This is a genomic window from Halopseudomonas oceani, from assembly GCF_963677335.1.
Lineage (GTDB): Bacteria > Pseudomonadota > Gammaproteobacteria > Pseudomonadales > Pseudomonadaceae > Halopseudomonas > Halopseudomonas oceani.
This window is the reverse complement of sequence record NZ_OY781932.1, coordinates 1752059-1808655: the sequence shown is the minus strand read 5'-3', so window position 1 is coordinate 1808655 and position 56597 is coordinate 1752059. Positions and strand designations below refer to the sequence as shown.

The 56597-nt window shown below is 60.3% G+C and carries 54 protein-coding genes and 2 tRNA genes (2 of these 56 running past the window's edge); 16 read left to right on the top strand and 40 right to left on the bottom strand.

What is annotated here, in order from left to right:
• The 9 genes from ACKPCU_RS08545 to ACKPCU_RS08505 all read right to left on the bottom strand — a co-directional run.
• Positions 1 to 321 carry the 5' end (the start) of an arginine N-succinyltransferase gene (locus ACKPCU_RS08545; protein ID WP_321351415.1) on the bottom strand. It extends 699 nt beyond the left edge of the window, so the window shows 321 of its 1020 coding nt (coding positions 1-321); the start codon lies at positions 319 to 321; its stop codon lies beyond the left edge, outside the window.
• Between the two features lie 17 nt (positions 322 to 338).
• Entirely contained in the window at positions 339 to 1508 is a 1170-nt protein-coding gene (locus ACKPCU_RS08540) for an aspartate aminotransferase family protein (RefSeq protein WP_407651851.1), read from the bottom strand.
• A gap of 105 nt (positions 1509 to 1613) precedes the next feature.
• Positions 1614 to 2606 (bottom strand): GlxA family transcriptional regulator, encoded by a 993-nt coding sequence (locus tag ACKPCU_RS08535; RefSeq protein ID WP_321351411.1) that lies wholly within the window; start codon positions 2604 to 2606, stop codon positions 1614 to 1616.
• A gap of 193 nt (positions 2607 to 2799) precedes the next feature.
• On the bottom strand, positions 2800 to 3987 hold the full coding sequence (locus tag ACKPCU_RS08530; protein WP_104737175.1) for a thiolase family protein: 1188 nt from the start codon (positions 3985 to 3987) through the stop codon (positions 2800 to 2802).
• Between the two features lie 191 nt (positions 3988 to 4178).
• On the bottom strand, positions 4179 to 4991 hold the full coding sequence (locus tag ACKPCU_RS08525; protein ID WP_321351409.1) for an SDR family oxidoreductase: 813 nt from the start codon (positions 4989 to 4991) through the stop codon (positions 4179 to 4181).
• A gap of 192 nt (positions 4992 to 5183) precedes the next feature.
• On the bottom strand, positions 5184 to 5801 hold the full coding sequence (locus ACKPCU_RS08520; RefSeq protein ID WP_321351407.1) for a tRNA-uridine aminocarboxypropyltransferase: 618 nt from the start codon (positions 5799 to 5801) through the stop codon (positions 5184 to 5186).
• A 60-nt stretch (positions 5802 to 5861) separates the two neighbouring features.
• On the bottom strand, positions 5862 to 5978 hold the full coding sequence (gene ccoM / locus ACKPCU_RS08515) for a cytochrome c oxidase subunit CcoM (protein ID WP_280527925.1): 117 nt from the start codon (positions 5976 to 5978) through the stop codon (positions 5862 to 5864).
• Between the two features lie 89 nt (positions 5979 to 6067).
• A complete protein-coding gene (locus tag ACKPCU_RS08510; protein WP_321351916.1) occupies positions 6068 to 6247 on the bottom strand; it encodes a hypothetical protein in 180 nt (59 codons plus the stop codon).
• Positions 6248 to 6293: 46 nt separating this feature from the next.
• On the bottom strand, positions 6294 to 6551 hold the full coding sequence (locus tag ACKPCU_RS08505) for a hypothetical protein (protein WP_321351405.1): 258 nt from the start codon (positions 6549 to 6551) through the stop codon (positions 6294 to 6296).
• Here ACKPCU_RS08505 and ACKPCU_RS08500 point away from each other — a divergent pair.
• Positions 6550 to 6675 (top strand): hypothetical protein, encoded by a 126-nt coding sequence (locus tag ACKPCU_RS08500; protein WP_268236196.1) that lies wholly within the window; start codon positions 6550 to 6552, stop codon positions 6673 to 6675. The two genes, ACKPCU_RS08505 and ACKPCU_RS08500, sit on opposite strands and share 2 nt — an antisense overlap.
• A gap of 108 nt (positions 6676 to 6783) precedes the next feature.
• Positions 6784 to 9618 carry an RNA polymerase-associated protein RapA gene (gene rapA, locus ACKPCU_RS08495; RefSeq protein ID WP_321351402.1) on the top strand — a complete coding sequence of 945 codons (2835 nt, stop codon included), beginning with the start codon at positions 6784 to 6786 and terminating at the stop codon, positions 9616 to 9618.
• On the opposite strand, the gene ACKPCU_RS08490 is transcribed toward rapA, so the two are convergent.
• Together ACKPCU_RS08490 and ACKPCU_RS08485 are read right to left on the bottom strand one after the other, a co-directional pair.
• Positions 9619 to 10800 (bottom strand): patatin-like phospholipase family protein, encoded by a 1182-nt coding sequence (locus ACKPCU_RS08490; protein WP_321351400.1) that lies wholly within the window; start codon positions 10798 to 10800, stop codon positions 9619 to 9621.
• A complete protein-coding gene (locus ACKPCU_RS08485) occupies positions 10800 to 11759 on the bottom strand; it encodes a lipid A biosynthesis lauroyl acyltransferase (RefSeq protein WP_104737169.1) in 960 nt (319 codons plus the stop codon). Before ACKPCU_RS08485 ends, ACKPCU_RS08490 begins: the two co-directional genes overlap by 1 nt.
• A gap of 209 nt (positions 11760 to 11968) precedes the next feature.
• On the opposite strand from ACKPCU_RS08485, the gene minC reads away from it, so the two are divergent.
• From minC to ACKPCU_RS08460, 5 genes are all read left to right on the top strand, one after another.
• The gene (gene minC / locus ACKPCU_RS08480; protein WP_321351397.1) at positions 11969 to 12757 is read left to right on the top strand and encodes a septum site-determining protein MinC; all 789 of its coding nucleotides are present in this window, start codon (positions 11969 to 11971) and stop codon (positions 12755 to 12757) included.
• Positions 12758 to 12900: 143 nt separating this feature from the next.
• On the top strand, positions 12901 to 13710 hold the full coding sequence (minD, locus tag ACKPCU_RS08475) for a septum site-determining protein MinD (RefSeq protein ID WP_104737167.1): 810 nt from the start codon (positions 12901 to 12903) through the stop codon (positions 13708 to 13710).
• Positions 13710 to 13967 carry a cell division topological specificity factor MinE gene (gene minE, locus ACKPCU_RS08470; protein WP_088276757.1) on the top strand — a complete coding sequence of 86 codons (258 nt, stop codon included), beginning with the start codon at positions 13710 to 13712 and terminating at the stop codon, positions 13965 to 13967. The genes minD and minE overlap by 1 nt, the downstream gene beginning before the upstream one ends.
• A 42-nt stretch (positions 13968 to 14009) precedes the next feature.
• Positions 14010 to 14645 carry an RluA family pseudouridine synthase gene (locus ACKPCU_RS08465; protein WP_321351392.1) on the top strand — a complete coding sequence of 212 codons (636 nt, stop codon included), beginning with the start codon at positions 14010 to 14012 and terminating at the stop codon, positions 14643 to 14645.
• A 35-nt stretch (positions 14646 to 14680) separates the two neighbouring features.
• Positions 14681 to 15976, top strand: a complete 1296-nt coding sequence (locus ACKPCU_RS08460) for a M18 family aminopeptidase (protein WP_321351390.1) — start codon at positions 14681 to 14683, stop codon at positions 15974 to 15976.
• Positions 15977 to 16298: 322 nt separating this feature from the next.
• Here the strand turns inward: ACKPCU_RS08460 and ACKPCU_RS08455 are convergent, their stop codons facing one another.
• Positions 16299 to 17252, bottom strand: coding sequence for an NAD(P)H-quinone oxidoreductase (locus tag ACKPCU_RS08455; RefSeq protein ID WP_407651838.1), 954 nt, complete (start codon positions 17250 to 17252; stop codon positions 16299 to 16301).
• Between the two features lie 97 nt (positions 17253 to 17349).
• Here ACKPCU_RS08455 and ACKPCU_RS08450 point away from each other — a divergent pair, with 97 nt between their 5' ends.
• From ACKPCU_RS08450 to ACKPCU_RS08440, 3 genes are all read left to right on the top strand, one after another.
• Complete coding sequence (locus ACKPCU_RS08450) at positions 17350 to 19446, top strand: carboxy terminal-processing peptidase (RefSeq protein ID WP_104737163.1); 2097 nt, start codon at positions 17350 to 17352, stop codon at positions 19444 to 19446.
• Between the two features lie 167 nt (positions 19447 to 19613).
• Entirely contained in the window at positions 19614 to 21404 is a 1791-nt protein-coding gene (locus tag ACKPCU_RS08445) for a bifunctional diguanylate cyclase/phosphodiesterase (protein ID WP_321351387.1), read from the top strand.
• 49 nt (positions 21405 to 21453) lie between these two features.
• The gene (locus tag ACKPCU_RS08440; protein WP_321351386.1) at positions 21454 to 22182 is read left to right on the top strand and encodes a substrate-binding periplasmic protein; all 729 of its coding nucleotides are present in this window, start codon (positions 21454 to 21456) and stop codon (positions 22180 to 22182) included.
• Positions 22183 to 22451: 269 nt separating this feature from the next.
• Here the strand turns inward: ACKPCU_RS08440 and ACKPCU_RS08435 are convergent, their stop codons facing one another.
• From ACKPCU_RS08435 to ACKPCU_RS08425, 3 genes are all read right to left on the bottom strand, one after another.
• Positions 22452 to 23153, bottom strand: coding sequence for an FKBP-type peptidyl-prolyl cis-trans isomerase (locus ACKPCU_RS08435; protein ID WP_321351384.1), 702 nt, complete (start codon positions 23151 to 23153; stop codon positions 22452 to 22454).
• 153 nt (positions 23154 to 23306) lie between these two features.
• Positions 23307 to 23383: transfer RNA gene (locus ACKPCU_RS08430), tRNA-Asp, on the bottom strand.
• A 15-nt stretch (positions 23384 to 23398) separates the two neighbouring features.
• Positions 23399 to 23474, bottom strand: a tRNA-Val gene (locus ACKPCU_RS08425).
• Between the two features lie 189 nt (positions 23475 to 23663).
• Here ACKPCU_RS08425 and rdgC point away from each other — a divergent pair.
• Complete coding sequence (gene rdgC, locus ACKPCU_RS08420) at positions 23664 to 24581, top strand: recombination-associated protein RdgC (protein ID WP_104737159.1); 918 nt, start codon at positions 23664 to 23666, stop codon at positions 24579 to 24581.
• Positions 24582 to 24953: 372 nt separating this feature from the next.
• Here rdgC and bamD read toward each other — a convergent pair whose 3' ends face one another.
• The 13 genes from bamD to gspC are packed head-to-tail and all read right to left on the bottom strand — an operon-like array spanning position 24954 to position 36484.
• The gene (gene bamD / locus ACKPCU_RS08415) at positions 24954 to 25577 is read right to left on the bottom strand and encodes an outer membrane protein assembly factor BamD (RefSeq protein ID WP_170062995.1); all 624 of its coding nucleotides are present in this window, start codon (positions 25575 to 25577) and stop codon (positions 24954 to 24956) included.
• Between the two features lie 11 nt (positions 25578 to 25588).
• A complete protein-coding gene (locus ACKPCU_RS08410) occupies positions 25589 to 26341 on the bottom strand; it encodes a type II secretion system protein N (RefSeq protein ID WP_104737157.1) in 753 nt (250 codons plus the stop codon).
• Complete coding sequence (gspM, locus tag ACKPCU_RS08405; RefSeq protein ID WP_104737156.1) at positions 26341 to 26826, bottom strand: type II secretion system protein GspM; 486 nt, start codon at positions 26824 to 26826, stop codon at positions 26341 to 26343. The genes ACKPCU_RS08410 and gspM overlap by 1 nt, the downstream gene beginning before the upstream one ends.
• A complete protein-coding gene (gene gspL, locus ACKPCU_RS08400; protein ID WP_321351378.1) occupies positions 26823 to 28019 on the bottom strand; it encodes a type II secretion system protein GspL in 1197 nt (398 codons plus the stop codon). The genes gspM and gspL overlap by 4 nt, the downstream gene beginning before the upstream one ends.
• Before the next feature lie 19 nt (positions 28020 to 28038).
• Entirely contained in the window at positions 28039 to 28839 is an 801-nt protein-coding gene (locus tag ACKPCU_RS08395) for a type II secretion system minor pseudopilin (protein WP_104737154.1), read from the bottom strand.
• Positions 28836 to 29462, bottom strand: a complete 627-nt coding sequence (gspJ, locus tag ACKPCU_RS08390) for a type II secretion system minor pseudopilin GspJ (protein WP_321351375.1) — start codon at positions 29460 to 29462, stop codon at positions 28836 to 28838. Before gspJ ends, ACKPCU_RS08395 begins: the two co-directional genes overlap by 4 nt.
• Positions 29459 to 29848, bottom strand: coding sequence for a type II secretion system minor pseudopilin GspI (gene gspI / locus ACKPCU_RS08385; RefSeq protein ID WP_104737152.1), 390 nt, complete (start codon positions 29846 to 29848; stop codon positions 29459 to 29461). The genes gspJ and gspI overlap by 4 nt, the downstream gene beginning before the upstream one ends.
• Entirely contained in the window at positions 29835 to 30377 is a 543-nt protein-coding gene (locus ACKPCU_RS08380; protein ID WP_104737151.1) for a GspH/FimT family pseudopilin, read from the bottom strand. Before ACKPCU_RS08380 ends, gspI begins: the two co-directional genes overlap by 14 nt.
• Positions 30377 to 30844: a type II secretion system major pseudopilin GspG gene (gspG, locus tag ACKPCU_RS08375; protein WP_321351370.1), complete on the bottom strand. Its 468-nt coding sequence runs from the start codon at positions 30842 to 30844 to the stop codon at positions 30377 to 30379. The genes ACKPCU_RS08380 and gspG overlap by 1 nt, the downstream gene beginning before the upstream one ends.
• Complete coding sequence (gene gspF, locus ACKPCU_RS08370) at positions 30844 to 32055, bottom strand: type II secretion system inner membrane protein GspF (protein ID WP_321351368.1); 1212 nt, start codon at positions 32053 to 32055, stop codon at positions 30844 to 30846. The genes gspG and gspF overlap by 1 nt, the downstream gene beginning before the upstream one ends.
• A 2-nt stretch (positions 32056 to 32057) precedes the next feature.
• Entirely contained in the window at positions 32058 to 33563 is a 1506-nt protein-coding gene (gspE, locus tag ACKPCU_RS08365) for a type II secretion system ATPase GspE (RefSeq protein WP_321351366.1), read from the bottom strand.
• A gap of 3 nt (positions 33564 to 33566) precedes the next feature.
• On the bottom strand, positions 33567 to 35612 hold the full coding sequence (gspD, locus tag ACKPCU_RS08360) for a type II secretion system secretin GspD (RefSeq protein WP_321351364.1): 2046 nt from the start codon (positions 35610 to 35612) through the stop codon (positions 33567 to 33569).
• Between the two features lie 5 nt (positions 35613 to 35617).
• On the bottom strand, positions 35618 to 36484 hold the full coding sequence (gene gspC, locus ACKPCU_RS08355; protein WP_321351362.1) for a type II secretion system protein GspC: 867 nt from the start codon (positions 36482 to 36484) through the stop codon (positions 35618 to 35620).
• 444 nt (positions 36485 to 36928) lie between these two features.
• Between gspC and ACKPCU_RS08350 the strand changes: the two genes are divergently transcribed.
• On the top strand, positions 36929 to 38407 hold the full coding sequence (locus ACKPCU_RS08350; protein WP_321351360.1) for an alpha/beta hydrolase: 1479 nt from the start codon (positions 36929 to 36931) through the stop codon (positions 38405 to 38407).
• A gap of 27 nt (positions 38408 to 38434) precedes the next feature.
• Here the strand turns inward: ACKPCU_RS08350 and tatB are convergent, their stop codons facing one another.
• From tatB to ercA, 5 genes are all read right to left on the bottom strand, one after another.
• Positions 38435 to 38695: a Sec-independent protein translocase protein TatB gene (tatB, locus tag ACKPCU_RS08345; RefSeq protein ID WP_170062993.1), complete on the bottom strand. Its 261-nt coding sequence runs from the start codon at positions 38693 to 38695 to the stop codon at positions 38435 to 38437.
• 28 nt (positions 38696 to 38723) lie between these two features.
• A complete protein-coding gene (gene tatA / locus ACKPCU_RS08340) occupies positions 38724 to 38945 on the bottom strand; it encodes a twin-arginine translocase TatA/TatE family subunit (RefSeq protein ID WP_104737144.1) in 222 nt (73 codons plus the stop codon).
• A 118-nt stretch (positions 38946 to 39063) separates the two neighbouring features.
• A complete protein-coding gene (locus ACKPCU_RS08335; RefSeq protein WP_321351358.1) occupies positions 39064 to 41100 on the bottom strand; it encodes a PhoX family protein in 2037 nt (678 codons plus the stop codon).
• Between the two features lie 197 nt (positions 41101 to 41297).
• Positions 41298 to 43043, bottom strand: a complete 1746-nt coding sequence (locus tag ACKPCU_RS08330; RefSeq protein ID WP_321351356.1) for a PAS domain-containing hybrid sensor histidine kinase/response regulator — start codon at positions 43041 to 43043, stop codon at positions 41298 to 41300.
• Positions 43027 to 44190 (bottom strand): alcohol dehydrogenase-like regulatory protein ErcA, encoded by a 1164-nt coding sequence (gene ercA / locus ACKPCU_RS08325; RefSeq protein ID WP_104737141.1) that lies wholly within the window; start codon positions 44188 to 44190, stop codon positions 43027 to 43029. Before ercA ends, ACKPCU_RS08330 begins: the two co-directional genes overlap by 17 nt.
• Before the next feature lie 217 nt (positions 44191 to 44407).
• Here ercA and ACKPCU_RS08320 point away from each other — a divergent pair, with 217 nt between their 5' ends.
• The 3 genes from ACKPCU_RS08320 (at position 44408) to ACKPCU_RS08310 (ending at position 48191) form a co-directional block, all read left to right on the top strand.
• Positions 44408 to 46540, top strand: coding sequence for a 4Fe-4S binding protein (locus tag ACKPCU_RS08320; protein ID WP_321351353.1), 2133 nt, complete (start codon positions 44408 to 44410; stop codon positions 46538 to 46540).
• A gap of 30 nt (positions 46541 to 46570) precedes the next feature.
• Positions 46571 to 47005: a hypothetical protein gene (locus ACKPCU_RS08315; protein WP_321351351.1), complete on the top strand. Its 435-nt coding sequence runs from the start codon at positions 46571 to 46573 to the stop codon at positions 47003 to 47005.
• A 166-nt stretch (positions 47006 to 47171) separates the two neighbouring features.
• Positions 47172 to 48191 (top strand): CNNM domain-containing protein, encoded by a 1020-nt coding sequence (locus ACKPCU_RS08310; protein ID WP_104737138.1) that lies wholly within the window; start codon positions 47172 to 47174, stop codon positions 48189 to 48191.
• 462 nt (positions 48192 to 48653) lie between these two features.
• Here the strand turns inward: ACKPCU_RS08310 and ACKPCU_RS08305 are convergent, their stop codons facing one another.
• Entirely contained in the window at positions 48654 to 50156 is a 1503-nt protein-coding gene (locus ACKPCU_RS08305; RefSeq protein ID WP_321351347.1) for an MFS transporter, read from the bottom strand.
• A gap of 175 nt (positions 50157 to 50331) precedes the next feature.
• Between ACKPCU_RS08305 and ACKPCU_RS08300 the strand changes: the two genes are divergently transcribed.
• Positions 50332 to 50979: a TetR/AcrR family transcriptional regulator gene (locus ACKPCU_RS08300; RefSeq protein WP_321351345.1), complete on the top strand. Its 648-nt coding sequence runs from the start codon at positions 50332 to 50334 to the stop codon at positions 50977 to 50979.
• On the opposite strand, the gene ACKPCU_RS08295 is transcribed toward ACKPCU_RS08300, so the two are convergent.
• The 6 genes from ACKPCU_RS08295 to ACKPCU_RS08270 all read right to left on the bottom strand — a co-directional run.
• Positions 50972 to 52354, bottom strand: a complete 1383-nt coding sequence (locus ACKPCU_RS08295; protein WP_321351343.1) for an MmgE/PrpD family protein — start codon at positions 52352 to 52354, stop codon at positions 50972 to 50974. The genes ACKPCU_RS08300 and ACKPCU_RS08295 overlap by 8 nt on opposite strands.
• A gap of 65 nt (positions 52355 to 52419) precedes the next feature.
• The gene (locus tag ACKPCU_RS08290; protein WP_321351342.1) at positions 52420 to 53526 is read right to left on the bottom strand and encodes a hypothetical protein; all 1107 of its coding nucleotides are present in this window, start codon (positions 53524 to 53526) and stop codon (positions 52420 to 52422) included.
• Positions 53520 to 54317: an ABC transporter ATP-binding protein gene (locus tag ACKPCU_RS08285; RefSeq protein WP_321351340.1), complete on the bottom strand. Its 798-nt coding sequence runs from the start codon at positions 54315 to 54317 to the stop codon at positions 53520 to 53522. The genes ACKPCU_RS08290 and ACKPCU_RS08285 overlap by 7 nt, the downstream gene beginning before the upstream one ends.
• Positions 54314 to 55381 (bottom strand): FecCD family ABC transporter permease, encoded by a 1068-nt coding sequence (locus ACKPCU_RS08280; RefSeq protein ID WP_321351338.1) that lies wholly within the window; start codon positions 55379 to 55381, stop codon positions 54314 to 54316. Before ACKPCU_RS08280 ends, ACKPCU_RS08285 begins: the two co-directional genes overlap by 4 nt.
• The gene (locus ACKPCU_RS08275) at positions 55378 to 56370 is read right to left on the bottom strand and encodes an ABC transporter substrate-binding protein (protein ID WP_321351335.1); all 993 of its coding nucleotides are present in this window, start codon (positions 56368 to 56370) and stop codon (positions 55378 to 55380) included. Before ACKPCU_RS08275 ends, ACKPCU_RS08280 begins: the two co-directional genes overlap by 4 nt.
• Before the next feature lie 171 nt (positions 56371 to 56541).
• Positions 56542 to 56597: the 3' portion of a TonB-dependent siderophore receptor gene (locus ACKPCU_RS08270; RefSeq protein WP_321351333.1), read on the bottom strand. It continues 2215 nt past the right edge of the window; 56 of the gene's 2271 nt are visible here — the last part of the coding sequence; its start codon lies beyond the right edge, outside the window — the gene reads right to left on this strand; its stop codon occupies positions 56542 to 56544.

The following is a 56597-nucleotide window of genomic DNA, read 5'->3' as shown; positions in this document are numbered from 1 at the left end:
ACGGTTGTGCAACCCGAGTTCGCGGGAGGCATGCACAAACATTTCATTGCGAAAGGTGTAGAACGGGGAGCGAAAACCGGAGGCGGCGATAATGCCGCTGCAGCCGGCCAGGGTGCCGGTTTCGGTATCCTCCAGCACAAAGAAGTAACGCTCCTCGCCACTGAACACGACCTCTTCGGCCATGGACGCTTCGGATGCCGCCAGAATGTCGGCCAGGCGCTCACGACTGGCCGGCAGCGCGGTCACCCCAACCGGGCTGTCCGCCGCCAGGCGTTCAATCTGTGGCAGGTCCGCAGCCCTGCCCAAGCGCAGCATCAGCATCCATCTCCCCCTGTGGTCTAGCCGACCATCCGCCGCAGCGCAGCACGCAGACGCGTCATGCCCTCGGCGATATCCTCTTGCTCGATAATCAGGCTGGGCGCCAGTCGAACCACATCCGGCCCAGCCTGCAGCACCAACACACCCTCTTCCTGCGCCAGCGCCTGGACATCCTTCGCCCGGCCCTTGAACGCGTCGCTCATCACCGCACCCAGCAGCAACCCGCTACCGCGCACCGAGGAGAACACACCAAACTCGGCGCCCATCTGCTCAAGCTCGGCGCGAATGGTCTCATGACGCTGCTGCACGCCGTCCAGCACCGCCGGGGTGTTGACGATATCCAACACCCGCTCGGCCACCGCGCAGGCCAGCGGGTTGCCGCCATAGGTGCTACCGTGGGTGCCCACCGCAAAGTGATCGGCGATCGCAGCGGTAGTCAGCATCGCCGAGATCGGAAAACCGCCACCCAGACTCTTGGCACTGGTCAGGATGTCGGGCACCACGCCGCTGTGCATATAGGCGAACAGCTTGCCAGTGCGCCCCATACCGCTTTGTACCTCGTCAAACACCAGCAGTGCGTTGTGTTTGTTACACAGCGCACGTACAGCCTGCAGATATTCAGTGCTGGCCGGAATGACGCCACCTTCACCCTGAACCGGCTCCAGCACCACTGCACAGGTGTCATCCGAGATGGCAGCTTCCAGCGCGGCGATGTCCTGATACGGGACATGGCTGATACCGCCCATGGCCGGACCAAACCCTTCGGAATACTTGGGCTGACCACCGACGCTGACGGTAAACAGTGAGCGGCCATGGAAGCTGTTGGTACAGGCGATAATCTGGTGCTTCTGCGCACCACAGGTGTTGTGACCCCAGCGGCGTGCCAGCTTGAATGCCGCTTCGTTTGCCTCTGCACCCGAGTTGGCAAAGAAGACACGCTCAGCAAACGTAGCCTGCACCAGTTTGTCAGCCAGGCGCAGCGCAGGCTCGTTGGTCATGATATTGGAAACATGCCACAGCTTGTGCGCCTGCTCGGTCAGCGCCTCGACCATCGCCGGGTGCGCATGCCCCAGCGCGTTGACCGCGATGCCGCCAGCCAGATCGACGTATTCTCGGTCCTGTTGATCCCACAGGCGCGACCCTGCGCCGCGTACCGGAACCATGTTTACCGGCGCGTAATTGGGAACCATCACCCGATCAAAATCGGACCGACCGACCGTTGCTGACACTGTCATCTCCTTTCTATATAAGGCGCACTTGGCGTGCGCATTTACACAAGCCCGGCGTATCCGGGCTCAGTTATCTCTGGTTGCACCCTCAGCGGCCTGCTGGGCACGGCGCTGATTACGGTCTTCCCGCGGGGTAACCCCAAAACAGTTGCGATAGGCGCTGGAAAAATGCGGCCCCGACGAAAACCCGCACGACAGCCCTATCTGAATAATCGACTTACTGGTCTGCAGCAGCATCTGGCGCGCCCGATTCAACCTCAGTTCAAGGTAATACTGCGACGGTACGCTGTTGAGGTACTGTTTGAAAATACGTTCCAGCTGACGTCGGGACACACAGACGTGGCGCGCGATCTCGTCCGTGGTCAGCGGCTCCTCGATGTTTGACTCCATCAGGATGACCGCCTGCGTCAACTTGGGGTGACTGCTGCCGAGCCGGTTACGCAGCGGCATGCGCTGCCGTTCGGCTCCATCACGAATGCGCTCGATGACCAGGTCCTCAGCAACCAGCGCCGCAAGATCCTGGCCCTGCTCGCGCGCAACGACCGATAACAGCAGATCCGTACTGGCCTTTCCGCCGCTGCTGGAGCACAGCGCTTCGCCACAGACAAACAGCTGGGTGACAGCCTCTACCTCAGGGAATCGTTCACGAAACTCGTCGAGCATGCGCCAGTGCACGGCGCAGCGCCCCCCTGCAAGCAGACCTGACGCCGCCAACGCCGCTACACCGGCCTCCAGGCCACCAATCAGCACACCCTCGGCCTGCCATGCCCGCAATCGCGGTGCCAGCCAGTCCGGCAGATTATCCGAAGCCGACAGGTTCTCGGCCACCAGCCAGAGATGAGCGAAGCCCGGCGTGCACTGATCTAACGGGGCGGGCTGCAACAACAAGCCGTCGCCGGCACGAACCGACTGTTCGTCCAGTGTGCAGCACTCGATTTGGTAGCAGACGTCCTCAGCCATACGATTGGCCGAGAGCAGAACAGACAGGGCCGGCATCAGGCAACCTGGGTGGGTGCCAGGCAGCAGGGCGAAGACGACACGGCGCAACTCAGTGGCCATGATCACCCTGCTCGCACAACTGCTCGTTAAGACACGTCACCGGGCGTATCCCGTCTCACTCGGAAAAACAGCATTGTGCCACAAGGGTGCACGCTGCACACCGTAACAGCGGCGATAAATCTGCAACAAAAAAGGCGCTTCCCCTGACGGAAAGCGCCTTTTGTCAGCCTGACCGCCTTAGCGGCCAAACAGATCAGCCGCGGTAGGCTTCGAACAGGCCGGTTGCGCCCATGCCACCGCCAACACACATGGTCACGACGCCGTAGCGCTTGCCGCGACGCTGCAGCTCGCGAACCAGATGGCCGACCTGACGTGAGCCAGTCATGCCGAACGGGTGACCGATGGAGATAGAGCCACCGTTGACGTTGTATTTCTCGTTGTCGATCTTCAGGAAGTCACGCGCATACAGGCACTGGGAAGCAAAGGCTTCGTTCAGTTCCCACAGATCGATATCGTCAACAGTCAGGCCACGGGCTTTCAGCAGCTTCGGCACCGAGTAGACCGGACCGATACCCATTTCGTCAGGCTGGCAGCCAGCGACGGTGAAACCACGGAAATACGCCAGCGGCTTCAGGCCCAACTCCAGCGCCTTATCCAGGCTCATGACCAGCGTCATGGACGCACCGTCAGACAGCTGAGACGCGTTACCGGCAGTGACGGAACCGTCTTCGGCGAATACCGGCTTCAGGCTGTTCAGGCCTTCAATGGTGGTGTCCGGACGGTTGCAGTCGTCACCCTCGACGACGCCGTCAACGATGGTGATTTCGCCGGTGGCCTTGTCCTGAACCTGATATTTGACGGCCATCGGTACGATTTCATCATCGAACAGACCTTCAGCCTGGGCACGGGCAGTGCGCTGCTGGCTCTGCAGCGCGTAAGCATCCTGCTGCTCACGGGTTACGTTGTAGCGGCGTGCAACGATCTCGGCAGTCTGACCCATCGGGTAGTAGATACCCGGGAAGTCTTTTTCCAGAATCGGGTTAACGAAGTGATCGGTGTTGCGGCTCTTGGCGGTCAGGGTGATGGACTCAACACCACCGGCAACGATGGCATCGGAGCAACCGGATGCAATCTGGTTGGCAGCGATAGCAATCGCCTGCAGACCAGAGGAGCAGTAGCGGTTCAGAGTCATACCGGCGACGTCGATGCCCATCTTGGACAGTACCGCGACGTTACGGCCGATGTTATGGCCCTGGGCACCTTCGTTGGAGCCGGCACCGACGATGCAGTCGTCGATCAGTTTGGGGTCAACGCCGGTGCGCTCAAGCAGCGAGTTGACACAGTGGGCTGCCATGTCGTCCGGACGGGTCATATTGAACTTGCCACGGAAGGACTTGGCCAGACCAGTCCGTACACTGTCGACGATTACGACTTCACGCATTGCGGTAACCTCATTTCTTGCCGATGGGTTGGGACGGTCCTGCCGTCCAGAGGCGGACAAGCATAAAGGCGAAGGCGCAGAGGGTAAACACAATAGACCGGCGTGATAAAACGCTATTTAGCGGCGAACAGTCGCCAGCAGCCGATAAACATGCGCTCAGCTGCTGGCAAAAGGCATGAAATAGCGCTGCGTCAGCTGCCCCGCAGACGCTTGGCTGACAGCTTGAACATCTCCTCGTAGATCACCTGCGGATCAGCGCGTTTCTGCTCTGCAGCCAGGCGCCCACGCTCATGCGGCAGAATCATGAACTGGTCTGCTTCGCTTTCGCGGTAGATGGTGTCAGCCACATCCGCAGCACTGATCGGCGAGTTCTGCAACAGCTTGGCCATATCGTCGCGCGCCTTGCTGTCGGGGCCGTGGTAAGACTCCAGCAGGTTGGTCTGGAAGAACGACGGACATACCACATTGACCTTGATCCCGAGCGGCTGCAGCTCCACCAACAAGCTTTCGGAGAGAGCGACAACACCCGCCTTGGCAACGTTGTAGTTGCTCATGCCCGGCGTCTGAATAATCGCCGCCATTGACGCAATGTTAATGATCCGGCCGCCGCCCTGCTTCATGAAGACCGGCATGAATGCCTTGCAACCCTTGACTACACCCATCAGGTTGATACATATCTGCGAGTCCCAGTCTTCCAGCGACAAATCCCAGAACATGCCACCAGACGCGATGCCCGCGTTGTTGATCAACACATCGACGCCCTGCACCCGCTCTTCACAGCTCTGCTCCAACGCAGCCAGCTGACTGAAGTCGCGGACGTCGCAGCGCTGGGTAAACGCCCAGCCGCCGGCAGCGGTTGCCAGCCGCCGCGTTTCTTCCAAACCGGCATCATTGATATCCGCGAGCGCCAGGCGCGCACCCTCACGGGCGTAGCGCAACGCCAGTTCGCGACCAAGGCCACTACCGGCGCCAGTAATTACGACGCGCTGTCCTGTTGTTTGCATGTTTTCCCCTTATCTGTCGCCAGACCAGTGCTGATACGGCTGTTCTTGTTGTTTTGTTACGGACTGTAAGTCTGTAGCTGGCAGTCTAGCGAGCGCACTGGGGTTGCGCGGCAAATAAAAGCAATAATAAAAGTCGTGAATGGAAGGCTCTAGCCATACGCCAACCGCCCTGGCGCTCAAGCAACGGGCAGTCTATGAGTTGCTGCGGTAGTTGTGCAGGTAGCGCAGCTCTCCCATCGCCTGAATCTGTCCCTCGATCAGCGCGTCAAACGGGGCCAGCAACTGCTCACGGGCAAATCCGGGATGCAGCACGGACAACGCCTCGGCGCCCGCTTCAATCGTGGCAAGCGCGCCCGGCACAGGCACCTTACGTATGCGGTATCGGCTCACCAGCCCGTCGGCAAGTCGCACCTGTGGCAAGGCCTGCAAAACGGGATTGAGGTAAAGCAGCTTACGTGCCTTGCGCCAGGTACCGTCCAGCAGCACCAGACGACGCGGTCGGCCATCATTGGCAGGCACCAGCTCAACGGCATCAGCGCCCGGGAAAAGCAGCTCATTGCGCCAACTGGCATCGCTCAGGCGAGCCACCCATTGAGGATGCTCGTCCAAAGACTCGGTAATCAGTAGATGCGCGTTAACCAGCCCGCTCACCAGCAGTCGAGCCGTATTCAGCGCGTGGGAGGTTTCATCGGGATGCTGAATGACCAGCAACTGGGTATCAGGCCAGAGCCTGGGAATCAGATGGCACAGACAGTGGCTGAGCGGGCGAAAACACGCGGCACAGCGCTGGCGACGGGAGGCTTGGGACATGCAGAACTACCGAACGTGCTACGGCAGGCCATTATGCCCCATACAGCAGATCAGAACCGCTTACTGTTTTTTCTTCTTGTGCGCATCGCGCCAGATGAACAGACCAACACCACCCAGAAAGGCGACCATCAGACCAACAGTAATTACACCAGCGATGACAGCTTCATCCACGTACATAAGGCACCTCCTGCGTTATCAACGACTGCAGGTTAAGCCTTACCAGACGCAGGGTTATTGACGCTGATCAATAGCAGGAGCCAAAGCACTCAACGGGGCTTCTTGCTCTTCTTGCGCTTTTTGCCGGCCGCTTTCGAAGGCAACGGCAGCGCACGAGTAAAGGCCGCGCGCATAGCCTCGAGACGGGCATCATGAATATCGTGAATACGCTGGCGGCGGGCTTCAGCGAAGTCGATCACTTCAGGGGAAACAGTCTTTTCTGTCATCACACAGCCTTCACAGACGACAACGGGGTGACATCAGACTAGCACCCTCTCAGACTTCAATGTCAACCAGCAACCCCTTACCGGACAGGTCCAGATCACGTTCCTGGGGCAGCTGCTCCTGGCGCGTGTGCACGCGGCGGCGCTTGCGCCGACGTTCAGGCCAATGCCCATTGTCGCGCCGGCGACGTTCAACCTGCTGCACGTCAGCCTCGTGCACAGGCTCCGACGCCGCAGCAGGCTTTACCTCCCGCGAGACCTTGACCGCATCATTCTGCGCACCCGCTGCTGGCAACCCAGGAATCAGCATGACTAACGTGACCTCGTGCCGGTTTGTCCGGATGTTCCCCTGTGAAAATCCTGACGACTACACTGATATCGACCGCAAACCCGACGCCTTTACCCTTGCACTGTGGCATGGCGCACAAAAATGAACAAATTTTAACCAGCTCGCAGCGCCACAACCCGTAAACACCGCGGTTTCGAGCAGCAAGACGATCAGGTAAGATATGCGCCCTTTTTTGCACCATCAGGAGAGCGGCATGACAGGTTTTACCCCCGGACAGCGCTGGGTCAGCGACAGCGAAGCGGAACTGGGACTGGGTACGGTACTGTCACAGGACGCCCGCCTGGTGGTCATCCTCTTTCCCGCCAGTGGCGAGACCCGTCACTATGCGCTGCGGAACGCGCCCCTGACCCGCGTCCGCTTCAGCCCCGGTGACAGCATTACCCACCACGAAGGCTGGAGCATGGTGGTCAGCGACGTGGTCGAGGAAGACGGCCTGCTCGCCTATGCCGGCCTGCGCGAAGACGGCACTCCAGCCGCCTTTGCCGAAACCATGCTCGACAACTTCATTCAGTTCCGCCTGGCCAGCGACCGCCTGTTCGCCAGCCAGATCGACCCCCTGCCCTGGTTCAGCCTGCGCTTTGAAAGCCTGCGTCACTACTGCCGTATTCAGCGCTCTCCACTACTCGGCCTTGCCGGCGTGCGCACCCAGCCGATCGGCCACCAGTTGCACATCGCGCGCGACGTTGCCGACCGCATGGCGCCGCGCGTCTTGCTGGCGGACGAGGTCGGTCTGGGCAAGACCATCGAAGCGGGCCTGATTCTCCATCGCCAGCTGCAGACCGGACGTATTCGCCGGGTATTGATCGTGGTCCCGGAAAACCTGCAACACCAGTGGCTGGTGGAAATGCGCCGCCGCTTTAACCTGGAGTTTGCCCTGTTCAACGCCGACCGTTGCGACGGCGCAGAAAGCAACCCGTTCGAAGAGGCCCAGCTGGCGCTGGTTGCGCTGGAATTTCTGCTGGAGAACGACAAGGCCCGCGACTACCTCGACCAGTCCGACTGGGACATGCTGATCGTCGACGAAGCGCACCACCTGGTCTGGCACGAAGAGCAGCCAAGCGAGGAGTACCTGCTAATCGAAGGTCTCGCGCGCCGCACACCTGCGGTCCTGCTGCTGACCGCAACCCCGGAACAGCTCGGCCAGGCCAGCCACTTTGCCCGACTGCGACTGCTTGACCCGGACCGCTTCCACAGCCTGGAAGAATTCATCAAGGAGACCGAGCGCTACCAGCCCGTTGCCGAGGCAGTGCAGCACCTGCTGGAACAGGATCACCTGAGCACAGAAGACGTCACCGCCATCACTGGCTGGCTCGGCGACAGCGCCGCGGACCTACTGGCGACGGCAGCCGATGGCGGCGAACAAGCCGCAGCCGCACGCGAAAGCCTGATCCGTCAGTTGCTGGACCGCCACGGCACCGGCCGGGTCCTCTATCGCAACACCCGCGCGGCCATTTCCGGCTTTCCGGAGCGCCAGCTGCACGCCTACCCGCTGCCGTGCCCCGAGCAGTACCAGGACCTCGAAGGTCAGGCAGCGCTCTATCCCGAGCAGGCACTGCAGGCCGAAGGCGGCGAAACACCCTGGTGGCAGGCCGACCCGCGGGTGGAATGGCTGATCGACACCCTCAAACTGCTCAAGCGCAACAAAGTGCTGGTGATCTGCGCCCACGCCGAAACCGCACTGGACCTGGAAGATGCTCTGCGCCTGCGCAGCGGCACACCTGCCACCGTCTTCCATGAAGGCATGAGTATCGTCGAGCGCGACCGTGCAGCGGCGTTCTTCGCCGATGAAGAGTTCGGCGCGCAGGTACTGATCTGTTCGGAAATCGGCAGCGAAGGTCGCAACTTCCAGTTTGCCCACCACTTGGTGATGTTCGACCTGCCAAGCCATCCGGACCTGCTCGAACAACGCATTGGCCGCCTCGACCGCATCGGCCAGCAGCACACCATTGAGCTGCACGTACCGTATCTGGAAGGCACCGCTCAGGCGCATCTGGTCGAGTGGTACGACAGCGCACTGAACGCCTTCCGTGCCACCTGCCCAACCGGCAACGCGCTACAGCACAGCTTTGGCAGCGAACTGCTGCAGCACCTCGATCACCCGCAACAGGACGGCTGGAACGACCTGCTGGAACGGGCCAGTAAACGCCGCCTGGCGCTGGAAGAGGAAATGCACAACGGCCGTGACCGCCTGCTGGAGCTGCATTCACGCGGACATCAGGACGCCGAGCAGATGCTAGAAACCATTGCCAATCAGGACAGCGACTTCCAGCTGCCGATTTACATGGAGCGGCTGTTCGACGTATTTGGCGTTGACAGCGAGGACCACTCGGACAACGCCCTAATCCTGCGCCCGGGTGAGCGCATGCTGGATGCCGGCTTCCCGCTCGGCAACGACGAGGGCGTCACCGTTACCTACGACCGTGACACTGCCCTGTCCCGCGAGGATATGCAGTTCCTCACCTGGGAACATCCGATGCTGCAGGGCGGCATGGATCTGGTGCTGTCCGGCAGCATGGGCAACAGCGCCGTGGGCCTGCTGAAGAACAAGGCACTGAAACCAGGCACCATGCTGCTCGAATGCATTTATGTGTGTGAGGCTGTCGCTCCCCGCGCACTGCAACTGCAACGGGTACTGCCGCCAACACCGATTCGCTGCCTGCTCGACGTCAACGGCAACAACCTGGCCAGCAAAGTCAGTTTCGACACGCTGGACTCACAGGTTGAATCGCTGCCGCGCCAGTTGGCAGTCAAGATCGCCAAGACCCAGCGCGAGCCGATTGAAGCCATCCTGAGTAAAGGTGAAGCCGCCGCCGCGGCGCAGCACCAGCAACTGGTCGACAACGCCCGCGCCCAGCTCAACAGCGAACTGCAGGAAGAAATCGAACGACTGAAGGCGCTGCAGCGGGTCAATCCGCTGGTACGCGATGAAGAGATTGCTGCGCAGGAACAGCGCCTGCGTGAAGGCGATCACCTGTTGCAACAGGCGAAGCTGCGCCTGGATGCGATCCGTGTCCTGGTCGCTGGCTGATCAGGACGGGTTCGGCACCGGGCACAACAGACCAAGAAAGCGCTGCAGTGCTTCACGCTGGGCAATGGCGTCACGCCGGCCCAGCTCGATCAGCTCGCGGGTGTAGTCCGCCTCAAACAACAGGTAACTGACCACGCTGCCACCCGACGCCCGGGTCGCCCCGCTGCCGCGCAGAAACGTTCGCAGGGTACGTGGAAGCAGCTTGCGATGCCGGGCTGCGATCACGTCCAGCGGCTCGCTCGGTGAAATAATCTGCACGTCCACCTGGCGCACTCCCTTTCCTGACTGTCTCGCCGCACTCGGCAGGTAACCCGCCAGTCGGTTCATCCGATCCAGCAACTCCACATCCGCTTCGAGATTGTCGACGAAGGTACTACTGAGCAGATGCCCACCAATCTGTGCCAGCGTCGGCGGCGCAGCCGCGCGCAACCGCGGCCCGCGACGGCCACCGGGCGGATCTGCCAGGTTATCCGACACGCCGATCACCAGTACCTTATTGGCCCCCAAATGCAGCGCAGGGCTGACCGGCGCCTGCTGACGCACCGCGCCATCGCCGAACCACTCACGGTTGAGCAGCACCGGTGGAAAAACCAGCGGAATAGCCGACGACGCCATCAGATGCTCCAGCCCCAGTCGGGTCTGAACCCCGACCCGCCGGTGCCGCGACCAGGGGGCAATCCGCTCTCGGCCCTGATAGAAATTGACCGATTGCGCCGATTGGTAGCCGAAGGCACTGACCGACACCGCGTGCAGCAGCCCGGCCTGCAGCGCTTCATCAATCTGACCAAAGTGCAAGGTGCGCTGCAGCAGCGATCGCAGCGGCGCATTATCCAGCAACGCCGTCGGGTGCTTGCTCGGGAAGCCAAACAGGTTGGCCTTGGCCCAACGCCAGGCCTGCGCCGTTACACCAGGCCAGTCGGTGCGGTAGACCTGATCGCAATGAAACTCCGACCAGACCGTATCCAGCCGTTTCACCCCCTCTGCGAAGTGACGGGTGTGGGTCGCCAGTGCCAGCGCATTGATTGCGCCGGCCGAGGTGCCACAAATCACTGGGAAGGGATTGGCTGCGCCCTCAGGCAACAAGTCGGCTATCACCGACAGCACGCCCACCTGATAGGCGGCACGGGCACCACCACCTGACAGGATCAGCCCAGCGCAATCACGCCCGATGCGATCATTCATCAGCGCCGCCGCGCCCGACGCTTACGCCGACGCCGCTTGGCATACGGCCGACTCTGCCCTTCCGGGCGGGTCTTGAAGCGGCGATGCACCCACATGTATTGCTCCGGCTGTTCGCGTACCGCCTGCTCAATCCACTGGTTGATACGGAGTGCGTCTGCGGTCTCGCTCTCGCCAGGAAAATCGGTCAATGCCGGATGCACAGTTAGTTGGTAGCCCTGCCCGTTCGGCAGCCTGGTCTGGGTAAACGGCACGACCAGCGCTTTGCCCAAGCGAGCAAAGGTACTGGTGGCGGTGACGGTCGCCGCGTCAACCCCAAACAACGGCACGAAAACACTGGCCTTGCGGCCGTAGTCCTGATCCGGTGCGTACCAGATCGCCCGGCCACTGCGCAGCGAGCGCATCATGCTGCGCACGTCCTCACGCTCTACTGCCTTGGCATCGCGATTGTGACGCTCGCGTCCACGGCGCTGAACAAAATCAAAGGCGGCATTGCGATGCTCACGGTACATGCCGTCAATCGTCACCGCCTGCCCCAGCAGCGCGGCGCCGATTTCCAGCGTGGTGAAATGCAGCGACATCAGCACCACGCCCTTGCCGGCAGCGGCTGCCTCGGTCAAATGCTCAAGCCCCTCGATATGCGCCAGCCTGGCTAGCCGATGACGCGGCCACCACCAGGCCATGGCCATTTCAAACAAGGCAATACCGTTCGAGGCAAAGTTGTCGCGCAGCAGACGCTCGCGGGCAATCTCCGACATTTCCGGGAAGCACAGAGCCAGGTTCGTACGGGCCACCTCACGGCGGTCGGCCATCAGGTGGAACATGCCCCACCCGAGCAGACGCCCCAAACCCAGCAGCCAGCGATACGGCAGCTGTATCACCAGCCACAGCAACCCAAGCCCCAACCAGAGCAACCAGTAACGCGGGTGCAGCAGGGCAACAGAAAAACCCGGACGTTCCATCAAAAGGTCCAATCAACGAAAACCGACATTCTATGGCCTGTGCTGCCGTCATCGCCAGCCGGGTTTACTCTATCCGGGCGAAACAGCACCGGATCAGGCCGTCTGCGGCTTGCGATCAACCGGGCCCTTCTATATAAGGAAGCGCAGAACAGCCAAGCAGGCACATCGCCCTGCCAACGCGCTACCGATCATTGTGAACTGGATTGCCCATGACTGCTGACACCACCCTCGACCTGCTCGACAACGACCCGGTATTCCACCTCAAGGGTGGCATGCTGACGATGACGCTGGTCGAGCTGATCCGCCTCGCCCCGGACCAGTTTGCCCGACAGCTGGCGGAGAAGGTCGAACAGGCGCCCAACTTCTTCGTCGACACCCCGGTGGTCATCGCACTCGACAAGTTGAACGAAGCCCTCACCGACCTCACCTTGAGCCACCTGCTGAGTATCTGCCGTGACCACGGCCTGCAGCCTGTGGCGCTGCGCGGTGGCGAGGCATTTCGGGAGCTTGCCCAGAGTGCAGCCATGGTCCTGTTACCGCCGGGCCGCCAGCGTGAGCGCAGCATCGAAACAGCAGCTGTCGCACCGGAGCCCGCGCCGGAGCCAGCACCTGCCCCTGCCCCTGCCCCTGCCCCTGCCCCTGCGGTGGAAGCATCGGCCCCCGCGCCGGTCAGCGCGGGCAAGATTGTTACCGAACCGGTCCGCGGCGGCCAGCAGGTCTATGCCCGCGGCGGCGACCTGATTGTCATGGCGCCGGTCAGCGCCGGCGCCGAACTGCTCGCCGATGGTCACATCCATGTCTACGGCCCGTTACGGGGCCGCGCCCTGGCCGGAGTCAAAGGCAATCAGCAAGCCCGCATCTTCTGCCAGAGCCTGGAAGCCGAGCTGGTTTCCATCGCCGGGCAATACAAGGTGGCGGAGGATCTGCGCAAGCACCAATGGAAGGAAGCGGTACAGATCAGTCTGGACGGCGACAGCTTGAAGATAACCGGGCTTTAACAGATACTGTGCTCCCATTCGGGGGCCCTTTTTCTCTGGTCTGTGACCGAGTTCCGCCGTAGCCATTTTCCTTTTCATCGTACCGGGAACCATACGCGTCCGGTGCGTTCCACTATCCAGACAATTTCGACAGGAAGGTCATTTTGGCAAAAGTCATCGTTGTCACATCAGGCAAAGGCGGGGTGGGCAAAACAACCACCAGTGCCGCCATCGGTACCGGGCTGGCACTGCGCGGTTTCAAGACCGTTATCGTCGACTTCGACGTGGGCCTGCGCAATCTGGACCTGATCATGGGCTGTGAACGCCGCGTGGTTTACGACTTCGTCAACCTGATCAATGGCGATTCCAACCTGAATCAAACCCTGATCAGGGACAAACGCTCCGACAACCTGTTCATCCTCCCGGCGTCCCAGACCCGTGACAAGGATGCACTGACCGTTGAAGGCGTTGAGCGCGTATTGAACGAGCTGAAGGAAACCTTCGATTACATCGTTTGCGATTCCCCAGCCGGCATCGAGAAGGGTGCTCACTTGGCCATGTATTTTGCTGACGAAGCCGTCGTCGTGACCAATCCGGAAGTCTCCTCCGTGCGCGACTCCGACCGCATGCTGGGCCTGCTGTCGAGCAAATCCCGTCGCGCCGAGAACGGCGAGAAGATCAAGGAAAACCTGCTGTTGACCCGTTACAACCCCGAGCGCGTCGACAACGGCGAAATGCTCTCAGTAGCCGACGTGGAAGACATCCTGTCAATTCCGCTGCTGGGTGTCATCCCTGAGTCACAGGCTGTTCTCAAAGCGTCCAACCAGGGTATCCCGGTCATCATGGACGACAAAAGCGATGCAGGTCAGGCCTACAGCGACGCCGTAGAGCGCCTGCTGGGCAAGGATATTCCGCACCGTTTCCTCGAAGCACAGAAGAAGGGCCTACTGCAGCGCCTGTTCGGAGGGCGTTAATGAGCATTTTCGATTATTTCCGCGATCGCAAGAAGTCGACGCCCGCGTCGATCGCCAAGGAGCGCCTGCAGATCATTGTTGCCCACGAGCGAGGCCAGCGTAACCAGCCGGACTATCTGCCGCAGCTGCAGCAAGAAATCATCGATGTCATCAGCAAGTACGTTCCTATCGATCGCGAACAGGTACACGTCGCGCTGGACAATCAGGATGATTGCTCGATTCTCGAACTCAACATCACCCTGCCCGAACGCCCTTGAGCAAGTCGGCGCCGCCCATCCGGGTGGCGCCGCGGATTTCCCATGCCCCTGACCCACATCGGCATCATTCATCAGGACCCTACCTTCCTGATCGTCGACAAGCCGACTCTGCTGCTGTCCGTGCCCGGCCGTGCCGAGGGCAACAAAGATTGTCTGATTACCCGTCTGCAGGAAAACGGCTACCCCGAAGCCCGCATCGTCCATCGACTGGACTGGGAAACCTCCGGTCTGCTGGTCATAGCCCGCAACCCCGACGCCCATCGCGAGCTGTCCCGCCAGTTCCATGATCGCGAGACCGAGAAAGCCTATATCGCCCTGTGCTGGGGTCAGCCCGAAGGCGACGCGGGACATATCGACCTGCCGCTGCGCTATGATCCACCGAACAAGCCACGGCATATCGTCGACCACGAGCTGGGTAAGCATGCGCAGACCTTCTGGCGAGTGCTGGAGCGCTATCAGAATTACTGCCGGGTGGAACTGACGCCGATCACCGGTCGCTCGCACCAGTTACGCGTGCACATGCTGGCGATCGGTCACCCACTGCTGGGTGACCGCCTGTATGCCGAAGGTGCTGCACTCGACGCATCCCCGCGGCTGGCCCTGCACGCCGCCCGGCTGACCATAAGTCACCCGGAAACCGGCGAGCGTATGGCGTTCGAGAGCCCCTGCCCGTTTTGACGACGGGCCCGAATTCAACCTTGCAGGAGAGCTTCATGCAGGACCAACAGCTTCAGGATCTGGCCGATTTCATTGCCCGCTCACCCACCCCTTTTCACGCTACTGCCACCCTGCGTGAGCGTCTGCTCGCAGCCGGATTTGAAGGGCTGGACGAGCGAGAGGACTGGCAACTGAAGGCCGGCGGACGCTATCTGGTCAGCCGCAACGACTCTTCCCTCATCGCGTTCCAGCTGGGTGCCGACGGCGCTCTGCAAAGCCGCGGCCTGCGCCTGATCGGCGCCCATACCGACAGCCCGTGCCTGCGCGTCAAGCCGCAGCCAGAAAAAGACCAGCAAGGCCTCTGGCAGCTCGGTGTCGAGATCTACGGCGGCGCCCTGCTCGCGCCCTGGTTCGATCGCGACCTGTCGCTGGCTGGCCGCGTCACCTTTCGCCGCGCAGACGGCTCGCTCGACAGCCGGCTGATCAATTTCAAACGCCCTGTTGCGGTGATTCCCAACCTGGCGATTCACCTCAACCGTGGAGTTAATGAAGGCCTGCCGATCAACCCGCAGACCGACATGCCACCGGTGCTGGCGCACAGCCTGGATGGCGGCCGTGATCTGCGCGCCCTGCTGGCAACTCAGCTGCAGCAGGAACATCCAGATTGCGCCGATGCAGCAGTGCTCGACTACGAGTTGAGCTTCTACGATACCCAACCGCCAGCCCAGATCGGCCTGGACGGTGATTTTTTCAGCGCCGCACGGCTCGACAACCTGCTGTCCTGTCACGCGGGTTTGCAGGCGTTACTGAACAACGATGGCCAGCAACCCTGCCTGCTGGTCTGCACTGACCACGAAGAAATTGGTTCATCTTCCTGCTGCGGCGCCGACGGCCCCTTCCTCGAAGACGTACTGCGCCGCCTCGTGCCGGACGCCGCCGAACGCATCCAACTGATCCAGCGCTCGCTACTGGTGTCAGCGGACAACGCCCACGCCGTGCACCCGAACTTTGCCATGAAGCATGACGAAAACCATGGCCCCAAGCTCAACGCCGGCCCGGTCATCAAAATCAACGGCAACCAACGCTACGCCACCAACAGCGAAACCGCTGCGTTCTTCCGCCACCTTTGCGCCAGTGCAGACGTCCCGGTCCAGGCGTTCGTCGTACGCAGCGACATGGGCTGCGGCAGCACCATCGGCCCGATCACTGCGAGCCGCCTGGGCGTACGCACCGTCGACATCGGCGCACCGACCTTTGCCATGCACTCGATCCGCGAGCTAGCTGGCAGCCGTGATCCGGGCTATCTGATTACCGTGCTGACCGCCTTCTGCAACAGCGCACAACTGATCTAAGCGCCGCCCTTGGCGGACACGCCAGGCTTTGTCCGCCATACAACACGGCACCGGCCCGTAGGGCGGACAAAGCGCAGCGTGTCCGCGGATGCGAATGCCCGATCAGAACTCAAAGGCTTGCACTAACCTCAGCCCCCTTCCGCGCGCAGGCCATTGGCTTGCTCCGCCCCACAGCGCAGCTCCGGCCCGCAGGGCGGACAGAGCGCAGCGTGTCCGCGAAAACCCCGTTACAACAAGTGCTGGCAGACTCCCGCGCAACACCAAAAAAAAGCCCCAAGCGTCAGCAACGCCTGGGGCTTGTTGTGGCACGGAGCGCGGACAATCAGTCTTCGCGCACCAGAATCACCTTGCCAACCACTTGATCACGCGCCAGCTCTTCAAACGCCGCAGCGGCATCGGCAAAACCGAAGGTTTTTGCCACCATCGGCTTGAGCTCACCGGATGCGAACTGGGGCATCAGGCGCTGCTCCATGTCGGCCAGCAGGGTGGCCTTGAACTCGGCATCACGGGTCCGCAGGGTTGAGCCGATCAGACTGATGCGCTTGGCCAGCACCTTGGCCAGATCCAGGGTCGCGTCGCGGCCGCCCATCAATCCAATGAGTACCCAGCGCGCATCCAACGCCAAGAGATCCAGGTGATCAGCAGCGTAGGTAGCGCCGACCGGGTCGAGCGCGACATTAAACGGACCGAAGTCCTTCAGCGCGGCAATCCCGCCCTGACGCAGCACGCCACCCTCGGCACCCAGTTCAACACAGGCATCCAGCTTGTCCTGACTGCCGACACTGACCCAGCAAGGGTTGCCCTGCGCCTTGCACAGCTGAATTGCCGCAGTGCCCACGCCGCTGGCACCGGCGTGAATCAGCACCTTCTCGCCCGGGCGCGCATTGCCCAACACAAATACATTCAACCAGGCGGTACTGAACACCTCCGGAATGGCAGCCGCTTCGGCCCAGCCGAGGTTGTCCGGTACCGCCAGCAGATGACGCTGGTCAACCACAGCTTCTTCCGCCATACCGCCGCCGGCCAGCAACGCGCAAACGCGATCACCGATCTTCCAGCGTGAACCTTCGGCAACCTCGATCACCTCACCGGCACATTCCAGCCCCAGAACCTGGGTTACGCCCGCAGGCGGCGGATACATGCCAGCCTTCTGCAACAGGTCTGCCCGGTTCAAACCGGCAGCCATGACGCGAACGCGAACTTCGCCAGATTTCAGCTCTACAGCAGGCTGGACCTGCCATGACAGCTCCCCGCCCTCAGCTTGCAATCCTCTCACGCTACCTCCATAGTTCATTCAATAGTGGCCATATGCGGGAACTCTAGGCTCCCGTCGGAACTCCAAAAGCATACTCTCTCCGGACACGATACCCCAGATGAAAGGTTTCCCTCTCCTGCGCCAGTCCTGTCTCATTGCCCTGCTGACCCTCAGCGGCACTGTGCTCTCGGCCGAGCAGAATCAAGCCCTCGACCTCGATTCACTGCAACCGACCCGCGACCAGGTCATTGCCAGTCTGAATACCGTCGAATTACTGCGACGCCATCACTACAATCGCATCCGCCTGGACGACGCCCTGTCCGCGCAGATCTACGACACGTACATCAAGCAGCTCGACCCCCAGCGCAGCCTGTTTACCCAGCAGGACATCGATGCCTTCGCCGGCAACCGCCTGCGTTTCGACGACCTGCTCAAAGCCGGCGACCTCAGCGTCGGCTTTGCCATGCACAAACGTCAGCTGCAGCGTGTGCAGCAGCGCTTGGCCTTTACCCTGGACCTGATCGACAACAAGCTCGACACGCTCGACTTCAGCAGCGACCAGGAGATTCTGGTTGATCGCGAAGACGCGCCCTGGGCGGCTGACGAACAGGCCCTTGAGCAGCTCTGGCGCGCACAGGCCAAAGACGAAGTACTGCGCCTGAAGCTGGCCGGCAAAGACATGGCAGGGATCAAGGAGCTGCTCGGCAAGCGCTACCGCGGCCAGCAGATCCGGATCAATCAGACCCGCTCCGAGGACCTGTTCCAGAGCTATATCAACGCCATGGCTCAGGTCTACGATCCGCATACCCAATATCTCTCGCCAGAAAACGCCGAGAACTTCGACATCAATATGAGCCTGTCGCTGGAAGGCATTGGCGCGGTACTGCAGAGCGATAACGAGTACACCCGGATCGTTCGCCTGGTACCGGCCGGCCCGGCCCAACGCAGCCAGCAGCTCGCCACCAGCGACAAGATCGTCGGTGTCGCCCAAGGCGACGATGACATGGTAGACGTGGTTGGCTGGCGCCTGGATGAGGTGGTCAAGCTGATTCGCGGCCCCAAAGGCTCTCCCGTGCGCCTGGAGGTCATCCCCGCCAGCAACCCGCCGGGCGACCTGACCAGCAGGATCGTGCACCTGACCCGTGAAGCTGTAAAACTGGAAGATCAAGCTGCCAAGTCTTCCATCATCAACATCAACGAGCAGGGTCACGATTACCACATCGGTGTGATTGAGGTGCCCGGTTTTTATATCGACTTCAAGGCCTATCGCCAGGGTGATCCAGAGTACCGCAGCACCACCCGTGACGTGCGCCGTCTGCTCGGCGAACTGAGCAAACAGAACGTTGACGGCATAGTGCTGGATCTGCGCAACAACGGCGGCGGGTCATTGCAGGAGGCGACCGAGCTGACCGGCCTGTTTATCGATCAGGGCCCGACCGTACAGGTGCGCGACAGTCAAGGCCAGGTTCAGCAACTGGATGACCCCGAAGCCGGTATCACCTACAACGGACCACTAGCCGTACTGGTAAACCGTCTGTCCGCCTCCGCTTCGGAGATTTTCGCTGGCGCCATGCAGGATTACGGCCGCGCGCTGGTCATCGGCGAGTCCACCTTCGGCAAAGGAACCGTGCAGTCCATCCAGCCGCTGAACCATGGCGAACTCAAGCTGACGCTGGCCAAGTTCTACCGAGTGTCGGGTCAGAGCACCCAGCACCGCGGCGTCGTGCCGGATATCAGCTATCCGTCACTGCTCGACAGCAAGGAAATCGGCGAGAGCGCCCTCCCCCATGCCATGCCCTGGGACACCATTGCGCCGGCCCGTTTCCGCGCTAGCAGCCAGCTGCAGCCATTCATCACCCAACTGCAGAAACTGCACGAAGCGCGTGCCGCAAAAGACCCGGACTTCATTTACACCCTGGCACGCATCAATCTGGACGCAGAAATCCGCGCCCAGCAGACCGTGCCGCTGAATGAAGCCAAGCGCAAGCAGCGCCAGGAAGACTACGAGTCGCGCCTGCTGACTCTGGAAAACCAGCGGCTTACCGCGCGAGGTGAAGAACCGCTGACCAGCCTGGAGAATCAGGACCCCTTGCTTGACAGCAATCATGCTGAAGACGAGAAAGATACCTCTGAGGACGATGCGTTCCTGGTTGAAACCAGTCACATCCTGCTGGACCTGCTGCAACTGGAACATCAGGTAGCTACCGTCGACTGATCCCTGCCAGCTGCCTGCCGGCGCTTGCTGGCAGGCAGCACCATGACTGTAACCCTTCTGTAATAGCCAAGTGACACACTTTCGCGGTCAGGACGAATGCCCGCGAACGCGTCTAACGCAAACCCGGGCGGCCAGGTACGGCCACTTCCATTTGCCTGGGAACCTCTATGACCGTCTCCGAACAACGTCAGGCCCTCATCTCCATCCTCAATCGAGGCGCTGTCAGCAGCCTGTTTCAGCCCATCGTTTCGATGCTGGAAGAACGTATTGTCGGCTTTGAAGCCCTCAGTCGAGGTCCCTCCGACAGCCCCTTGCACTCGCCCGTGACCCTGTTCGCCGCAGCCCGTCACCACGGCATCCTGACCGAACTGGAAATGCTGTGCCGCGATCGCGCCGTGAGCCGATTCTGCAACCTGAACCTTCCGGGCAAGCTCTTCCTGAACGTCTCGCCTGAAAGCCTGCTGGAACATCAGCACTATCCGGGGCGCACGCTGGAAATACTGCAACGCAATGGCCTTTCCCCCGATCAGGTGGTCATCGAGCTGACCGAGCAGGCGCCCATCGAAGATCTGTCCCTGCTGCAGAATGCACTGCACCACTACCGCGACATGGGCTTCTCAATCGCGCTGGACGACCTTGGTGCCGGCTACTCCAGCCTGCGCCTGTGGTCTGAGCTGCAGCCCGAGTTCGTCAAGATCGACCGCCACTTTGTCGATGGCATCCACCGCGATCCGGTCAAGCGCGAATTTGTCGCGTCCATCCTGCAGATGGCCAAAGCCTCGCGCGCCTGTGTCATTGCCGAAGGAATTGAGCAACCCGAGGAGCTGGCCGTCCTTGAGGAAATCGGCGTCGACTGGGTCCAGGGCTATCTGCTCGGACGCCCGGACGCCGACCCACGCATCGACGACATCAACCTGAGCGAGCGTTTAAGCCGGACCCAGTCGGGTGCAAGTGAGGACGCCCCCATCCACAGCCTGCTGCTACCAATACCGGCGGTGCCGGAAAATACCAAAGTGCAGACTGTGCTCGATTGCTTTCAGCAACAACCCACGCTCAACACCCTGGCGATCATCGACGAGCAGGGCCACCCCATTGGTGCGGTGCAACGTCACACACTCAGCCAGACCATGCTCAAGCCCTTTGCCCAGGAAATCTACAACCGCAAGCCGATCCGGCAACTGATGGACCCCGACTGCCTGACAGTCGACATCAGGCAAAGCCTGCAGCGCGTCAGCCGCCTGCTGACCAGCCGCGCACGCCAGCGCTTGGAGGACGACTTCATCATCGTCGACCAAGGGCTATACAAGGGCCTGGGGCGTGGCATTGACGTACTCCGGCAGATCACCGAGCTGAAGCTGCAGCAGGCCCGGCATGCCAACCCGCTGACCCTGCTGCCAGGCAATATTCCGATTCAGCAATGTCTGCAACGGTTACTGGAGCGCGAGGTCGACGCCCAGCTTTGCTACATTGATCTCGACAATTTCAAACCTTTCAACGACCTGTACGGATACGGCAAAGGGGACGAGATCCTGCTGGGGCTGGCGCAGCTGCTGCGAGAGCTGTGCGACCCCCGTTGCGATTTCGTCGGCCATATCGGTGGCGACGACTTCATGCTGGTCATGCGCAGTGATGACTGGCGTGAGCGCCTGCAGCGACTGGATGACCGGTTTCAGCAGCTATGCCGCACCCTCTACCGGGCCGAGCACCTGCAAAGCCAGTGCTTTACCGCACCGGATCGTGAGGGTCGCTGGCGCAGCCACGACCTGTTGAACCTGTCGATCGGCATTCTACCGCTGGTTGGCAGCCAGGCACGCCAGTTTGACCCCGCGCGCCTTGCCGAGCTGGCTTCACGGGCAAAGCACGAAGCGAAGAAACAGCGCGGATTCAGCCTGGTCATCCAAACCCTGCCACCGGACAGCCAGGACAACCCGGAACGGTACCTTAACCTTTGTAGCTGAATACCGACTTTGATCTATGCTTAGGTAAGCTCAACACACAGGTAACACCGTGAGGCCGATTCTAGGCTATCTCAGTACGCTGCCATTTCTCTGGTCGACCGGAGCTTACGCTGGGCCGATCAACTGGGGCTTTTCTCCTTCCGACCCGCCACCCTACGTGGCGATGAGCGGTACTGCCCTGCAGACCAGCCTGACCCGGGACCTGGGCGAGCTTGTGGCCAGCACCACCGCACGAGCTGTAGTCTTCGTTGCCGTCCCCAACAACCGGATTGATGAAGCCTTTACCCAGGGCCGCATCGACATCATCTGCAATACCCAGCCATCCTGGCACTCCCATCCCGAGCAGCTTAGCTGGAGCGATGTGTTGTACGAGGACGCCGACGTCATCGCCACACGCAGCCTCAGCCGGTCGCCAGCCAGCCTCAGCGACCTGAAAGGGGCTATGGTCGGAGCAACCCTTGGCTACCATTACAGCGAGACACTCACAGAGGCGTTCGCAAGCGGCCAATTAACCCGCCACGACGTGCGCGACCTGAACACCCGTATAAAGATGCTGGAGCGCGGTCGACTCGACGCCACCGTCGAAATGCGCCGCCCACTCCAACACTACCTACTGACAAAGCCGGCCAACATCCAGATCAGCGACTGGGAGATAGAACGCTTCGATCTGCGCTGTGCAACCCAACGGCAACCGGACGACTCGCGCACGCTGATCGACGCGATTCACCAACTTCTCGATCAAGGGCAGATAGCCGAGCTGATTGAGCGCTACCAGTAGTCCAGAAGGTTACCCACAGCTTCTGTGGATAAGTCTGTGAAGAAAATCAGGAAAACTCGCTCAAACGCCCGTTTACATGCGCCTGCAGACAAACCGCGCATATTTTAACCAGAGCAAAAAATTCAATTTTTTCAGCGAGTTAGCAAAAGAAAGGAAGAGCAGAAAAAAAACCAAAAGTAAACAGCGAGCGTTACCGAAGAATGTGCATAAAGGTAACAACGGAATACCCGAAGGCCTTGCCACGGGCATTCCGACGTGTTACTTGGCGCTTACTCTTCGCGGGGCTTGATACCCACCAGCTCCATGTCGAACACCAGAATGGAGTTCGGCGGAATGACCGGACTGGGGCTGCGCGGACCATAGGCCAGTTCAGCTGGAACCGTGACGGTCCACTTGTCACCAACGTGCATCAGTTGCAGCACCTCGACCCAACCCGGAATGACACCGGCCACTGGCAGCTCAGCCGGCTGGCCACGCTGAACGGAACTGTCGAAAACGGTGCCATCGAGCATACGCCCTTCGTAATGCACCACAACCACATCGTCAGCCTGCGGCTGCGGACCGTCCGCATCACCACTGCTGATCACTTCATATTGCAGACCGGACGAGGTCGACGTTACGCCATCTTTGGCAGCGTTCTCTTCCAGGTACTTCTTGTTGGCATCCAGCGCTTCCTGAGCCAGTGCCTCAGCACGCTCCTGGGACCGCTTTTGCAGCTCGTTGAAGGCACTGGTCAGCTCTTCATCACCGACCCGCTGCTCCTGACTGCCCAGCGCATCCTGCAGGCCCAGCGCCAGTGCCTGCGGATCAATATCGCCCAGACCATCCTGCAGCAGACTCTGACCCATGTTCAGGCCGATGCCGTAAGAAGCTTGTTGGATAGGAGTAGTGAGTTCCGGTTCGTCCTTGTTACAACCGGCCAGAGCCAGGGCCCCGACTGCAATGCTGACTGCCAGCAGATTACGCTTCATGCTTACCTCAGTAGACAAGCCCTTTATGGGCGAAAAGAAGCAGCCAGCTTAGCAGGGGTTTAAACGCCCGGCTACCGGCAGAAACGCAATTGTGAACGAGTACTGAAGCGTACTTTAGAAAGGTAAATCAGGAGTTACTGCAGGAGGGGAAAATGGCGCAGCGGACGGGACTCGAACCCGCGACCCCCGGCGTGACAGGCCGGTATTCTAACCAACTGAACTACCGCTGCGCTATTCTTCTCGAGTGGTGGGTGATGACGGGATCGAACCGCCGACCCTCTGCTTGTAAGGCAGATGCTCTCCCAGCTGAGCTAATCACCCGTTTGCTCTCGAAGTGGTGCGCATTCTAGGGAGCTTTTTCGGTTCTGGCAACACCTTTTTCAAAAAAAAATCAGGTTATTTCAATATCTTATTCGGAAGCCGCGGAAACACTGGCTGCTGGCGGTCTGCTGGGGCAATATTGGCCGTTTTCTCGGGCACCCTGCCCACGGCAATAGAAGGACAACACACATGTGGTTTCGCAATCTGCTTATCTACCGCTTCAGTCAATCCGTACCCTTCAGCGAATCCCAGCTGATCGAGGCGCTTGAGCAGAAGCCGTCCCGCCCCTGCGCCAGCCAGGAGACACATACGCTTGGCTGGACCACACCATGGGGACGTCACTCGGAGAATCGCGTCGAAGTCAGCAACGGCTATTGGCTGATCGCCATGCGCAAGGAAGAACGCATTCTTCCCGGCAGCGTGGTCAAGGAAGCACTCGCGGAAAAGGTTGAGGAAATCGAAAACCGTGACGCCCGCAAGGTCTATAAGAAAGAGCGCGACACACTCAAGGATGAGATCGTCATGTCTTTGCTGCCGCGCGCCTTTACCCGCACCCAGACCACCTTTGCCTGCATCTGCCCAACCGAGGGCTGGATCGCAGTCGACAGCTCCAGTCACAAGCGTGCCGAAGACCTGCTTAGCCTCCTACGCGAATGCACAGGTTCGCTGCCGGTACGGCCGCTCAACGTGAAGATCGCACCTGCCAGCTGCATGACCCAGTGGGTGAAGGACAATCAGGCGCCGGAGCAGCTACAGATCGGTGATGAATGCGAGTTGCGTGACACCAGCGAGGACGGCGGCGTGGTGCGCTGCAAGCGCCAGGATCTGGCCAGCGACGAGATTCAGCTGCACTTGAGCACGGGCAAGCAGGTCAGCCAGTTGGCTCTGCAGTGGCAAGAGAAGCTGAGTTTCGTGCTCGATGACAAGCTGACGCTCAAGCGCGTCAAGTTCGAGGACCTGCTGCGCGAAGAAGCAGACGAGAACGGCGGCGACGACATGCTGAGCCAGCTGGACGCCAGCTTCACCATCATGGCCAGCACCCTGAGCGAGCTACTGCCCGCCATCACCAGTGCATTGGGTGGTGAGGACATTCCGCAAGGAATCTGACTGTCTTGCAGGCATTGCCGCTCCGGCTCCGGGGCGGCAAGCCGCTCCCTGCGGGGCTCCAGCAAAACTATCCACAAATCCTGTGGATAACTATGTGGACAGCCTGCAGAAAACCCGCCTCAAGGTATATAAAACGGGGCCACCTCTTAGAATGATCATTTTTTAACCTATTTTTTTACCTTATAAATCAATAGGTTACGATATGACGTCAGATATCAGTGACTTACAGCGGCTTTTGACGAATTGATGACAGGTTGCCCCGCCGCTGTGCACAATCGCGGGGCAAAACGCCAGAAGTCAAGGCCATTAGGTGCGCCATTTCAACGCATCAACATATCTCTCGGCAGCTGGCCAGGAGCATGGAGGAATGAATCAACTCTGATTGTCGAGCAGCCAGGCGGTTGCGTCGGCTGCCGCCGAGCTACGTGGGTAACTGGTCTGCACATAGCGCATCCGCGCCCGGGCGCGCTCTGCCTGCCCCCGCTCCTGATCCAGTACCGCCAGGTCATACTCTGCCCTGGCCATTCCTTCCAGCACGGCCTGCACACGCGGCACCATCTCTGCCCGATAGCCGGATTGGGGATAGGTTCGAACGAAACCGGTCAGCGCGGCGTGGGCCTCACGCCCCAGATCCAGCTGCAACTGGCTGTCGCCTGCAGCGAGTTCAAAACGTGCATATGGGATAAGGGCCGCGAGATACGCTGCGTAGTCACGCTCGTTGACGTTTTCCTGCTCACCCAAGTAGCTGTCCACTAGACGCTGAGCAATATCCAGCTCGGCGTGGGTAAGGCACTGATACGCGGCTTCCAGCAACACTGCAGGCACCTGCAGACTCCGTACCTGTTCCGCCAGCGCCGAATCACACTGCCCCATTCCCAATCGGGCGCGCACATCCGCTACCGCAGCGTCCTGCTCCTGCTGCTTAAGCTGATTGCCTGCACAGCCACCCAGACTGAGTGCCAGCAGCAGACAGCAGCCGATTCGACCTGTTCTCATCACTATCTCCGTCATTGCAATTGAGCCCGCCAGTGCACCCAGCCTTGCGGGTCTGGCCGGCCCAGCAGCTGCAGGCCCGCGGCAAGGTCGCGCTCGGCATCGGCACGGGCAAGCAGCCGGGTGTCCAGTTTCAGTGGCTTGGCTGGCTGCCACCGCGCGGTACCGGCCAACCCCAGGGGGCCGCCTGCATCGGCCAGGTTCATGACCAGCCAGCCATTATCCGCTGTCAGGTCAGCGCCGAGATTGCCAAGCGCCAGCGGATTGGGCAGCCCGCCGCCAGCATCTTGCCAGGCGATCCGCCCACTGGCCTCGGTTACCTCGCGCAAGTCAGCCAAGGTCAACCGGGGAATATCGAGCAACCAGTCTCCCTGCAGAACAAAGGGCGCCTTATTGACCTGGGCCATGCTAGCCGCACTGAGCCGGCCGCGTACCTGCTCCAGCGAAACGGTGTTGCCAGCCAGCCGCAGGATCGCCTGAACCTGACCATCACGCGGACGCCAGTCCAAGTCCAACACCAGCTCCGCTGCCAGCAACCCCGACGGCTGCCAGCGCCATTCCAGCGCGCCCTGATCAATACCCTCAACCTGCATGCGTGCAACACTGCCGTGCCATAGGGTACCGGTCAGACCATCCAGTTCGACCTTTGCCGGCAGATAGGGCTGAACCTGACGCCATACCAGTTGCGCCGGCACATTGCAGAGCAAAGTCGCCAGCAATACCAGCGTTGCCAGCAACCAGAGCCGACGTCCTTTTAACCAACTCATCAACGCTGCTCCAACAAGATACGTGCAGAAACCTGCCCTGCGGCCTCGCTGCCCTCCAGGGCCAACTGGGTCACCAGCAGCCCCTGGCGCTGCTCCAACTCAGCGAGCCAGCCCATCAGAGCATCAAAACTGACATCATCCAGGATCAACCGCGCGCCCTCTCCTTCCGGTTGCACCCGGGTCAACGCCGAACGCAGTCCCGCGGCGTTGGCCGATACTTCGATCAGCGTCAGCACCGAGCCGCCGCCCCCGGGGAGGGCGGGCGCGCGCTGCTCCAGTCGTGCCCGTCGGCGCACTTCATCACTGGCCTGTTCCATCCAGACCGCTTCGGCTGACATTCGGGCAACCTCGCTGCGCAACGCGCTGCGGCCCTGTACCAGCGGCTCCCAGATGGCGACCCAGGCCAGAATCAGCACCAGTGCCAGCCCTCCCAGCAGCAGGATACGTCGTTCTCTGGGCGCGAGCCCTGACCACCAGGCGTTCATGAGTCGCTCCTTGTAATCCGCAACCGTGCCGTCACAGAGCCGCTATCGGAGTCGGCACCGAGCAGGCTTTCGCTCACGCCCCTGGTAGCGGTCAACTGGCTACGCAGTTGCTCCAGGTTGGCAAAGGTTGCAACTTTGAGTTCCACCTCCAGCTCATCACGGCTACCGCGCAGCTGTTTTACCTCAACGCCTTGCTGCTGTCCTACGGCGCTATACACCGCGTACAGCAACTGGCCTGCGCTGGGTTGAGCGCCCCCCCCAGAAGCGGAATTCAGACGCTGACGAAACTGCATCGCCGGATCCAGCATGCGCTCTCCGGGAAGCGCCTCGCTGAAGCTGCGCTCGATGCGCAGCTGCAACGCATCGCGTTGTTGCTGCAGGGCATACCGCTCCGCTGCGAGCCAGCCAATTCCCAGCACCAGCGTGGCAGCCATCGCCACCAAGGCCGGTCGCAGGACACGCCAGGGCGGTGGTGCCATGCTGACTGCGTAGGGGCCTGACAGTAAATTGAAATCCGTAACGGCAAACTGCTGCTGCAAGGTTAACGTGGCCTGACTGCGCGTTACCGATACCCCCGCAGGCAGCAGCACCTCAAGACCCGCAGCGGCCTCTCCGGCCAGCTCGACAGCGCGTTCCGCCTCATCTCGCTCCAGCAGGCGCTTGCGTAGCCAGATGGCAAGCATGCTCTGCTCAAGCAATACGGCTTCAGCCGCACTGTCGGTAACCAGCCAGCGAGCATCCTGCGGCCAGGGGGATGCCTGCACTCGCACGCCCGCAGCAGGCACCGCGTCGGCTGGAACGGCAGTGACCGGCAGCAGCGCCTCCAGCCGCAAGCCGGCAGCGGAAAAATACTCCAGCCACTGCTCCAGCAGGCGCCGTTCGACCACCGCAGCACTGATCCGTGAGTCGCTACGACGCGGCCCCATAACAATGTGCAGCTCATCAACGTCCTGACTCAACTGCTCTTCCAGGGCGAACGGCAGCGCCGCCTTGAGCGCTGCGGCCCGCTGTCCGGGCAAGGAGGCACGCAACAGATTGACTCCGTCGGCGAGCAACGCCTTGACCCGTGCACCCGGGTAGCGCCCCTGAAGCACCGAGAGCGGATCACACCCCTGATCCTGAACCTGTCCATCCCGCTCCAAACGCCACCAGTGCAGCGGCTGGTCGGGGTTGCTCAACAGCACTATCAGCATGCCTTGCTTCCTGTCTTCATTACGGCTCGCACGCCGTCTGTTCCCGCAGCACTACCCTGCCATTGGGGGCATCAAGCAGTGTGCATTGATAAAAATTGCGCTCACCAAAATGCGCGACGATCTGTAGCCGCATGAACCAAGGCGCATCATTGCCCGGCGCCGTGCGGCCGCTGAAAACGGCTTTGATCAGATCATTACTGCGTTCCACGTCAATCGGACTCTGATCAGACGGATACGCCGTGACATAAGGTGCCAGCGCCTGCCAGGCTTCTGCGCTCATGCCACTGACCGATGCCAGCTCGGACGCAACCAGCATGGTGCGATTGGCCGATAGCCGTGGCGGCTGCTGCAAGCGATACACCGGGTCGTCGGTTTCCGGGTTCATCCAGTCGGTAACCGCCAGTGCCAGCTGACTGCCAGCTGGCATGGCCACACCTGAGTCTTGCGCCACGCGGTCGACCAAACGGGCGAACTCCGCTTGCTGTTGTTCGTCTCCAGAGGCCAGTGCGTTAAGGTTGAACCGGCAACGCATGTTGTCCAGCGTCGCCTGCAACTGCACCTGATCGACCTCAAATGGCAATACCGGAGACAGGCAGGTGTCCCACAGCAACTCGTCAGCGCTGTCGACTTGTTCAAGCACCTGCAACACCATCTTCTCGGCCCCAAGTGCGATCTCACGCGACAGGTCGCGTTCAAACACCGCGCTGCTGCGGCGAATGTCCGCCTGCCCGCGCATCGCCATGCCGACCGCCGCCGTGACCGCCAGCGCAACGATCAGCAGCGCGGTAATCAGCGCAACCCCCTGCTGCCGACGCTTCATTGCCCCACCGCAATCAGTCGACGGATCAGGCCAAGGCGCGGCAGATCCAGCTGTATTTCAACCGCTAGCGGCAGTTGGGTGGATTCCGGGTCAAGATCCGCCGGCGGCCAGCTGTCGACCCGCTCCAGTCCGCTTGCCCTGCGCACGATAAAGTGAAATCCACTGTCCACACCGAGGCGTTCGTCCTCGCCCACCAGTTCAGCGAACGGCTGCAGGCGCAAGCTGTCGGCATCCGCCACATCAACGCCTGGCCACAGCTCCCGCTCCAGACCACGCTCGGTCAGCCGCCAGGCGGTGCGGCGCAAACGCTGCTCACCGCCTGCCCCGGCCCGCACAATTTCCAGTAACGGCTGATCACTGTTAGCCTGCAGCCGCAGCGGCGGCAACCGGTCACCAAATTCGTCGCGCACGCGGATATCCACCAACTGCGCGAGATCACGTTCCAGCACACTCAGGCTAACCTGCAGATCCGCCAGTTCGCTCGCGTGTTCCCGGCTGACTTCGTTGGTCTCCAGCACCGCCCGCAGGCCCTGATAGGCGACCACACTCATCACCGCAAACAGCAACATGGCCACCAGCAGCTCCAGCAGGGTAAAACCGCACTGCCCGTTGCGCACCGTCATGGCAGCACAAACCCGCTAACCATCGCGCGCTGGTCACTTTCATCACCGGGCAGCAACCAGAGGCGAATATCAACTCGCTTGACCGAGGGCAGCGGAAACGGCGACTTGGCGCTGTAATCGCTGATCTGGGTACGATAGCCGAAGCGGTAGGGCCCCATGTTGGTCTCGCCCTTCAGCTCACCGTCGGTGGCCGGACGCATGCCCGATTCGTACTCAGCCAGCAGATTGCTGCCAGCCCAGTGCGCCAGGGTGCGCTCCTGCAGATAGCCGGTATTGCGGGCGTGATCGCTGCCCGCCTTGACCAGTGCCCCGAGGGCGACTGCGAGCACGGTCAGCGCCACCAGCACTTCCAGCAGGGTAAAACCACGGCTGCTACGGACGCTCACTGAACACCTCGATATGGCCGGTCAACTCAACCTGAATAAAGCGCTCCAGGTTATGCTCACGTGCCCGCAGGACAATCAGGCCCGGCGTCATCTCGCCGGTGTTGCTCAGCCGCAGCTGGGGTGTCCATACCCTGCTGGAGGACAGGCTGCGCGGCTGATCAGCAGCTTCGAAGTCCAGCTCGATCAAGCCCTCGGTCACAACATGCGGCCCCAGCTGCGCGTCGTTCACCGGCTGCCACTCACGAGTGGCGTCATCAAGCAGGACCAGATCCAGCATGCTGTAGCTGTCACGCCGAATTCCCAGCGCCCGCTCGCTGCCGCCACTGATCAGCAACTCGTCACGGGCCAGCTTGAGCACCGTAGCCAGCCGATCAGCCTCGCGACGCAGCTCGCGCTCCGCCCCGTCACCCAGCGACAGCGTCGCCAGACCCGCCATCACCCCGATCAGCACCAATACGATCAGCACTTCAAACAGGGTAAAGCCGGTCTGCAGCCTGTGCGCAGAGTGGTGGTCGGAACGCATGCTCATCAACGCTCGCCGTTCTGTTCCAGATTCCAGTTGCCAATATCGGTAGCGCTGTCAGTGCCACCGCTGCGGCCGTCGGAGCCAAAGCTGTAGAGATCAAACAGGCGACCATCGCGCCCCGGTGTCTGATACTGGTAGTCGTTGCCCCACGGGTCTTGCTGCAGGCGGTCCAGGTAGCCACCCTTGCGCCAGTTACGTGGCGCATTCTGACCAGTAGGCTCCTGCACCAGTGCACGCAGGCCCTGTTCGGTGGTCGGGTAGCTGAAGTTGTCCAGTCGATACAGATTCAACGCGCTTTCGATAGCACGAATATCGCTCTGCACCTTGGTGATCCGTGCCTGGTCCGGCCGGTCCATGACCCGCGGCACCACCACCGCCGCCAGAATCCCGAGGATGACTACCACAACCATCACTTCAATCAGGGTAAAACCGCGCTGCGCAGCACGGCGTACGTGGTTATTGCTCATCATCAATTCACCAGTTGGTTGAGTTCAAAGATTGGCAGCAGAATCGCCAGTACGATCACCAGCACTACCGCGCCCATGGTCAGAATCAGCAGCGGCTCGAAAACACCCATCACCATGGCGATACGCGCCTCTAGCTCGCGTTCCTGGGTTTCCGCCGCCCGCTCCAGCATGTCATCGAGGGTGCCGCTGCTTTCACCGCTCTTGATCAGACTGAGGGTCATTGCCGGGAAATAGCCGCTACGCTCCAGCGCCAGGCCTACCCCGGCACCCTCACGCACACGCTGGGCGGCCTCGCTGACCGCCTCGCGCATTGGCAGGTTGGTGATGACACTCGCACTCATGTTCAATGCATCCAGCAGCGGTACACCACTGGCGGCAAGGATATTCAGGGTCCGCGCAAAACGGGCAGTGTTGAGACCGCGGGTCAAGCGACCGATCAGCGGCAGCCGCAGCAGCAGATCGTGCCAGCGCCGCTGGTAGGCAGGCCGCTGCAACAGGGTGCGCAGGCCATAACCTAGCCCCCCCAGTACCAGCAGCATCAATAGCCCCCAGTCGCGCAGGGTATCGCTGACCGCAATCAGCATACGGGTCAGCAGCGGCAACTGCTGATTCATGCCGTCAAACACCTTGACCACTTCAGGCACCACGTAGGTCAACAGCGCGACGGTCACCAGCAACGCTACACAGGTGAGGATGGCCGGGTAGAACATCGCCAGATGGATCTTCTGGCGCATGGCGTTCTGCGCCTCAACGTTATCAGCCAGCCGCTCCAGCACCAGATCCAGCCGCCCCGCCTGCTCGCCAGCGGCGATGGTGGTGCGGTAGATGACCGGAAAGACCGAGGGGAACTCGCCCAGTGCGTGCGCCAGCGGCAGGCCTTCCATGACCCGCGTGCGCACTGCCGTCAGCGCCGAGCGCACTTTGGGCGACTCGCTTTGGCGAGCCACCGTGGCCAGTACTTCCTCAATCGGCAGGCCAGCGCGCGCAAGGGTCGCCATCTGCCGGGTCGCGAGGGACAGTTCCAGCGGCTTGATCCGCTGCTGCAGCACGGGCATGCGCAGCACCGCTGCGCGCTCGGCCACCTGGCTGACCGTCATCGGCGTCAACCCCTGCTCGCGCAGCCGACCACGCACCTGACGGGGAGAGTCGCCCTCCTCTACGCCCTTGCGGGTCCGGCCGCTGGCATCCAGCGCAGTGTATTCAAAGGCAGGCATGCTCAGTCCTCCCGGGTAACGCGCAGGACTTCTTCCAGCGTAGTGTCACCTGCCAGCACCCGGCGCACCCCATCCTGCCGAATCCCAGGCTGCGCCAGTCGGGCGTGCCGTACCATGGCCTGCTCACTGGCGCCATCATGGATCATGCCGCGCAGGGTGTCGTCGATCTCGATCAGCTCATAGATGCCGGTACGCCCGCGATAGCCACTGCCATTGCAGGCGGCGCAACCGGCCGCACGATACAGCGTCGGTGGCGTCTGTTCGTCCAGCCCCAGCAAACGACATTCACTGCTGCTGGCCTGATGCGGCTCGCGGCAGTCCGGACACAAGGTGCGCACCAGCCGCTGGGCCAACACGCCGTTCAGGGTCGACGACAGCAGAAACGGCTCAATACCCATGTCGCGCAGACGGGTAATGGCACCGATGGCGGTGTTGGTGTGCAGGGTGGAAAACACCAGGTGACCGGTCAGACTGGCCTGAATGGCGATCTGCACCGTGTCGATATCACGAATCTCACCGACCATCACCACATCAGGGTCCTGACGCAGAATTGCACGCAGACCGCGAGCAAAGGTCATGTCGACCTTGTTGTTGATCTGGGTCTGACCAATGCCGTCGAGGTAATACTCGATAGGATCTTCGACGGTAAGAATGTTGCGGCTGCGGTCGTTCAGCCGCATCAGCGCCGAATACAGCGTGGTTGTCTTGCCCGAGCCAGTCGGCCCGGTTACCAGCACGATGCCGTGCGGGCGGCTGATTACCCGTTCCATCGCCACGTAATGTTCCGGGCACATACCGAGCTGACGCAGCTCCAGGCGCCCGGCCTGTTTGTCGAGCAGACGCAGCACCACCCGCTCGCCATGACCGGACGGCAGGGTCGAAACCCGCACATCCACCGCCCGCCCCACTAGCCGCAGGCCGATCCGACCGTCCTGTGGCAGGCGCTTCTCGGCGATGTCCAGTTTGGCCATGACCTTGATCCGTGAAACGATCACCGGCGCCAGAGCGCGCGGTGGTTCAAGCACTTCGCGCAATACACCGTCGACCCGCAAACGGATGGACAGGCGATTTTCAAACGGTTCGATATGAATGTCCGAGGCGTTTTCCTTCACCGCCTCGGACAGCAGCGCGTTGATCAATCGGATGATCGGCGCTTCATCCTGCGATTCGAGCAAGTCTTCTGGCTCAGCCAGCGACTGGGCGACCGAGAGCAGGTCAGCGTCCTCACCCAGTCCTTCGACAAACTGCATGGCATCATTGGCCGAGCGTTCGTAGCGATCACGAAGCCGCGCGGCGAAAGCATCGTCGTCCAACTCGATCGGCAACAACGGACAACCGTGCCGCCGACGCAGCTCCAGCAGCCCCTGCGGATCACAGTCGGCCCGCACGAACACCTCCAGTTGGCCGTCATCACGCATCGCCCCCGTCAACACACCCACCCGGCGGGAGTAGCGATAACCGGTTTCAGCGGCTGGCGCGGCGACACTGCTGCTTTCCTGCTCGCTCATCGCCTACTCCTGCACTGCGCTGGGTGGCGCACTGATTGCCGTCGGTACGGCGGTGCCCTGCAGTGCGTTTTCAAACGGCGGCGGCAGCGCCAGCAGGTAGTTCCAATCGGGCAGAACCGGGACCCCTTCGCCGACATCCAGTCGGCCACGGCGGCTTTGCTCGGCAACCTGACGGTCGCGAATATAGCTGTACTTGGCGTGGGTCAGGCTCTCAGCAACCGCCGAATCACGCACGATCACCGGGCGCAGGAAGACCATCAGATTGCGCTTCTGCAACGAGGCGGTGTCATAACGGAACAGTCGGCCAAGACCGGGCACATCGCCAAGAAACGGTACTTTGTCCGACGTTTCAATCATCTGGTCGTCAATCAGCCCGCCCAGCACAATCATCTGGTTGTCATCAACCATGACGTGCGTGGTCAGGCTGCGCTTGTTGGTGATGATATCGGCCGCACCGCTGACGCCTGGCGCAATCTGTGAGACTTCCTGGGCAATCTCCAGACGCACCGCATTGCCCTCGTTTATCTGCGGGCGAATTTTCAGGGTGATACCCACGTCTTCACGCTGGATGGTGTCAAAGGCCTGCCCCGAATCCTCCACCGAGCGGCCGACAATAAAGGGCACGTTCTGACCGACCACGATCTCGGCTTCCTCGTTGTCGAGGGTCAGCAGACTCGGAGTAGACAGGATGTTGCTGGCGGTGTCGCCCTGCAGCGCGTTGACCAGCAAAGCGATCTGGGCGCTGCCGATAGAGCCAATCCCACCGAGACTCAGACCACTGCCAAGCGAGGGCGGCGTGCTGACGTCGCCGTCAAGAAACGCGTTTACCCCTGCAGCGAGGTCAACGATACCGTTACCGTTGCGGTTGAAGTTGATTATGCCGACGCCAGAATCCTCACTACCAAAGCCCCACTGGACACCCAGCTCCTTGGCGCGGTCGTAGGACACTTCAGCAATGACCGCTTCCACCAACACCTGCGCGCGGCGAATGTCGAGTTGACGGATGATGGAAGACAGTTCGCGAGACAGCTCCGCAGGCCCGTATATGACGACGGAGTTGGTGCTCTCATGAGCCTCGATGCGAACGCGATTCTGTTCTGCAGTGTTGCTGGTAGATGCAGCGCCCGAGTTGGTTGACGTCGTGCCGGTACTGTTACGTTCACGCCCCTCGGCGATTCCCCGCAACACCTCTGCCACCTCCTCAGCCTTGGCATAACGCAAGTAATGCACTTGCGTGTTGCCCTGATCGCCCTCGACATCCAGCCTGCGTACCACCGAGCGCAGGCTGGCCCGTGCCTCCGGATCGCCACGCAGAATGACCGAGTTGGTGCGTTCATCGGCGATCAGCTTCGGCCCCCGGGCAAACTCTTCCGCGGGCGCGTTGCTATCCAGTCCCTGAACAATGCGTACCACATCCAACGCCGACGCATGCTGCAGGGGAAGCACTTCAAAATCCTCGGTCGACTCGCGATCCATGCGCGCAATCAGCGCCTGGATACGTCGCACGTTGGCTGCCGTATCGGCAATCACCAGGCTGTTGGACGCGGCAGCGGCAGCCAGATGGCCGCCCTTGGGTACCAGTGGCCGCAGGATTCGCACCAGTTGAGCCGCATCCATGTTGTTGACGGTGATGACTTCGGTAATGTACTCGTCGCCGGGCGTATCCCCGCGGAGACCGGCAACCTCGTTTTCCTTGGCCTGCACCTCCGGCACGATACGAACCATGCCGTCACTGCCCCGCACAGCCGCGAAGCCCTGCGACTTCAGCACGCCCAAAAACAGGTCGTACAGCTCATCACGACGGATCGCCTGCCCCGAGACGACATTGACTTGCCCGCGTACGCGAGGGTCAACAATAAAGTTGATTCCGGTCTCCTGGCTAACGATCTCGATCAGGCCGTTGATATCTGCATCACGCAGATTCAGCACCAGATCTTCGCCCTCAGCTGCTGCACCCGCAGTTGTCTGCGCCTGCACCGAGCCACTCACCACCCCCAGACTCAACGCCAGCGCCAGCGCCAGCCGTTGTTTGCGAAACTGCATCGACATCAGCATCAATCCATCGTTATCGTAATGTTCATGGGTTGTCCGTCGCGTTCGAGCGACACCGACACCGAACTGGCGCCGGACAACTCGCGCAGGATCTCGCGGTAGTCCTCTATCTGGGAAACCGGTGTTCCATCCACGTCGGTAATCACGTCACCGGCCTGCAGGCCAGCTGCTTCAAACTCCCGCGCGTTGCGCGCAGGCGACACTTCAATCCCGTACAAAGCACCGTCCACCATCACCGGGTTAGCGCTGATGACTTCGGCAAAACGCTGGGGATCACTCAGCCAGGCCTCCCGATCAATACGCGCAAGACCACCGTCTGGCGCCAGCGTCTGACTGGAGTCACTGCCGGGTAGCGCGACCGCGCGGCTGCTGCGGGCCGGGCGCCCGGAGCTGTTAAGTTCGTTGCGTTTGAGTCGCAGGGTTTCCAGCTGACCATCGCGCATCAGCATCACCCGATCAGCGAGCACCTGTTCCAGCCGCACCTGACCCGGCAGCGTTGCGCCAACGCGATACAGCTTCTCGGGCTGACCCTGGGTAACCAGAATGGCGGCACTGCGTGCGGGATCGGGGTCAGACAAGACGCCCTTCAGCGTCCAGCTAAGCTTGGTATCGGGTGCGTCAACCGCGACCGGTGCCTTGTCGGCACGACCATAGGGGGACAACAGCGCCAGCTCGCGAAAGCCGGGCTGGGCAACGCCGTGCTCTGTTGCAGTTGATGAGTAGGTAAGCGCAGGGGTCGCTGGCAGCACACTCTGCGGCTCCAGCAATATCCATACGAGATGCCCGAGGATCCAGGCTGAAAGCAAAACAAACAGGCTGCAAACCAGTGTGACTAGGTTCTCCAGCGATAAACGGGCAACCAGTGGCATGCTCTCTCCATGGCAAAGAATCCCGATTCTGATCGGGCGCAGGGCAGTTGGGGATAAGGTACTGACCTTTCTTTGCAAAATTATTGTTATAAGCCTGCAATATGACTGCGAGGCCGTCCCGATTGTCACGATTATGTAATCGCTCGGCAACCCCCTGAACTGGTTATTCCAGACAGGCCTGACCAGATCACCGACGCTATCGGCTCCATCCCTGCCACCAAATCACCCATTTGGGCTAACCCAACACCAGCAAATCCAACGAACTCACCCTAATGGGTGATGCCTCTGTTACAGCGATCCAGACCACTGATGCCTTCCTATCCATGCTCGCGAGAACGTCTCAAAACAAGACAGTGAGTACTTGCCCTTTGCCAGCACTGATTCTTAACTGATAGCCGCAAGACTCAACCAACAACAACAGCTTGCGTATGGAGAATAAAAATAATGAACGCGTTTAGAAAATCGGCGCTAACGGCAACGGTGGTCGGTACCCTTGCCCTGACCGGCTGTCTGAGTGGCGGCGGTGGGGGTAGCTCATCATCAGGCGAACAAACAGACACTCGAATCAGGCTTCAAGAGCAACGAGTAGAGGCCGGCTTTTTCAGTGTTGACGAAAACACCCTGCCATTTCCTGCCTTGGAAGACCAAGCCCCCTATAACACCACCAGTCGCTGGTCTGGCGTCCTGAATGGTGCTGGTTACCGTGTTGAAGTCCCAGAAAACTGGAACGGTATGCTGGTGATGTACACCCACGGCTTCCGCACCAGCAACGTAGACCAGCTCACCGTAGACACCCCGCCCATGCGCCGTTACCTACTAGATGAGGGATACGCTTGGGCAGCCTCCAGCTACAGCGCCAACTTCTATGATGTGCGTGCCGGCCTGGAAGATACCAACGCCCTGGCTCTAGCGTTCACTGATATTGCCGCTGAAAACGGACGAACCCTGGATACGCCGGACAAGTACTACATCACCGGTGTTTCCATGGGCGGCCACATCGCTGCTGCAGCGGTAGAGCGGGAAACCCTGGCAACAGCCAACAACGTGGTCAACTACGCAGGTTCCGCACCGATGTGCGGTGTCGTAGGCGATACCGAGCTGTTCAACTTCTTTGCCGGCTACACCATTGCTTTGGCGGCACTGTCCGGTAACCCGATTGATGAGTTCCCATTGACCCAAGAGGAAGCCACAACGATCGTTGCCAACGCCCGTGCTGTACTGTGGAACGACTACAGCACGAACAAATTTCCAAACGGCCTGACACAGCCAGGATTAGCGTTCTACCAGACACTGAAAAACCTCAGTGGTGGTGAACGCCCCATGTACCCCATCAGCTTTGGCCTTTTCCAGGACCTGCTGCAGAGTTTTGCCGGCTCGGACGGCTCGGTCGACGGTATTCTTCTGGATAGCGTGGTTGACACCAACGCACTCACTTACCGCTTTGAAAGCGAGCTGGACGAGCCGCTAACCACAGACGAGATCAACTTCAACAGCATGATCGTCAAGGCCACTGCAACCGAGGGAGCCAACGGTCTGCGTGATGACGGCTTGCGCTGGATTCCGAAGGTTAACGGCGAGTTCGATGTCCCCGTTGTCACCGCGCACACCATTGGTGATCTGTTTGTACCGATCCTGATGGAGCAGGAATACGCAAGGCGCGCCGCCGAAAATGGCAGTGACGGGCTACTTGTACAGCGGGCCATGCGAGCACCCGGACACTGCGACTTTACCGAAGCAGAGTTCACCGCAACGCTCGCCGCCATGCTTAATTGGGAGCAAGGCGGGCCGAAACCGGGCGGCGATGACTGGCTGACGCCGGCGACGGTAGCGGACCCGTTGTTTGGATGTACCTACACTATTGACGGGCCCGTCGCAGGCAACAACGTTCAGCGCTCCAACCTGCCTTCCTGCACTCCTCCCTGAGTACAGCTACCAACCCGCCGTCAGGCCTCAGCCCTGGCGGCGCTCTTCATCTACCGCCAATCGCCGGACAAACTGTTTGACGTTGGTTTGAGCCCGCAGCTCGCGTACGTTTTCAGCCAACTCCTTGACCTCATCGGCTGGCAGACTGCCGTCCAGCTCGCGCTGCACATCACTCCAAAGGCCACGCACCTTACCGGTTGCGCGACCCGCCATGCGCACCAGCGAAGGCAGGCGTTCGGGGCCGAGCACGATCAGCGCCACCACCCCGACCACCAGCCATTCCGTCATGCCGTTACCGAACATGCGGCACCCACCCTCAAGCGCGCGAGCGCGTTTCGCTGCGCCCGGCAACCTGCTCCTGCGAATCCATGGTCAGTGCATCACGGGCCTCGTCCGTGTCCCGCACAGCCTTGCGAAAGCCGCTCAACGCGCCACCCAGATCGCTGCCAATGTTGCGCAGACGTTTGGTGCCGAACAGCAGCATGACAATAACCAGCACGATCAGCAGTGAGCCGATACTGATTCCACCTACACCCATGATGATTTCTCCGTAAAAGCAGGGGTCAGCTGCTGCCAACCCCGAAATGACGTACCGTTTTTCTGTCCAGGTAGCGCCAGCGGCCCCGCCTGGACAGCCTCTTGGCTACCAACAGCGTTTAGCTACCAACCACGCCGCCATCGTTTTTCCAAACCACGACCGTGGCCGAGCGCGGCGGACGGGTTGTCGGCGTGAAGTCCGGCCAGTTGCTGGTGTAGTCGCCTGCGGCAAAGTCGGCAGGGCTGGTGCCTTCACCCGGGTGCTGAACGTTGATGAACAGGGTCTTCTGGTCCGGGGTCATGGTGATGCCGGTGATTTCCTGATCGATTGGGCCAACCAGGAAGCGTTTGAGATCACCCGTCGTCGGATCGGCAACCAGCATGGCGCAGTTGCCGAAGGGATCGCGGTAGCCGCTATCCATCTGAATCCAGACGCGGCTGTCCGGGTCGATCCACAAGCCGTCGGGTGAGCTGAGGATATTGTCGGCGGTCAGCATGTCGCCGTTCGGGTCATAGCCGATATTGGTGTCAACGCCGCTCTCGCCGCTGTCACCACCAAACAGGAAGATGTCCCAACTGAAGGTGGTTGCAGCCTGCTCACCACCGTCTTCTTTCCAGCGAATGATATGGCCGTGGCGGTTGGCGACCCGCGGGTTGGCTTCATTGACGTTGCCAGCGTTGCGGTTGGTGTTGTTGGTCAGGGTGAAGTAGACATCGCCGTTGGCCGGATCCACTGAGCCCCATTCCGGGCGGTCCATCGGGGTAGCGCCCATGAAATCGGCAGCCAGGCGAGTGTTGACCAGCACGTCGGCCTGACTGGTAAAGCCGTTGGTTTCGTCCAGACCGTTCTGGCCGTACACCAGCGGCAACCACTCACCGGTGCCGTCATCGTTGAACCTGGCGACATACAGAGTGCCTTCATCCAGCATGCTGCCATTGGCAGTCGCCGCGTTGTAGTTCGCCGCAGTAACGAACTTGTAGATGTACTCGAAGCGGGAATCGTCGCCCGAGTAACACACCACCGGCTTGCCCTCTTCAGCCGGAGCAAAGACCACCCCTTCGTGGCCAAAACGGCCCATGGCGGTGCGCTTCTTCGGGTTGCTGGTCGGATCGAACGGATCGATTTCAACCATCCAGCCGAAGCACACCGGCTCATTGCGGTAGTCCTGGGTGGCGTCGGCGCCCTTGATGCTGGCATCAAAACGGATGAACTCGTCGGCACCGTTGTCAGCCAGTTCCCAGGCCCAACGACCACTGCCGGAGGACACGCCGTAACGCGAATGCTCGCGCGGGTTGTCACCCTTGTTGGTGAAGTAACCGGCCCAGTTTTCCTCGGCCGCCATATAGGTACCCCAGGGCGTGTAGCCGTTACCGCAGTTGTTCAGGGTACCGCGGGTCATGGTGCCGTTGGGACTATAGAGCGTTTTGACGAAATCGCTGCCGCGAACCGGGCCCTGGATTTCCATTGGTGTCAGAGCGGTGATACGGCGGTTCATGCTGTCCGGCTGGACACTCCACTCGTTGTTCACGCCCTTGACGATGCGCACGACGGAAACACCGTGAGCGTTCATTTCCTTCAGCACTTCATCGGCCGGGCGCTGACCGCCAACCAGCGGCGCGGTCGCTCCGCTAGACAGGGCCACGCCTTGGGCAGACGCGTGCATCAGACGCGGTTCAACATACTCGTGGTTCAGTACCAGCAGACCATCTTCCGAGCTGCCGTTAATTGGGTAGAAGTGCATGCCATCGTGGTGCGAACCGATCTGCTCGGCCTGATCCGCACCGGTGCTGTTGACCGAGAACGACGGGAAGCTACCCAGAATCGGCGTGCCCCAAGGAATGATGACCTGATAACTGTAGCCTTCCGGAACGACAATCTGATCTGCGCTGCTGACGCCAACAGCACTGAAACCCAGCAGATCAGCCGGTGCCGGGCTGCCGTTATCATCGCTGCTGGAACTGCTCTTGCAACCAGCCAGACCCAGGCCAAAGAAGCCCAGCGCAGCGGCGCCGGCACTACCCTTGAGTACCTGACGACGGGCAAGACGGGCTTCCAGGATGCTGGAAAACAGCGGGTTCATCTTGCGGGTGCTGAGCGGCTCATCACCCTCACCGTGGTCGATATAAACCAGCTGGTCGCGTTGTTCGATGGACATCGGTTCCTTCCTCTCAGGTTTGGTTTGATTGAAAACCCAAACAGGATGGCGACCGAACGTGACAGATCAGGCAATGAACGATGAACTTTCAGCGGCGTTCCGACGACACAGCCGAGTCCCTTTGATGACAATGCAACGCTGCCGAAACAATTGTTACAGCATGGTTACTGGCCGTTCTCTGCAACTGCGCGCTCAGTCTAGTCGTTACTACTGAGCAGTGTGCCGAGAGCAGCCCTCAACTTGCCTGCCTTCAGCGGCTTGTTGAGCACCATGATATCCAGCTCACGCGCCACCTGACGACAGGCCTCACCGCGATCGGCCGTGATCATGATCGCCGGCAGTTCGCTGGCGAAGCGGGCACGCAGCGCCGTCACCGCCTCACCACCGGTGCGCCCGCCATCAAGGTGAAAATCCACCAGCAGCGCGTCCGGCGGCTGTTCACCAAGCACCGCCTGAGCCTGCTCCAGGTCGACCGCAGTGAGCACCTCGGCGCCCCACTGCTCCAACAGCCCGCGCATGCTCTGCAGAATGATCTGCTCATTATCCAGCACCAGCATCCGGCGTCCTTGCAGCGGCACCTCAATAGAACTAAGGAGTTGGCTGGCTGGGGCATCGCTGCGATGCGGGCCTGCGACGGCCAGCGGAATACTGACCGCAAACATCGAGCCCCGCCCCAGGCGCGACTGCACCTCGATGCGGGCATTCAGCAGCCGGGCGATGCGATCAACAATCGCCAACCCGAGCCCAACGCCGCGGCGCTGGTCGGCACGATCCACGTCCAGCTGATTGAACTCCTGGAAAATGCGCTTGAAGTCGCCGCGGGCGATACCGCGGCCTGTATCCCAGACCTGGATACACAGCTCACTGCCGCGAACCCGGCAGCCAACCAGCACGCCGCCACGGTCCGTGTAGCGAATCGCGTTGCTGATGAAATTGCGCAGGATGCGACTGAGCAGACGGTAGTCGGTACGCACCACCTGATCACCAAAGCGGCCTCGCAGGCCAACCCCGGCGGCTTCGGCCACGCTGCCGAACTCACTGATCAGGGGCTCCAGAATGTCGGCCACCGCGCAGTCGCCACAATCGGGCTGCAGATTCGGCTGGTCCAGCCGCGAGATGTCCAGCAAATCGCTGAGCATATCCTCGGCACTTTCCAATGCCGTGTGCGAGCGCTCGACCAGCAGACCCGCGCCCTCCTCCAAGGGAGTTTCGCGCAGGGTGGAGATCAGCAGCCGCGCCGCATTGAGCGGTTGCAGCAGGTCGTGACTGGCTGCGGCCAGATAACGGTCCTTGCTGCGATTGGCCTGCTCAGCAGCATCCCGCGCCTTGCGCAACTCCCCCTGAGTGCGCTCGTGCTCAATGATCTCGAAACGCAGGCTTTCGTTCAGTGTTTCCAGCTCCCGGGTACGCTGCTGAACCCGCTGCTCCAGCTCATCATTCAGTTGCTGCATTGCCTGCTGCGCCTGCTTGCGCTCGGTCACATCAGCAACAAAGGCTTCGATCACATGGTCGGCGGCGTCAGGACGCAGCAAAATATTCATGCGTACGTCCATCAGGCTGCCATCGGCACGGCGTAGCCGGGTTTCGTAGCCGCTCAGTTCGCCCTTGCGCAGCAGGTGATGACGAATGCGCTGGAACTCCTCGGAACCTCCGATAAAAAATTGCTCTGCCAGCGAACGCCGGGCGTCCACCAGCGCGCTAACCGAGTCATAGCCAAGCATCCGCGCCAGCGACTGGTTGGCCGCCCGCAAGCCATCACCCAGGCTGGCCTGAAAAATCCCGTGCACTGCATTTTCGAACAGCCATTTGTAGCGATTGCGCTCGTCCTCCAGCTCTTCCAATCGCGCCAGCAGCTCCGGGTAGTAGCTCTTGCGCGAGGACTGCGACCCCAGTCCCAGCAGCCCTGTCAGCACCTCACGGCGCGGATCAGAGGGCTTCTGCATAGACCACCTCGACGTCCTTCAGGCTGGACTCGCGCGGATTGGTAAGAATGCAGGGATCGTCCATCGCGTGCAGCGACAGGGTGCGCAGATCGCTGTTACTGACCCCGTGCATGCGAAGACTCTGATGGAAGCCCATCGCCTGCTTAAGATCGATCACATGCTGCACCAGCCGCTGCCGAACCTGCGGCGTAGTCAGGCCACGGGTGTCGATACCCAGGGTATTGGCAATCACCTTGAAGCGCTCGGGTGCGGCGTCGAAATTGAACGCCACCACGTGTTCGACCAGGATCGCGTTGCACAGCCCATGCGGCAGGTCGAGAAAGCCGCCAAGGCTGTGTGACATGGCGTGTACTGCGCCGAGAATGGCGTTGGAAAACGCCAGCCCCGCCTGCAGGCTGCCGAGCATGATCTGCTCGCGCACGGCAATGTCCTGCGGGTTCTGGATCATCTGCACCAGATTGCTGTTAAGCAGGCGCATCGCCTCTAGGGCGTGGGCGTCGGTCATCGGCCCGCTGCCGGTCGATACGAAGGCCTCGATGGCGTGCACCATGGCGTCGATTCCGGTACAGGCAGACAGGAAGGTGTCCATGGTTGACGTGGTTTCCGGGTCGATCAGCGACACGTCCGGCACCACCGCCTTGCTGATGATGGAGAACTTCACCTTCTCCTGCTGATCGGAAATGATCACGAACTGCGACACATCGGCCGAGGTGCCGGCAGTGGTCGGGATGCAGATCAGCGGCGGAATCGGGGCCCGAATGGTATCGACCCCTTCAAACTCCAGGATATGCCGGTCATGTGCCACAGCAATGCCAATGGCCTTGGCGCAATCAATCGGGCTGCCGCCGCCAATGGCAACGATCACATTGCAACCGGCAGCGCGGTACACCTCCGCGCCATGCATGACCTCTTCGGTGCGCGGATTGGCAGAGACCTGGGTAAACAACACATAGTCGATACCCTGCTCCATCAGGCTTTGCTCGACATCGACCACCCAGCCGGCAGCCTGGACTCCCGGGTCCGACACCAGCAGCACCTTGCGGGCACCGAAGGTAGAGGCGTAATTGGCGACGGTTTTGCGCGACCCTGCACCGAAGATGATCTCGGGCGTGACGAACTTGCGCAACTGGCTGACATCGTAGGACATGCTCTGGCATCCGCGTTGTTGTTGTAATGCTGCGTGCTCCAGAAGGCGCTGCAGAGCGACGCAGGCGGTTCCGGCAGACTACCCCAAAGCGGTCCCGTTTATAAGCCGCCAGGCAGCGAACTAAGACTGAAGTAGCAACGGCTCGGCCCCTAAGTTGGATGGTTCCCCTGCCCCTGTGCTCGCCAGCATGGGAGCACAACAACAAGGATGAGTCGCCATGTCTGCGCGTCGCCCAATGCTCCGGCAGCTACTGCTGGTCTGCCTACTGTGCCTGCTTGGCTCCGCCCTGCGCGCCGAACCCCAAAGTGCGCGCGACTGGCAGCCGGCGGTGCAGCAACTGTTCCCCAGTGCCACCCGGCTGATCGAAAAACAGGGCACGCCTCCCGTCTATCAGGCGTTTCAGCTGGATCAACTGCTCGGCTATGCTTTCGAGTCGACCGACTATTCCAGCCTGCAGGGCTTTTCCGGCAAGCCGATTCGGCTGCTGATCGGCATGACCCCGGAAGGCAAGCTAACCGGCGTCACCGTGCTCGAGCACCACGAGCCGGTGTTCCTGCACGGGTTGGGCGAGCAGGCGCTGTTCGACTTCGCCGACCAGTACGCCGGCCGCAATATCGCCACGCCCATCGTCGTCGGCAGCACCCACGGCGGCAGCGTCGATGGCGATGCGGTGGGTTACATCGACGGCGTCAGCAAGGCCACCGTGTCGGTCGTCATCCTCAACGAAACAGTACTGCAATCGGCGATGACCGTTGCCCGCGCGCTGCTGCCGGATTTCGCCCAGGGACCACAGGCCGTCGCCCGTCCCGAGCTGTTCGAGCCACTGGACTGGCAGCAACTGCTGAATCGAGGGTTGTTGCAGCACTGGCAACTGGATACGCCCACAGTGGAAGCAGCACTGGGTAGCAGCCTGAACCTGTATCCGGGCTTTTCCGACACGACCGAGCGGCCTTTCAGTGAGCTGTACTTCGCCTACCTGAACACGCCGATCACTGGCCGTAACCTGCTCGGCGACGACACCTTCAGCCAACTGCAAGACGAACTGCTGCCAGGCGAGCAGGCGTTGTTGGTGCTCTCACGCGGCCAGTACCCGCATGTGCCGGACGACTTCATTCCCGCCACCGCCCCCAGTCGCATCAACCTGCTGCAACACGGCAAGGCGATCGAGCTGCACGACATGAACTTCAATAACGGCATCCTGCTGCCGCTGCTGGCAGCACCGCCCGGCGATTGGCGGGCCAATATCTTCCGCATCAAGACCCATGCGGCGTTCAATCCAGTAGACCCGGCCGCGCTGCAGCTCAACGTAACTCTGCGCCGTAACCCGCTGAGCGAGCAGCAAAGCCACTTCGAGCAAGCGTTGACACTGGAGCCGGAACTGTTCGAGTTGCAAGAAGCCAGCGCCGTTGCCGCCCCCACGCCAATCTGGCTGCAGATGTGGCAGCAACGTGCTTGGCAAATTGGCGCTCTGCTGCTGTCGCTCGCGCTCGTCACCGCGCTATTCATCTATCAGCAGCGGGTCAGCCGGCACGCCCGCGGCTTTCACCTGCTGCGCGCCGGCTTCCTGCTGTTCACCCTGCTGTTCATCGGGTTCTACGCCCAGGGCCAGCTCTCGGTGGTCAATATTTTCACTCTGCTGCTCGCCATATGGCATGACTTCGACATCACCGTTTTTCTGATGGACCCGGTGATTTTCATTCTCTGGACCTTTACCTTCATCAGCCTGTTCCTTTGGGGGCGCGGCCTGTTCTGCGGCTGGCTCTGCCCCTTTGGTGCACTGCAGGAGATGGTCAGCTGGCTGGCGAAGAAGCTGCACCTGCGCCAGTGGAAGATCAGCGAGCAATGGCACCACAGACTGCAGTGGCTGAAATACCTGATTCTGATCGGCCTGATCCCAACCGCTTTCTACTCACTGACGCTGGCCGAGCGGCTGGCCGAAGTGGAGCCCTTCAAGACCTCAATCACCCTGGTGTTCGTGCGCAGTTGGCCGTTTGTGCTGTACGCGGTGCTGCTGCTGGGTATCGGCCTGTTCGTACACAAGTTTTACTGCCGCTATGTCTGCCCTCTTGGCGCTGGCCTGGCGATCCTCGGCCGGTTGCGCCTGTTCTCCTGGCTGAGGCGCATCGACGCCTGCGGCAAACCCTGCCAGCACTGCCACAACAAGTGCGAGATCGGCGCGATCAAGCGCAGCGGCGCCATCGACTACGACGAGTGCATTCAGTGCCTGGAGTGCATCGTGATCCTCAATAACGAAGACCAGTGCGTCGCGCAGATCAGTGCACGCAAAAAGGCCGAACGCGCCAAGCGTGCTGACAACATCATCGTCAGTGACTGGATGCCCGAGCGCTAAACCAGCAGCACCACAACAAAGGACGTCACCATGAAGAGCCTGGAACTAAGTCATATCCAATGGAGCCAACTGGCCGGCTTCAAGAACTTCGACTACTGCATTCTCAGTGTCGACCGCCCCAACCAACTGGTCGACGTACTGTTTCACTTTCACGCCCACGATCCCATCGTGCTGCACCGACATTGCGCGGTGAACCACACCTTCGTTATTCGCGGTGAGCATCAGCTGTTTCACGCCAACGGCGAGCTGAAAGAAACCCGCCCAACCGGCAGCTACACCATCAGCCAGCCAGACACCACGCCCCACCGCGAGTGCGGCGGCGATGGCGGCACCCTGGTGCTGTTCAGCATCCGCGGTACCGAAGGTGTGATGTACGAAATTCTCGATGACCAACAGAACATAATCGCCGCGCTCGACATGGACACCTTTGAAGCCTTGTTCGCAGCCAACAGCGACGCAGCATAGCGCCGGTGCCGGATCGCCGAGAGCATCCGGCCTGGTAGGTATCCCGAACCGGGCACAGGTGGCGGCACCGGCACTCAGAGACTGGAAACATCCTGAATCAGCCAGACAATTGAGCCGGAATCGACCGGTCGTATACTAGGCGCATCATTGGCCACTCAAGATCCCCATGTCCCTTCTGATAGCGTTTGCTGTCCTCTCCATTCTGGTTTCCTTCATCTGTTCCATCCTCGAAGCGGCACTGCTGTCGATGACACCTAGTTTCATCGCCCGACAAAAGTCCGAGCGCCCGAACCTGTACCCACGCCTGAAACAGCTGAAGGAGAACGTCGACCAACCGCTGGCGGCCATCCTGACCCTTAACACCGTCGCCCATACCGTTGGCGCCACTGGCGTTGGCGCACAGGTGACAATCGTGTTTGGTGACGGCTATCTGGGCGTCGCTTCCGCGATCATGACCCTGCTGATCCTGCTGGGCTCAGAAATCCTGCCCAAGACGTTGGGCGCTCGCTATTGGCCGGCACTGGCACCGCTGATGCCCGGCGTGCTGAACAGCATGATTCTGTTGCTCAAACCATTCATTCTGCTATCTGATCTGGTGACCCGCTGTCTCGGTGGCAAGGCGCCGGAGCATGACCTGCGTGCCGAAATCAAGGCGCTGGCCGCGCTCGGTCAGGAGCTCAAATCGCTGGATGAAGACGAGCAGCGAATGATTCAAAATGTGCTGGACCTGCACACCATCCGAGTACGCGACATCATGACACCGCGTACCGTCAGCGAAGTACTGGGCCCGAATCTGACCGTTACGCAGGCACGCCAGCGCGTCCAGCACGGTCAGTTCTCGCGTTATCCGGTGCTGGATGAGCAGGAAACCCCGCTGGGTGTGCTGTTTCGCGTAGACCTGCTGGCAACCGATGACCGGAACGCTGCGATATCGACCCTGATGAAGCCCGTCAAGGTCGTGCAGGACAGCCAGAATATCGAGGCGCTGATGACCCAGATGCTCAAGGAGCAGCAGCATTTGTGTCTGGTCTACGACGAGTTCGGCAGCTGGTGCGGTCTGGTAACCATGGAAGACATCATCGAGACCCTTATCGGTCGTCCGATCCTCGATGAAACCGACGAGATTCCCAACATGCGTCGCTTGGCGCGCCGGTTGTGGGAGCACCGACTGAAAGCGGCCGGATAGAACAGACCTGGGTCAGGCAATTAGAACAAAACGCGCGACGGGTACTGACATGACGCGCCATCAACCACAGGGCAACCCCGTCCCCTGCGCCGTCATCACGTCACAAGAAGCGACACGCCTGGCAATCGCGGGGTTCTTGAGCTACTGGTCGCAGCAGCCGGTTCATCTGGCTCGCAGAGCGTTCGCAAGTCTGCGGGTCACATAGCACACCGGGGGGGATCATGATGGTGGCACAGCATGCAATTGCGCAATCCTCAACTACCCGTGAAACCGTTCTCGGCCCCCTACTCCCTATCTCGCGTGCAGCGGCTGGGTACAAACGACTGCGCGCCTTATTGCATCTGTTTGACAGTGGCGACTGCTCAATATGATGCAGACGTCAACTGCGCGAACGAAGTACAGCTTCTCCGCCACGGCCAGAACAGACGATGTCGAAGTTCCGCCACGTACGCCTTTGCCTACCTAATTCGCCCCTGCTTTTTTCAAGGCCTGGTTGGCCCTTCCGCAGAAACCGGCAAGCAGAACCAACGCAACGATACAGCTCAAGCCCGCACAAATCATCGCTACCCGGAAGCCGCTTTCCATGGCCGAGATATAAAGCTGGGGAAGCGCAGGCAAGGTATCGGAGAAGCTATGGTGTGTGACCGCTTGACGCGCAATCGCTGCGCCATTAGCGATGCCGTGATCAATGGCAGAATGCGCGAGTACGCGGATCGCTTGATTACTCATCAGCGCCCCGAGCATAGCAATGCCCATGGTCATTCCTGCTTGACGCAGTGCATTCATGGTTGCGGAGACCGACCCGGAAAGCTCAGGGGGAGCAGTACTCATCACAACAATGCCGGTAGCGGGCACGGCCAGGCCGGCTCCTGCTCCCAGCAAGCCGAAGAGCAATGCCACAATCCCGTAGGAGGTCTCTGCTGTACAGAAGGCCATCCCCAACATGGACAAGGCCGTAAGACCGTAGCCGATGACCATCAACCATCGAGTTGGAACAACCATGCTCAACCTGCCGAACAGCAGGGACATCAAGCTCGTGGTCACGAACTGCGGCATCATGCGCCAGCCAGCCTCGGCGGGAGACCAGCCCTGGATTTGTTGAAGAAAGATCGAAAAGAAGAACAAGCTGCTGTAGTACGAGAAGCCCAGGGTGAATGAAGCGAAATTCGCGACGACGAATGTTCGATCACGAAACAACGCGACCGGCAAAAGCGGTCGTTGCACGCGTTTTTCCACGGCGGCGAACGCAGTAAAGCCCATCAACGCCAGCACCAAGGCAGTCATCGGTATCGTAGACAAGAAGCCATGGACGCCGGCTTCGATCATTCCGTAGGCCAGAGCCCCTAAGGAAAGGATGCTCAAAATTTGACCCGCCGGGTCCAGCGCCGCGTGATCAGGATATCGTCGTTCCGGAATCCCCCACAGCCCCAATCCGGCGGCAATAAGGCCCAAGGGCAGGTTGATGAGAAAAATGCTATGCCAGCCCAGGCTATGCAGAAGCACGCCACCCAGCAGCGGCCCCAGCAACAGCGCCAATGCGGTGAATGCTGCCCAACCACCAATGACGTGAGCGCGCTGTCTGGGCTCATTAAAAAGGTGAATGAGGATCGGTATCGCGCCGGAGATCAAGAATGCCGCAGCTACGCCTTGAACGGCTCTTCCCAGAAGCAGTGTGGATAAGGAGGGAGCCACGCCGCACAGCGCTGACCCCACAGCGAACAGGATCACTCCGCTTAACCACGCTCGCTTGTGTCCGTGTCGGTCTGCCAGCGGCCCGGCAGATAGCATAAATGCGGACAGACAGATTGCGTAAGCGTTAACCACCCATTGAAGACCTGCGATGTCTGTGCGTAGCCCCGTCTGGATGGTGGGCAACGCCACATTCACGATGCTGATATCAAGCGTGGCGAGGAAGGTTCCCAGATAGGCGGCGCACGCTGCCGCAAATCGGCGGGAGGGGCTCATGGTAACTCCTTTGAGACGAGGCGCAATTGCTGCGGGAATGACGTCACATTACAATCCGACCGACCGTCGGTCAATTGGTTATTCTAGAGTCACACGCCCAAGTCGCCTAAACTGCTCGATACTTTTCTGATTGAGATCGGATGTCGAGTTAAGCGATGGGAGATGAGACGTCGAGATGAGACACAAGACGACCAAGTTAGATGCCCGGGCGGCCAAAGCCCCTCGGACAAAGCCTGCAGAAGTTCGACTGGACGAGTTGATGAACGCGGCGGAAAAACTATTTCTCGATAACGGAGTCGATTCGACGACGATCAACGATATCGTCGAGGCTGCACAGGTAGCCAAGGGCACGTTCTATCACTACTTCTCGTCCAAGAACGAGATTCTTGAGTCGCTTGGCAAACGCTATACCGATCAATTTCTTGTCAGTCTGGAAACGGCTGTTGCAACCTGTGCGGAAGGAGATTGGGTCGGACGGTTTCGGGCCTGGATTCACGCCAGTATCGTCACTTACGTCGACACATTTCACCTACACGACATCGTCTATACCAACCATCACCATCATGACCGCTCCAACCAAGCTAAGAATGCCATTCTCGATCAGTTGCTGGAAATCATTGAGGGAGGCAAGGTTGCCGGTCTCTGGGCACCGGAAAACCCGAGAGTGGTAGCGCTATTGATATACTCCGGTGTGCATGGCGCAACCGATGACGTGATCGCCACTCAAACAAAGGATTGCACAGCGTTCGCACAGGCAGTTACAGAAAGCTGTTTACGTATGCTGGGCGTCTTTCCGGACAATAGCTCTACACCCCCTAAATAGTCGGGCAAACTGCGCTGAGTAGTGCCGCGACAGACGGCGCATTTTCAAGCATTTCGATGTGCTGAATAATGTCATTGGCATTACGGCGCAATGGCTCAGATGCTGACTGGCTAAAGCACTGTCTGACTTTCACCACTAAATCAGCGGGTTCAAGCGGGTTTTCCGGCCAGCCTTTTCCATAGGCGGCCTCAATGATCTTGGGCGTGCATCCGAGCCTACTCACCGTCAGCCGGCACTGGTCGAAGCGCTCCCAGTTGTCCACTCTCTCAACCTGTATGCGTTGAGCCAAGTTGACGACCGCGGGGTCACATGCGTACTCGGCGCTGAACTCGCGAGGAGTGGCCTGCCCGCGAAGCCAAGCATTGGCGGCAATGTAACAAGCGCTGAACTGCGCGTCGATCTGAGCGGTGTCTGTCGGCACATAGCGCGCGCCGCACACCATATACATGACGGGTGACATTTCCAAACGCACATCACAACGCTCGGGATCCATCGCCAGCAGCTCGTCTCTTGCCGCAAGGACGGCATCGGTCAATGCCAAAAGAATGCTGCAATGAGGGTAGCGTTTGAAGCAAGTATCCCCCTCGCCGAGGAAACGCACTCCCAACTCTTCCGTTAGTTTTGATAGATCAGCGGCCCCCGGCGCGTAAAGATTGAAAAAACCGTTCTCGCCATTCAATACTCGCCGCGGCCCGCTGATGCCTAAAGCAGCCAATTGAGCCGCTTCAATAGCATGCCGTGCCACCAGCCCCTGGCTGATACGCACGGCCAAGCTTTTGTCCTGGTAGTGCTGGAAAGTACCGATACCGAAGTCAAACGCAAGACCGACTGCATGCGCACACTCTGCTGGTGTCAGTCGTAAGAGACGTGCGGCGATGACTGCCCCGGAAAACAGGCCAAGAATGTTGGAATCGAAGCCTTTATAGAAGAATCCATTCGACTGCGCAGCCTGGTTGATACGCTGCGCAAAATCCTGGCCCACGGCCAGCGCCGCCAATATATCCCGACCAGAAGCGCCGCCCAATTGAGCGCACGCCAGCGCAACAGGAACATCCGATGAGCTCGGGTGCCAACCTGGTGAAACGACATCACAATAGTCCAGTGCTCTCGAACGTACCGCATTGACAAACGCCGCCTGGGGCGCAGCCAAACGCATATTGGAGCCAATTACGCCAGCCTGGTCACAACCACTCCATTGACGTGCCAACGCCAGGGCCGCATCTGTACCTGCCGCATCGTAGCCGGCAGCAAGGCATGCCAGATTGTCGAGAATACGCATGCGTTGAAAAGCCAGCACCTTCGCGGGCAGCATCGCTGCATCTATCCTCTGCGCCGCTTCTAAAAGTATGTCGACCGGGTCGTTGATGGGCTGCATTCCAAACCGCCTGGAAATATTCAATAAAATTGGACTGCCTAAAGCAGATAAAAAAAGAGCTTCAACTACCGCAGGCTGATAAAGGCCGGGCGTGCACCTACCGTACTGCTGGCATGCGTTCGTGGATGACTCAGGCAGAGTGCATCCAGTCCCCCGTCGTATCCGGAATACCATGCGCCACCACTCATGAATATTCGTTCGCCGTAGTTGCGCAGATACACTTGCGCGCTACCTGCTTGCGTGGCCACGGGCAACAAACCCAAGGCATGCAGGCGCCAAGGGACCCTGATACCCGCTTCAGCACCGACACATTTGAACGGAGCATCCATCAGCCCCGGATGGTTGGTATCGTCCGCGACCGGTCCGCTACGATGGAACACTCGTGTACGCAAGATAGGTGTACCGGCGTTTCCCTCTGGGCAATGAACTGGGGCATCGAATTTGGCACTGTCGTGACTGCAGGAAGGCACTGCTTCGCCATTGGTCAGGCGCAACGCAGTCCAAGCATCGGAGTTCCGAGACAAATCAGCGTGTACAGCATCATTGTCTGGAATGATCTGTATTTCCCCATCGACCAACCGCAAACCCGCTTGCCACTCCCAGAGGTTTCCGCACAGATCCGCGATTCCCCAACGCGTGTGGTCATGTCGCCAGCTCAGCGGCCCGCTGCCCGTCAGCGTCGCTGGATTACCTTGCGTATCGCCCAATTGACCACCATCCACACGGCAGCCATGTTCGCTCGCCATAGCGATGGAGCGGCCGGCATCGGTATTCCCCTGGACGAGGAACCCCTGCTGCTGACACCACAACATCAGTGCGGCGCGTTCGGCATTGGTGCTCAGATGCCAGCCAGGCCCACAGGAGCGGGCGGCATGACTGGCGCACTCAAAGTTCATGGCAGCGCCTGGCGCTACGCCAGGCAGGCTGAGCAATTCACCAGCTCTGATCACGCCTGGATAGCTTCCGTAAAAAAACTCCTTGCACACCCTGCCGCTGACAATAAACGCGCAATGAGGGTCGCAGCCGCCTACCCCGAGACTGTCGTTCGTCATCAGCGGAACCACATTCATATAGCTTGGCTGCCCTTTCGCCGTATAAAGGACCGTCTGACGCCCTTCGGACGCCCGCTCTATCTGATCGCGCAAGGCGTTGCGCATAATGATTGTCACCATGTGGCATCGCTCCCGGCGCACAATGAGTTATCGACAATGACTTGCGTATACCCCCGCGAACAGCGTTCAACCCGAGCCTCAACGCCGTAGACCTGCGCCAGCAACGCAGGCGTCACCACCTCTGACGCAGGGCCCCACGCCTGCACTGAGCCGTTATGCAAAACGACAATATAATCGGCAAAACGCAGAGCATGGTTGATGTCGTGAATCGCCATGACCACACACATGGATTGCTCACGCGCCAGCCGTCTGATCAGGTCGAGAACATCAAATTGGTTCTTCAGGTCCAAAGCACTCGTCGGCTCATCCAGCAAAAGAACGGATGGTTCGCGAATCAAAGCCTGCGCGATGGAAACCAACTGACGCTGTCCACCGCTGAGTTGCGCCAGCGCCCGCCCTGCTAGTGCGTCTATCTTCAGCAATTGGAGCATCCTGGTCACCGCATCCAGCTCATCGCTGTCCACGGACCACCCACCGCCCTGCTTACTGGCCAACAACACCGCTTCTAATACGCGCAAGGAGGATCGCATCGAAATATCCTGGGGAACATGGGCCGGCCGATTGCGATGATAGGCAGGCCAGATCTCGACCGGCTCTCCGGCAATTTCGACCCGGCCCGGCCCAGTAATCTCACCAGCCATCCGACGCAGCAAGGTTGATTTTCCTGCGGCATTGGAACCTAGCAGAGCCGTAACACTGCCGGCCATCAATGGCCCAAAACTGAGTTCCCGAAGCACCGTGTGAGCATCGAAAGAAATGGATACACCTGAGACATTCAACGATGCAGTCATTGCTGCCTCGTCCGTAGAATCAGAGTGAAAAACAGTGGCACGCCGACCAACGAAGTGACGATACCAATGGGCAATGTCTGCCCCGCCACCAACGTCTTGCTCAATACTGAAGCCGCTGACAGCATGAGCGCTCCGCACAGCGCGGAGGTGGGCAACAGAAAGCGCTGGTCTTCACCCACCAGCATGCGGGCGATATGAGGAGCTACGAGGCCGACGAATCCGATAGTTCCGACGAATGCCACACAAACCGAGGCCAGCAGGCTGCCCAGCAAAATCCCTCGAAGTCGCAACCGTCCTACTGGAACACCTAGGCTCGTCGCTCGCGCCTCTCCGAGCCGCAGCGCTGTCAACGCCCAGGCCTGGCGCGCAAACATTAGCGTTACGACCAACAGCACGGTGCTCATGATGGCCAGCTTGAGCCAGCTTGCACGGGAAAGGCTGCCCATCGTCCAGAACACGACGGCAGAGAGCGCCTGGTCCGGCGCAATGTATTGCAATGCCTCCAGCAAGGCAGTGAATGTGAAGACCAGCGTCGTGCCGAGCAGCACAATCATCTCAGTGGTTATGCCGCGCTTCTGGCTTAACCGATGGATAAACAATGCCGCCATCATCGAAACCAGAAAGGCATTAGCTGGAATGGCAAAAGCCACAGCCGATGCAGGCAGAACACTTACTCCCAGAATCAGGCCAAGCGCGGCCCCAAAACTTGCTGCGGCAGACAAACCCAATGTGAAGGGGCTGGCTAGGGGATTTCCCAGCACAGTCTGCATTTCCACACCTGCAACGGCCAGGCTGGCACCTACGACAAGTGCGGTCAGCGCCACCGGCAACCGGATTTCCCACAGGATCACCTGGATAGGAAGAGCAGCGTCAGAATCCCACAGTGCAGACAGCACTTCATACGAACTGTAATGAGCAGGCCCGACGGAAAGATCGGCGATGAAACAGACAACAGCCAGCCCTCCGATGGCGACAAGCAAAAACAATCGTCGCGCGGCAAGACTAGAGTAGAGATGTCGACCCTGTTCGAGTGCAACAGCGTTATCAGTAGCTGACTTGATCATGCAGAGACTCCATCCAAGCTCAGCCAGTAGCCCGGTTGATAAGGAACAGGAAGAAAGCGAGCGTGCAGTTCGCGGAAGGTGGCGTCAGGGTCTAGCGCCGCAAACAGCTCCGGGTGCAGCCACTTGGCGACGCGCTGCAATGCGATGAAGTAGTACGGGTTGTCATAGAACGGATGCCAGATTGCATACACCCTCCCCCTCTTCACAGCCCGCAACGACTGAAAAGCGGGCCTGTTGATCAATCTGTGCAGACGGGCTTGACCTTCCGCCAGGTCGGCGCCGGGTCCAAGATTGACCCAATCGCCAGCCGGTGAATAAAGTGACCAGTTGGCCCCGGTCACCAGAACCACGTCGGGATCCGATTCGATTACCTGTTCGGGATGCAAAGTGCCGAAGGTGCCGTGCAAAAAACGCGTACCCAAGTTCAAACCGCCAGCCACCGCGACCAGTTCGCCAAAGTTCCCATCGCCATAGCTCAGGCAGCAATCGTCATACAGCCCTGCCGCCCGCTCGATCATGACACTGGGTCTGGACTGCACTTGCGTCAGAGGCAACGTCACTCGCTCGATCTGTGTTTGCCGAAATTGCAAGAAGGCATCGGCGCGGTCTGTCCGGCCCAGCAGCTCCCCGACGATCTGGATGCTGCGTTCGGTATTCCCGAACATGCTGGTGCGAAAATCGACGAACACGACAGCAATGCCCGCCTGGGCCAAGTGATTCATCAGCCCGGATGACTCGGCGGCCGCACGGGAGCTAAGATTAAGGATGACGACGTCAGGCGCCAGTGCGATCGCCAGCTCGGCATCAATAGCGCCGACGGCGGAGCCGCGAAATGTCGGTATCTGCTCGATCTCGGGAAAGCGCCGACGATAGGCTTCGTACCCGCCAAGGTCGGCCGAACGAAAATTATCACCCCAGCCAACGACATTGGCGAAGGGTTTACCCGGTTGCAGCAACGCCATGACGTAGGCCAACGGTCCGTCGCCCAAGACGATCCTCCGTGCCGGTAGCGGCAACACCACATGGCGTCCGGCGATATCAATGAGCGAAGCTAGACGGTGGATTGAGGCGAAAGCAGGATGTCCCACAAGCAAAGCCCCGCCTGCTAACGCCGAGCCACGCAGAAACGCGCGGCGACTCTTCTTTATAGCGCGCACATTTCACCACCGATATGACATGGTTGCCGTTGCCACGCGATCTTGTCCAATGAAGCAGT

What these genes read in the sequence shown, in the direction of transcription:
- ACKPCU_RS08460 (WP_321351390.1), top strand. Translation starts at nt 14,681, where the DNA reads ATGCAGGACCAACAGCTTCAGGATCTGGCCGATTTCATTGCCCGCTCA.
- ACKPCU_RS08525 (WP_321351409.1), bottom strand. Translation starts at nt 4,991, where the DNA reads ATGCAAACAACAGGACAGCGCGTCGTAATTACTGGCGCCGGTAGTGGC.
- ACKPCU_RS08330 (WP_321351356.1), bottom strand. Translation starts at nt 43,043, where the DNA reads ATGCAGAAGCCCTCTGATCCGCGCCGTGAGGTGCTGACAGGGCTGCTG.
- ACKPCU_RS08500 (WP_268236196.1), top strand. Translation starts at nt 6,550, where the DNA reads ATGACTAACGTGACCTCGTGCCGGTTTGTCCGGATGTTCCCCTGTGAA.
- gspF (WP_321351368.1), bottom strand. Translation starts at nt 32,055, where the DNA reads ATGCCTGCCTTTGAATACACTGCGCTGGATGCCAGCGGCCGGACCCGC.
- gspC (WP_321351362.1), bottom strand. Translation starts at nt 36,484, where the DNA reads ATGCCACTGGTTGCCCGTTTATCGCTGGAGAACCTAGTCACACTGGTT.
- ACKPCU_RS08435 (WP_321351384.1), bottom strand. Translation starts at nt 23,153, where the DNA reads ATGAAGCGTAATCTGCTGGCAGTCAGCATTGCAGTCGGGGCCCTGGCT.
- ACKPCU_RS08485 (WP_104737169.1), bottom strand. Translation starts at nt 11,759, where the DNA reads ATGGAACGTCCGGGTTTTTCTGTTGCCCTGCTGCACCCGCGTTACTGG.
- gspL (WP_321351378.1), bottom strand. Translation starts at nt 28,019, where the DNA reads ATGCTGATAGTGCTGTTGAGCAACCCCGACCAGCCGCTGCACTGGTGG.
- ACKPCU_RS08540 (WP_407651851.1), bottom strand. Translation starts at nt 1,508, where the DNA reads ATGGTTCCCAATTACGCGCCGGTAAACATGGTTCCGGTACGCGGCGCA.
- ACKPCU_RS08295 (WP_321351343.1), bottom strand. Translation starts at nt 52,354, where the DNA reads ATGCAGCCCATCAACGACCCGGTCGACATACTTTTAGAAGCGGCGCAG.
- ACKPCU_RS08300 (WP_321351345.1), top strand. Translation starts at nt 50,332, where the DNA reads ATGAGACACAAGACGACCAAGTTAGATGCCCGGGCGGCCAAAGCCCCT.
- ccoM (WP_280527925.1), bottom strand. Translation starts at nt 5,978, where the DNA reads ATGTACGTGGATGAAGCTGTCATCGCTGGTGTAATTACTGTTGGTCTG.
- ACKPCU_RS08395 (WP_104737154.1), bottom strand. Translation starts at nt 28,839, where the DNA reads ATGAAGCGTCGGCAGCAGGGGGTTGCGCTGATTACCGCGCTGCTGATC.
- rapA (WP_321351402.1), top strand. Translation starts at nt 6,784, where the DNA reads ATGACAGGTTTTACCCCCGGACAGCGCTGGGTCAGCGACAGCGAAGCG.
- ACKPCU_RS08380 (WP_104737151.1), bottom strand. Translation starts at nt 30,377, where the DNA reads ATGAGCATGCGTTCCGACCACCACTCTGCGCACAGGCTGCAGACCGGC.
- gspG (WP_321351370.1), bottom strand. Translation starts at nt 30,844, where the DNA reads ATGATGAGCAATAACCACGTACGCCGTGCTGCGCAGCGCGGTTTTACC.
- ACKPCU_RS08410 (WP_104737157.1), bottom strand. Translation starts at nt 26,341, where the DNA reads ATGAGTTGGTTAAAAGGACGTCGGCTCTGGTTGCTGGCAACGCTGGTA.
- ACKPCU_RS08310 (WP_104737138.1), top strand. Translation starts at nt 47,172, where the DNA reads ATGTCCCTTCTGATAGCGTTTGCTGTCCTCTCCATTCTGGTTTCCTTC.
- minC (WP_321351397.1), top strand. Translation starts at nt 11,969, where the DNA reads ATGACTGCTGACACCACCCTCGACCTGCTCGACAACGACCCGGTATTC.
- gspJ (WP_321351375.1), bottom strand. Translation starts at nt 29,462, where the DNA reads ATGACGGTGCGCAACGGGCAGTGCGGTTTTACCCTGCTGGAGCTGCTG.
- ACKPCU_RS08535 (WP_321351411.1), bottom strand. Translation starts at nt 2,606, where the DNA reads ATGGCCACTGAGTTGCGCCGTGTCGTCTTCGCCCTGCTGCCTGGCACC.
- ACKPCU_RS08520 (WP_321351407.1), bottom strand. Translation starts at nt 5,801, where the DNA reads ATGTCCCAAGCCTCCCGTCGCCAGCGCTGTGCCGCGTGTTTTCGCCCG.
- gspM (WP_104737156.1), bottom strand. Translation starts at nt 26,826, where the DNA reads ATGAACGCCTGGTGGTCAGGGCTCGCGCCCAGAGAACGACGTATCCTG.
- ACKPCU_RS08285 (WP_321351340.1), bottom strand. Translation starts at nt 54,317, where the DNA reads ATGACTGCATCGTTGAATGTCTCAGGTGTATCCATTTCTTTCGATGCT.
- ACKPCU_RS08490 (WP_321351400.1), bottom strand. Translation starts at nt 10,800, where the DNA reads ATGAATGATCGCATCGGGCGTGATTGCGCTGGGCTGATCCTGTCAGGT.
- bamD (WP_170062995.1), bottom strand. Translation starts at nt 25,577, where the DNA reads ATGAGAACAGGTCGAATCGGCTGCTGTCTGCTGCTGGCACTCAGTCTG.
- gspD (WP_321351364.1), bottom strand. Translation starts at nt 35,612, where the DNA reads ATGTCGATGCAGTTTCGCAAACAACGGCTGGCGCTGGCGCTGGCGTTG.
- ACKPCU_RS08280 (WP_321351338.1), bottom strand. Translation starts at nt 55,381, where the DNA reads ATGATCAAGTCAGCTACTGATAACGCTGTTGCACTCGAACAGGGTCGA.
- ercA (WP_104737141.1), bottom strand. Translation starts at nt 44,190, where the DNA reads ATGTCCTACGATGTCAGCCAGTTGCGCAAGTTCGTCACGCCCGAGATC.
- tatB (WP_170062993.1), bottom strand. Translation starts at nt 38,695, where the DNA reads ATGACGGAATGGCTGGTGGTCGGGGTGGTGGCGCTGATCGTGCTCGGC.
- ACKPCU_RS08290 (WP_321351342.1), bottom strand. Translation starts at nt 53,526, where the DNA reads ATGGTGACAATCATTATGCGCAACGCCTTGCGCGATCAGATAGAGCGG.
- minE (WP_088276757.1), top strand. Translation starts at nt 13,710, where the DNA reads ATGAGCATTTTCGATTATTTCCGCGATCGCAAGAAGTCGACGCCCGCG.
- ACKPCU_RS08320 (WP_321351353.1), top strand. Translation starts at nt 44,408, where the DNA reads ATGTCTGCGCGTCGCCCAATGCTCCGGCAGCTACTGCTGGTCTGCCTA.
- ACKPCU_RS08350 (WP_321351360.1), top strand. Translation starts at nt 36,929, where the DNA reads ATGAACGCGTTTAGAAAATCGGCGCTAACGGCAACGGTGGTCGGTACC.
- ACKPCU_RS08305 (WP_321351347.1), bottom strand. Translation starts at nt 50,156, where the DNA reads ATGAGCCCCTCCCGCCGATTTGCGGCAGCGTGCGCCGCCTATCTGGGA.
- rdgC (WP_104737159.1), top strand. Translation starts at nt 23,664, where the DNA reads ATGTGGTTTCGCAATCTGCTTATCTACCGCTTCAGTCAATCCGTACCC.
- ACKPCU_RS08505 (WP_321351405.1), bottom strand. Translation starts at nt 6,551, where the DNA reads ATGCTGATTCCTGGGTTGCCAGCAGCGGGTGCGCAGAATGATGCGGTC.
- ACKPCU_RS08465 (WP_321351392.1), top strand. Translation starts at nt 14,010, where the DNA reads ATGCCCCTGACCCACATCGGCATCATTCATCAGGACCCTACCTTCCTG.
- ACKPCU_RS08445 (WP_321351387.1), top strand. Translation starts at nt 19,614, where the DNA reads ATGACCGTCTCCGAACAACGTCAGGCCCTCATCTCCATCCTCAATCGA.
- ACKPCU_RS08530 (WP_104737175.1), bottom strand. Translation starts at nt 3,987, where the DNA reads ATGCGTGAAGTCGTAATCGTCGACAGTGTACGGACTGGTCTGGCCAAG.
- ACKPCU_RS08335 (WP_321351358.1), bottom strand. Translation starts at nt 41,100, where the DNA reads ATGTCCATCGAACAACGCGACCAGCTGGTTTATATCGACCACGGTGAG.
- gspE (WP_321351366.1), bottom strand. Translation starts at nt 33,563, where the DNA reads ATGAGCGAGCAGGAAAGCAGCAGTGTCGCCGCGCCAGCCGCTGAAACC.
- ACKPCU_RS08315 (WP_321351351.1), top strand. Translation starts at nt 46,571, where the DNA reads ATGAAGAGCCTGGAACTAAGTCATATCCAATGGAGCCAACTGGCCGGC.
- tatA (WP_104737144.1), bottom strand. Translation starts at nt 38,945, where the DNA reads ATGGGTGTAGGTGGAATCAGTATCGGCTCACTGCTGATCGTGCTGGTT.
- ACKPCU_RS08450 (WP_104737163.1), top strand. Translation starts at nt 17,350, where the DNA reads ATGAAAGGTTTCCCTCTCCTGCGCCAGTCCTGTCTCATTGCCCTGCTG.